This window comes from Ruegeria sp. AB6 (assembly GCF_056542685.1).
In genome coordinates, this window is record NZ_JBQGAD010000003.1 from 281212 (window position 1) to 335735 (window position 54524).

A 54524-nucleotide genomic window follows, 5' to 3' on the forward strand; every position below is an offset into this window, starting at 1 on the left:
GGGTTGATCGCTCGAACCTGGGGGATGCGATTGAAATTCAACACACGGTCGAGGACGTGGTCGCCGAAATGCAGGCCAGTCTGCCCGAAGGTGTCACGGTCGAGCTGATCCGAACCCGCGCGCAGGCCATCACCGACCGTCTGGATATTTTGATCGACAACGGACTGGTCGGGTTGGGACTGGTCGTGTGTCTTCTGTTTCTGTTCCTCAACGCGCGGATCGCCTTTTGGGTGGCGGCGGGGATTCCGGTGGCGATGTCTGCGGCCATTGCCTTTATGTATATCGGCGGGTTGTCGATCAACATGGTCTCGCTGTTTGGTCTGATCATCACGCTGGGCATAGTTGTGGATGACGCCATTGTGGTGGGCGAACACGCCGATTTCCGTGCCCGACGACTGGGCGAGCCGCCGATGGTCGCTGCCGAACGCGCCGCGCGGCGGATGGCCATGCCGGTCTTTGCCGCGACGCTGACGACGGTGATTGCCTTTTTCGGCCTGACCGCGATTGGGGGCCGGTTTGGCGAGTTGATCCGCGATATCCCCTTCACGGTGATTGCAGTGCTGATCGCCTCATTGATCGAATGCTTCTTGATCCTGCCGAACCACATGGCCCATGCGATTGCGCATTCGGCCAAGGAACACTGGTATGATCTGCCCAATCGCGTGGTCAATCGCGGCTTCCGCTGGGTGCGGGATCATGTCTTCCGCAAGGTGATCGCATGGGCCGTCGCCGGACGGTATGTGGTGGTGGCCGCCATGGTGATGGTGTTGGCCAGCCAGGTGGCTCTGTTCATCAAGGGCGACGTGAACTGGCGGTTCTTTAACGCGCCCGAACGTGGCTCGGTCACCGGTAATTTCATCATGGTCGAGGGTGCGACCCGCACGGACACGCTGGCGATGATGCGGCAGTTGCAGATCGCGGTCGAAGAGATGGGGCAGATCTACGAAGAGCGCCACGGCCGCAACCCCATCGAATACGTTTTGGCCGAGGTCGGCGGCACCGCCGGGTTCGGACTGGCTGCGGCGGACGGCAAGGATTCAGATCTGTTGGGCGGGATTTCGATCGAACTGATCGATGCCGACCTGCGCCCCTATTCCGGCTTTGAGTTCATCGGAGAACTTCAGGACTACGTCCCGCGCCATCCGAAGGTCGAATTGCTCAGCTTTAGGGGATGGCGGTCAGGACCGGGCGGCGATGCAATCGACGTGCAGTTTTCCGGAGCGGATGTGAACACGCTCAAGGCGGCGTCCGAGGACCTGCAACTTGAACTGTCGAAATACCCCGAAGTGTCCGCGCTGGAAGACAATCTGGCCTATGACAAGGAAGAATACATCCTCGATCTGACGGCACAGGGGCAGGCGTTGGGTTTCCGCATCGAAACACTGGGCCGTGTTCTGCGTGACCGGCTAAACGGGATCGAGGCCGCAACGTTCCCCGATGGCCCCCGCAGCGCTGAGATCAGGGTTGAACTGCCAGAGGGCGAGTTGACCGCAGATTTTCTTGAACGCACGCTGATGCGTACGCCGGATGGGGTTTACGTGCCGCTGGCCGATATCGTCTCGGTCCAGCGCAAGTCTGGCTTTTCCACCGTGCGGCGTGAGAATGGATTGCGGGTGATCTCGGTCAACGGAGATATATCGGAAGACGATCCGGCCCAAGCAGCCGAGATTGCGCGCGCCATGCAAGAAGAGATCCTGCCCAATATCGCCGCTGAACGGCAGGTGGAATGGACCATGGCTGGCCTCAGCGAACAAGAAGATGAATTCCTGACCGAGGCGCGCACCGGTCTGATCCTGTGCCTGACCGGTATCTATCTGGTTCTGGCCTGGGTCTTTGCCAGTTGGACGCGCCCACTGGTGGTCATGGCGATCATTCCGTTCGGTCTGGTTGGCACCATTTGGGGGCATTACATCTGGGATGTCCCGCTTAGCATGTTTACGGTTGTCGGTCTGTTGGGAATGACCGGGATCATCATCAACGACTCGATTGTTCTGGTTACGACCATTGATGCCTATCAGCAGGACAGGGGGCTTGTGCCCTCGATCATCGAAGGCACCGCCGACCGGTTGCGACCGGTCATGCTGACGACGCTGACCACGGTTCTGGGTTTGACACCCTTGCTGTATGAGGGCTCGCAACAGGCGCAGTTCCTGAAGCCGACTGTCATCACGCTGGTCTATGGGCTGGCTTTCGGGATGCTGTTGGTGCTGCTGTTGGTTCCGGCGCTGCTGGCGATTCTGAACGACCTCTCGCGCCCGATGACCGCTATGCGCCGCGCCCTGCGTGCCCCGGATCGGGTCGTACAGGCGATGCTGACGGCAACGGGGCTGGTGCTGCTGATCTGGTTCGGGTTGACCATGGTTTGGCCCTTGGCCACTGGGGCACCGATATCGATGTTGACTGGTCTTTACGGGGCCGAAGATGGAATCGCGGCGTTGAATATGGGGCTTGGGGCCTTTGTCGCAGGGGCTGCTATGATTTTGGTGATAAGTATCGCGCTGTCCGGCCTGCTCTATGCGCGGCTCAAGGGGCGCATGGCCTAGCCCCGGCGCAAGGCGGTTGTCAGAAGGTCGGGGACCCGGTCGCTCATCGGCAGGTCGCCGCGTTGGATTTGATCCAGCGGAAACCACCGTGCATCCCGTGCGTCATCACCTGCGGCAGGCTGACCCGAGATATATTCGCAGGCCACACCGACCAGCAGAAAATGGTTTAGAACCGCGCCTTGGGCATCCCGGCGCAGCACGTCCAGATTGTCCAGATAGTGCAACGGGCGCGCGTTGACCGAGGTTTCCTCCAGCAATTCCCGCCGGGCAGCTTCCAGAACGGTTTCGCCCCATTCGACATGACCTCCGGGAAACCCCCACAGCCCGGCATCAGGCTGTTTGCTACGCTGGACCAGCAAAACCTGCCCGACATGCACGACAACGGCCAGCGCACCGATTTTGGGGGTTTGGGTCATACGGGGTCAGCCTGCGCTGCACCCCTGAATGTCGACGGCATGGTTTTCGCCCAGAACGGTGATCCGAATTGCAGACCGGTTCAGAGCAAAAGCGGCCCCATAGGCGCTGACGATTTCAGAGGTCGCAACCAGCGTATCGCCCTGACGCGAAGTGTAGGGCTGCGAAGCCCAGAGCGTTGGGTCGCCGGGCTCGATAACCGCGATCTCCTGCCCTCCGGCCGAGGGCATGGTCACGCGTGCTTCTATCTTGATCCCGTCCGAGGTGGGTGTCAGGCTGCAATGCGCACCGGACACCCGTGCCTCTTTCGCCGAATAAGGGCGCTGAGCCAGCGCTGCGGCGATAGTGGGGTTGCGCCCGGCATCAGCGTTCAGCGTATGGTCAAAGCCCAGCCGTTCGGGAATGCAGACATCCTTGCATATGCCCAAGTCCATAGTGCCTTTCAGCTGCACGGGCTTTGCCGGATTTGCAGGCGTGATCTCGACAGGCAGGACAAGTTGGTCCTCGTAGCCGATAGATTGCAGGCCGTTCTGGTCAAAGATATCCGGTGCGGGCCACGTGATCGACACATCCCCGACGTTGTCTGAACTGGTCCAGTCGAACTGTGGCGGGATACCCGCATCACCTGGCGCGCGCCAATAGGTTTTCCATCCGTCCTGCAACGTCACCCGCACGGCGCCCAGATAGGTGCCCTTGGCGGTGCGTCCACCATCCAGAATGTCCAGTTCAGCCACAGGGCCATTGACCTCGGCCGTGGCCGCACTGGCCGCGCCGAGGATGAGGGTCAAAGCGACCGCTGAAAATGTCATATGCGCGTTCATAATATATAAATGCGCGGTTGCAGCGCAGATTCCAAGTCACGTTCCGGTCACCTGAATGAAATCTGCGGAAAACTGCTGTGATCCCTTGCCAATGCCCGTCCGCAGGGGCCATTGTTGAAGGTGACTCAGCAAGAGATGTCGTTTTATGGACCTAACCGGAAAACTGTTGATTGCGATGCCTGGCATGGGCGATCCGCGTTTCGATCATTCGGTGGTGTTTATGTGCAGCCATGGCGATGACGGGGCGATGGGCCTGATTATCAACAAACCGGCAGACCTGCGGATCAAGACCCTGCTGAGCCAGCTAAATATCCCCTGCCGTATTCCGATTGTCGGCGAACGTCTGGTGCATTTCGGGGGTCCGGTTGAGATGTCGCGTGGCTTTGTCTTGCACAGTGCGGATTATGACGCCAATCTGCATTCGATGAAGATCTCGGATGATTTCAGTATGACGGCGACGCTGGATGTGCTCGAAGATCTGGCCTCGGGGCGTGGGCCGCTGAATTCGACCCTGGCGTTGGGTTATTCCGGCTGGGGTCCGGGTCAGCTTGAGGATGAGATCGCTATGAATGGCTGGCTGACCACGGATGCGACCTCGAAACTGGTGTTCGACGTGCCCGATGATGACAAATGGGAGGCCGCGCTGGCGACTCTTGGTGTTGATCCGCTGACGCTGTCGGCCAGCGCCGGGCGCGCCTGATCAGCTATCTCGCGGCGCGGCGGCGCGGCGCAGGCGGTCATTGATGGCTACACCCAGCCCGACAGAGGGGATCGGCGACACCGCAATCGGGCGTCCGGTATCGTTCAGCTTGTGCAGGGCGGCAAACAGGTTGGCGGCGGCCTCGGTCAGATTGCTAGTGGGCGACAGATTCAGATCGCAATCCACCGCGCCGAAACCCAGCAAAACCTCATCCCCCTGCGCCTGATCAGCCTCAAGGCGAACCGGGGAATCCGGCGCGTAATGCGATTGCAGCTGACCCGGCGCCGTCAAGATGCCACCGGGTTGATGGTGGTGAAGCTCAGTGCCCAAGACATGTTCTATCTGGTCCAGGGCCACGCCGCCAGGGCGCAGCAGGGTTGGCTCACCTGCAAGCCCGACAATTGTGGACTCCAGGCCTACGCCACAGGGACCATCATTCAAAATGGCCGCGATGCGCCCGTCGAGACCGGCGCGTACGTGGTCGGCGGTGGTTGGGCTGATCTGGCCCGAAGGGTTGGCAGATGGGGCGGCCACGGGGCCGTCAAACACCGTCAAAATGGCGCGCGCTGTAGGATGGGCCGGAACCCGCACCGCCAACGTATCCAACCCGGCCGTGACCAGCGACGACACGCCATGATCTGCGCGCAGGGGCAGCACCAGCGTAAGCGGGCCGGGCCAGAAGGCATGCGCAAGTGCTTCGGCCTGATCCGACCACTGCACGAAGCGCTGTGCCGCCTCAACCGAGGCGACATGCGCGATCAGAGGATTGAAACTGGGCCGTCCCTTGGCCGCGTAGATGTTTGCGACCGCCTCACCGTTGCGAGCATCGCCACCCAACCCATAGACAGTCTCGGTCGGGAAGGCGACCAGCAGACCCTGCCGCAGCAGGTCCGCCGCCTGCGCAATTCCGGTCGGGTCGGCGGACAGTTCGAGGGTTCCGTTGGAGATCATGAGGGGTGACGCCGCGTTTCGATTGCTTGTATCATGGGGACAGGTACCTAATCGTCTAAATCCAGATGAATAACGGCGGGTGCCGGGTTTTCCAACCCTGCCGTTTGAGACCCATTGAAAGCCCCGAGGTGAAGCCATGCCCTATCGCGCTCCCGTTTCCGACTATGAGTTCCTGTTCCGCCACGGCGTCGCGTTCGATCAGATCGCGGCGACGGACCGGTTTTCGGAAGCCAGCGAAGATGTGGTGAGCGCAATTCTGACCGAAGCGGGCAAGATGTGCGAAGAGGTTATGGCCCCGCTACAACGCCCCGGCGATCTGGAGCCCGCGCGCCTGGAAAACGGCGTTCTGCGCACCTCGCCGGGCTATGTCGACGGTTGGAAAGCAATTGCCGAAGGCGGCTGGATCGGGATGAGCGCTGACCCGGAATATGGTGGTTTGGGCCTGCCGATGACCCTGACCACGGCTGTTAACGAGATGATGTCGGCCGCCTGTCTGTCGCTGCAACTTGCCCCTTTGATGACTCAGGGCCAAATCGAGGCGTTGGAACATCACGCCAGCGACAGCTTGAAAGAACTGTATCTGCCCAAGATGATCGCAGGTGAATGGTCGGGCACAATGAACCTGACCGAACCGCAGGCCGGTTCAGATGTGGGTGCTCTGACCTCCAAAGCCGAGCCCAACGGTGATGGCACCTATGCGGTTTCGGGCCAAAAGATTTATATCTCGTGGGGTGATAACGATTTTGCCGAAAACATTTGCCATCTGGTGCTGGCGCGTCTGCCCGACGGTGTGCCCGGAACCAAAGGGATTTCGCTGTTCTTGGTGCCCAAGTACCTGCCGGATGAGAATGGGAACCCCGGCGTGGCCAATGACCTGAAAGTGGTTTCTTTGGAGCATAAAATGGGTCTGCACGGCTCGCCGACCTGTGTAATGCAGTATGACGGGGCCACCGGTTGGCTGGTGGGCAAGGAACATGGCGGTATGGCCGCGATGTTCACCATGATGAACAACGCTCGTCTGGGTGTAGGTGGGCAGGGCGTGGGTGCGGCCGAAGGGGCCTATCAGCACGCACTGGCCTATGCGCAGGAACGTAAGCAGGGCAAGACCCCCTCGGGCACCATCATCGACCATGCGGATGTGCGCCGGATGCTGATGGGTATGCGTGCCGATGTTTTTGCGGCGCGTGCAATCATGCTGGCCAACGCTGCGGCCATCGACATGGCCACAGCCACCGGGGATGCTGATTGGGTGGCGCGCGCAGCGCTGCTGACGCCAATCAGCAAGGTCTTTGGCACTGAAACCGGAATGCGGGTTTCGGAAACAGGGGTTCAGGTGCATGGCGGCATGGGCTTTATCGAGGAAACCGGCGCAGCGCAGTTCTATCGCGATGTGCGCGTGACCGCGATTTACGAAGGCACGAACGGCATTCAAGCGATGGACCTTGTCGCGCGCAAGATGATGGATGGCGGCGAGGCGGCGGGTCGCCTGCTGGACGAGATCGAAGATCACGCCGAAAAGGCCCGCGCTACCATGCCCGAACTTGCGGGCCCGGTTTGGGAAGCGACCGAAAGCTTGCGTGAAACCACCGAATGGCTGGTTTCGCAGAGCGATATGAACACCCGTTTTGCCGGTGCGGTGCCCTATCTTCATGCGTTTGCGCGCGTGTTGGGCGGACATTTTCACCTCAAGGCGGCGCTGGCTGCGGCCGATGGACCTCGGTTCAAGCTGGCACGTTATTATATCAACGCGCTGCTGCCTGAATGTGCCGGTTTGTTGGCGCAGGCGCAGAATGGCGCTGACGACATCTACGCAATGGACGTAGATGAACTGGTGGCCTGATGGACGGAGATACCGCGCTGACGATCCGCTATCCTTGGCCCGAGCCTCCGGCACCAGGTGAAGCGATCGAGATTGCCGAAGGCGTCTTGTGGATGCGCCTGCCGCTGCCTATGGCGCTGGATCACGTCAATGTCTATGCGCTGGATGACGGCGATGGGTGGACGGTGATTGACACGGGGCTGTCCTCGAAGAAGACCCGGCGCATCTGGACCGACCTGATGGTCGGTCCGCTGGCTGGCAAACCCGTCAAACGGGTGGTTGTCACACATCACCATCCTGATCACGTGGGCAACGCCGGGTGGTTTCAGTCCGAACACGGGGCCGAACTGGTCACGACCCGCACCGCCTGGCTGTTTTCCCGAATGCTGCAACTGGACGTCCAGGAAACTTGGCCGAACGAGACGCTGGATTATTACCGCAGCGCCGGCATGGATTCGGATTTCCTGGCCAAACGAATGACCGAACGGCCCTTTAACTTCTGCGACACGGTCTATCCGATGCCACTGGGCTTTACCCGGATCAAGCAGGGCAGCGTGATCCGCATGGGTGGGCGCGACTGGGACGTGCATATCGGCAATGGCCACGCGCCCGAACATGCCACCTTCTGGAGCCGCGACGACAATCTGGTGATCACCGGCGATCAGATCCTCAGCTCGATTAGCCCCAATCTGGGGGTCTACGTCACCGAGCCGCTGGCCGACCCGGTGGCCGAATGGCTGGACGCGTGCGAGCGTTTGCAGGGCCTCGCGCAGCCCGATCATCTGGTGCTGGGCGGGCACAAACTGCCCTTTACCGGGCTGCCGCTGCGGATGAAGCAATTGATCAACAACCATCACAGCGCGCTGGAACGTCTGACCGATTTTCTGAACACGCCGAAAACCGCCGCCGAGTGCTTTCCGCCCCTGTTCAAACGAGAGATCGGCAACGGCGAATATGGGCTGGCGCTGGTCGAGTCAGTTGCACATCTGAACCATCTCTATCACATTGGAGCGGTGACCCGGACGCGGCGCGCAGACGGGGCGTGGGAGTTTCAGCGCAAAGGGTAAAACCATGGACAAGATCGATACCTCGGCCGAGGCGGCAGAATCCGCAGCCCTTCCCCGATGCTACGAGGTCCATGCCAATCCTGACGCTCAATCCGGGGCACAGGAGTTGCCCAACACGCTGCAGAAACCGGTCGGGACCAAAAGCCCCGCGCAATGGGCTTACGAGCGGTTGATCCTCTATATCCAGAATTTCGAAAAGACGCTGGATGCCGATCACGAAGTTGCCATGGGCTTTACCGGTGGCGACGCTGGCGTGATGCGGATCGAAGGGATGGGCTATTTCGATCCGGACATGATCACGTTCTATGGATCGGATGCGACGGGCGCGAGGACGCAACTGGTGCAACACGTCAGTCAGTTGAACGTGATGCTGCGCGCCCTACCCAAATCGGTCGAGGATAAACCGGCCAATCGGATCGGGTTCAGGCTGGCGGCTGATCTGGAAGATAGCTGATTACCTGACTTGCAATTCACGTTTGCGCAGCCTTGAATGAGTGCACCATTCAGGAGGGGCGCGGCATGACGACTTTCGTTGACGTTACAAATGCCTACAGGGGGGCATGGGCGCGATGGCACGTTTTTGTGCCGGTATACATCGCCGTACGGCTGCTGCTGGTGGCCCTGATTGCGCCCGGCGTGGCGATTGCGGTGAACTTGGCGGTCTCGCTGTCCGATCAGACCGCCCTGACCGATCAGGATATCGCGGCTTTCATCCTGTCTCCGGTCGGCTTCGTGGTCGCGATCGCGGTGCTCAGCATCTTTCTGCTGGCCGAAGTGTTGGTGTTTTCCGTCATGGCCGGATCGCTGCGGATGGGGGAAAGCGACGCGTGGCGGGCGGGCAGTTCCGCGATCCGTTTGATCCTGTCGCGCTTGCCTGCGCTCTTTAGTTTTGCCGCGCGGTTTATTTTGCGGGTTTTGCTGTTGATTCTGCCTTTCGCGGCCGTCTCGGCCCTGATCGCGTGGTGGACGCTGACGGAATATGACATCAACTACTACCTGACCTTTCAGCCTCCGTCCTTCTGGATTGCGGTAGGGCTGATCGGGGCGGTCATGTTGGCGATGGCATGGGTGTTGATCCGCCGGCTGTCGGCCTGGGCGCTGGGTCTGCATCTGGTCCTGTTCGAAGGGGTTGCTCCGGCTAGCGCCTTCAACATCAGCGCCAACCGGATGGAGGGTAAACGCGGGCGGTTGAAAATTGAGCTGGCGATCTGGCTTGTCCTGCGCCTTGTCATTGCCGGTTTGATCGCAACCGTTGCAGGGCTTCTGTTCGATCTGGTTCCGTTGCAAGGGGCGGCGCATCTGCGGCTGGCACTGATCTATAGCCTGATCGTTGCGGGTCTGTGGTCGCTGGCCGGGCTGATCCTGGCGGCAACTGCACTGGGCGCTCTGGCCGTGTTGCTGGATGGGTTTTTCGAGATCAAGACCTCGGAACCGCCGCACCCAGAGCCGGGCAACCTGCGTGTGCCGCTTTTGGGCGCCGTCGGTGCGGCCGCTGTAGCGGTGCTGATCGGGCTATGGCTGGGGCAAGGCCTGCTTGAGAACATTCAGGCCCCAGACCGGGCCGAGGTTATTGGACACCGGGGCGCGGCGGCGTTGCGGCCCGAAAACACCATGGCTGCTGTTGAAAAAGCGATCGAGGATGGCGCGGATTGGGTCGAGATCGACGTGCAAGAATCGGCGGATGGTGTTGTAATCGTGGCCCATGACAGTGATTTCATGAAACTGGCCGGTGTGCCCACCAAGGTTTGGGATGCCACGATGGAAGATGTGGCCGAGATCGACATCGGCAGTTGGTTCGATCCTGAATACGCCGATGAACGCACCCCGACCCTGCGACAGGTTCTGGAGGCAGCCAAAGGCAGATCCAAGGTTATTATTGAGTTGAAATATTACGGCCACGACGTTGATCTGGAAAACCGCGTCTCCGCGCTGGTGGAAGAGTTCGACATGCAGGACGACATCGCCACCATGTCGCTTAAATACCCCGCCGTGCAAAAGATGAAAAAGCTGCGCCCAGATTGGCGCGCTGGTGTTCTGGCGGCGACTGCCGTCGGCGATCTGTCCGGGTTGGAGGGTGAATTTGTCGCCGTTAACGCAGCGATGGCGACGCCGGGATTGGTTCGTAGCGTTCAGGCGGCAGGCAAGGATATCTATGTCTGGACTGTAAACGATCCACTGCAAATGTCTGCCATGGCCTCAATGGGTGTGGACGGGTTAATCACCGACCGCCCCGCCATGGCAAATGAGGTCCTGCGCGTTCGTGCCGAGATGGGTCCGGCTGAGCGCCTTTTGCTGTGGTTCGCCACCACCTTCGGAATGTCTGTTGATACTGAGACGATGCGCGATGAAAGCCCTTAAGTCAGCCATCCTTGTGATATTGATGGCGGGACCTGCGGCAGCACAGGACATCCTGCGCAATCTTGAAATGCCCGCCCACCGCGCGTTGATTGCAGCTGCGGCCGGTTCCCCTCTGACGCCATTTGAAACCGACGGCTGTTCTGGCGGTTTGTCATCAAGCTGGCGCTTCGTGGCCGAAACCTTTCCCAAGTTCCGCGCGCTTTATCAGACGCATCCGCCGTGGGAATATTGCTGCGTGACCCATGACCGCGCATATCACAATGCAGGAGCCGGGCTTTTTGCTGAGGACAGCTATACCGCGCGCCTGTCTGCCGATGACACGCTGCGCGCCTGCGTCAAGCAGCACGGCGCCGATCACGCCGAAGAATATGCTGTTCTCTACGATATGACACTCGACCAGATTCGCACCGCCCATTCGGTCACGGCCGAGGCGATGTATGCAGCGGTCCGGTTTGGGGGTGCGCCATGCTCGGGGCTGCCCTGGCGTTGGGGGTTTGGGTATCCGGGATGTTCGGTGTTTCCGTCTCTTGCACCTGCGCGCGAATGACGTGGTGACAGCCCTTGGATTTTCGATTATCCAACATTTCAAATACGCGAATTGGGAATCTTTCAGATGGCTGAACACAAGCACGGCGAAATGGACATCAAAGTTCAGGAAAAAACCTTTGACGGCTTTATCAAGGCCACCACCTGGTGCGTGGTTGCGATTGCCTTCCTGTGCCTCTTCTTGGCGGTTTTCGCCTCTTAAATTCAAGAATCGGGGTCGGTTGTGATCAGGATTTTATTGGCCTGCCTGCTGGCAGTGACAGTGGCCGGCTGCACCGGATCGCAACGCCCGCAAGCCGAGCAGGCCGAGATCGTGTCGCGATCTTATCGTGATCCCGGACCGTCGACCCTGACCCTTTATACGATGATCAGCACCCGGACGGGTTCGGGTGCCCACACGTCGCTGATGATCAGTGGCAGTGAAAGGGTGATCTTTGACCCTGCGGGATCATTCCGGGCGGATGTGGTGCCGATCAAGGACGACGTCCTGTACGGCATCACCCCCAACGTGGAACGCGCTTATCGCAGCAGCCATGCGCGCGAAACGCATTATGCGCGCATCCAAACCGTCGAAGTGACCCCTCAGCAGGCCGAGATTGCCCTGCAGCTTGCCAAGCAGTCAGGGCCGGTTGCAGGTGCGTTTTGCGCCAATTCGACGGCTCAGTTGCTGCGGCAGGTGCCGGGGTTCGAGCAGATCGAAACCACCTTTTATCCCGTCAAGCTGTCGGACCAATTTGCCCAGCTACCGGGTGTTCAAACCGCCGAGTACCGGGAAAACGACGACGCCGATCTGCAAACCGGTCTCGCCTTCAACAATGCGCGTTTGAACCAGTTGGAGGCTAGCTCAGCCCAATAGGTAGAGCAGTCCGTAAAGCGTTGCGGCCCCGCTGAAGATGGCTGCGATCACGTTCTTGGTGACAATCCCGACGGCCAGCGTGACCGCAGCGGCGGTCATTCTTGGGACATCTGGCTGCCCTTCGGTCGCGGTGGGCCAGACCACCAAGGGCGCGATCAGGGCCGGTACTATAGCCACCGCCGTGTAACGCAGGTGCCGCAGCAGCCATGCGGGCATTGGGCGGTCGCCAACGATGCCGATAAAAGTAAAGCGCAGGGCAAAGCTGCCCACGGCCAACCCGAGGATGATGATCCAGATGGTGGTCGTGTCGATGTGGGTCATGATTTCCTACGCTCCAGAAACAGCTCGGCCTGCGCACCTGCGATCATGCCCGCCGTGCCAGCAATCAACAGACCCAGATTAAAGGGCACAGCCACGGTCAACAGCGCGACCACGATGGCAACCAGAGCGGCGATTACATGCGCTAGCGTGCGCATCATCGGGCCGATCATGGCCAGAAAGGTGATCGGTAACGCAAAGTCCAGCGCCCAGCTTTCGGGAATTTGCGTGCCCAGAACTGCCCCCAGATAGGTCGCCAACAACCACAACGGGGTCAGCGGCGTTGCGGTGCCAAAGAAATAGACCATGCGTTGCGGGATGGTCATGTCTGGCTCTTTTTCGAACCGCATGATCGAGCAGGCATAGGTCTGGTCCACCGTCAGATAAGCCGCACAGGCCCGCTGCCACAGCGGTGCCGCCCCCAGATACGGCGTCAGCGAGGCGGAATACATCGCAACCCGCAAGTTCACCGCCAAAGCCGAGGCCAGCACGATCGCAGTGGGTGTATTGTCCTGCAAAAGCTGCAAGGCGGTGAACTGGGCGGCCCCGGCAAAGACGGTGGCGGAAAAAGCCAGCGTTTGTACGACGTTCAGCCCGGCTTCGGTCGAAAAGACGCCGAACAGGGTACCAAAGGGGATCGCAACAAAGATGAACGGCGTCCCGTCGCGAAAACCCTTCCAGAAGTATGACTTGGATGTGGTGTCTGCCATGGCTAAATCCTATGGTGTTATCCGCAGCAGTAGCGGTCTTGGGAAAGGGTTGCAATTGGCCACCGAACAGAACCTGTCAGACTATCTCATCGCCCCTGATCCAGGCGCCGCCCGCCTGACCCGCGCGGTCGAGGGCGTGGATCAGAATGGTGAGGTCAGCCACATCTCGGTGGTCGAGGAGCGCCCGCTGACCATTTTCCTCAACTCGCAGGAAATCGTGACGGCGATGACAATTGGTGATTATCCCGAATATCTGGCACTGGGCTTCCTGCGCAATCAGGGGATGCTGCTGGCCGATGATGACATCACCCGCGTTGACTATGACGACGATCTGGAAACCGTGGTCGTGCGGACCGCGCGTGAAACCTCGTATGAGGACAAGCTCAAGAAAAAGACCCGCACCAGTGGCTGCGCCGTAGGCACCGTCTTTGGCGACATGATGGAAGGGCTTGAGGACGTGCGCCTGCCGCAGGTTCAGGTGCGGACCTCGTGGCTGTATGATCTGGCCGCCAAGATCAACCGCACACCGTCGTTGTATCTTGAGGCCGGGGCGATCCACGGCACGGTGCTGTGCTGCGAAAATCGCCCTCTGGTCTATATGGAGGACGTCGGCCGCCACAACGCCGTCGACAAAATCGCGGGCTGGATGCTGTCCGAAGGCGCAGAGGCTGGGGACAAGATCCTCTATACCACCGGGCGCCTGACGTCCGAGATGGTGATTAAAACGGCGATGATGGGCATTCCGGTGCTGGCGTCCCGGTCCGGGTTTACGGCGTGGGGCGTCGAGATCGCACGCGAGGTCGGCCTGACCCTGATCGGTCGAATGCGCGGCCAGCGGTTCGTGTGCCTTTCCGGCGAGGACCGCCTGCTGCGCGACATCGACCCGGCCAGCGTGGCGGTTGAGGATAAGAAAAACAGGCGGAAGAGTGCGGAGTAGACATTGACTTACAAATATCACTTGTCAGAACAAATTGACGACAAGATCCTCGTTAGAGCCATGGGTAAGTACAGGCAAAGTAACACCGGAAAAGGCGCTTACTGGGGCTACGTGGCATTGGATTCAATAAGAGGAATTTTGGCTGTTGTTGGCGGAATTGTTGTCGCTTTCATAGCGTTTCGTGCGCTTGGCGCTCTCCCTCTGACACAAGGTCTTTTTGCACCTGTATCCGGAGGGATAATTGGAGCTGGCGTGCTTTTTTTTGCGGAACGTTTTTCCAGAAGGCTGAAAGTCAGGCAGATGATGGCATCGCCGATTTACAACGGCGGAACTGACTTTACATTCACACCAGACGGTTTGGATATGCGGTCGCCCTATGTAACTTGGAATGTTTCTTGGCGTGCTGTTGGGAAAGTTATCGAAGATAAGGCTGGGTTCTTCTTTTACGCTGGTGCTTTCGTCTATGTGCCGCCCAAGAAACTTCTGAGCACAGGGGACGCTCAGAACTTCCTTGAAACGGTTGAAAACTGGCGTTCTGCGGAGAGGGCAGCTTGACCCGCCCCCTCGGCATCATCCTCGCAGGCGGTCTGGCCACCCGGATGGGCGGCGGTGACAAGGGCCTGTTGCAAATCGGCGGACAAAGCCTGCTTGGTCATGTGATCGACCGCTTAGCCCCGCAGGTGGACAGTCTGGCGCTGAACGCCAATGGCGATCCCGCGCGGTTTTCCGACCTGAACCTGCCGGTGGTCGCGGACACGGTCGAAGGGTTCGCGGGCCCTCTGGCCGGTGTTCTGGCTGGGCTGGACTGGGCCGCCGAAGAAGGGGCCGATTGCATCGTCACCGCCGCTGCCGACACGCCATTTTTTCCGCGCGATCTGGTGGCCAGACTGGTAGACGCCGCCGAAGGGCAGTCCCATCCGCTTGTGCTGGCCACCACGCCGCGCACGGGGGATGAGGCGCTGAAATCCGGCGGTGGCAAACGTGTCAACCGGCACCCGACCTTTGGCCTCTGGCCCGTTGCGCTGCGCGATGATCTGCGGGCGGCGCTGCAGGACGGTTTGCGCAAGGTGGTGATCTGGACCGACCAGCACGACGGGCGCGAGGCGCTGTTCCCGGCTGAGCCGTTTGATCCGTTCTTTAACGTCAACACGCCCGACGATCTGGCGCGGGCCGAACAACTGCTGGAGCAGGCATGAGGGTCTACGGCGTCACCGGCTGGAAAAACGCGGGCAAAACCGGGCTGATGGAGCGTCTGGTGGCCGAGATCACCGGTCGGGGGTTCTCGGTGTCGACGCTCAAACACGCGCACCACAGCGTCGATGTGGATCAACCCGGCACCGACAGCTATCGCCACCGAACGGCGGGCGCGTCCGAGGTGCTGCTGGCCTCGGGTCAGCGTCTCGCGATCATGCAAGAACTGCGCGGTGCGCCCGAGCCTTCGATGGCGGATCTGCTGGCCCGGCTGTCTCCGGTCGATCTGGTGCTGATCGAAGGGTTCAAACGCGAGGACCACCCCAAGATTGAGGCCTTCCGGGCCGAGGCCGGGAACGCTCTGATGGCCCCTGGAAACCCGACGATCCGCGCCGTGGCCAGCGACACGCCGCTAAAGGTCGACCAACCGGTTTTTGACCTGAACGATACCGCCGCGATTGCCGATTTTATCCTGAACGAGGTGGGGCTATGACCAAACCCGACATCGCACCTCCGCCCTTGCGCAACGATTGTTTTGCTTTGCCCGCCGGGGTGAACTGGACCCCGGTCGAGGACGCGCTGTCCTTGCTGCGCGACCGGCTGACCGTGGTTGCGGGCGTGGAAACCGTGCCCTTGGCGCAGGCCACAGGGCGTATTCTCGCGCAGGAGGTTATCGCCCAACGTTCGAATCCGCCGCAGCCCAATACGGCGGTGGATGGCTATGGCTTTGCCGGGGCCGCGCCTGACGGGCCGCAAGTGATGCCGCTGCATCCGGGGCGCGCGGCGGCTGGGATACCGTTTGACGGCTTGGTGCCCGCAGGCCATGCGCTGCGTGTGCTGACCGGGGCAGCGCTGCCTGCGGGCGTTGATACCGTCATTTTGGAAGAGGACGTGACCGTTCAGGACGGGCACATTGCATTTCACGGACCCCTGAAACGCGGCGCAAATACCCGCAAGGCAGGCGAGGATGTGGCTGAGGGCGACGCGGTTCTGCCCGCCGGACGTCGCCTGACCCCGGCCGATCTGGCGCTGTTGTCGGCCACCGGTCTGGCCGAGGTTCCGGTGCGCAAAGTGCTGCGCGTGGCGGTTCTGTCCACGGGGGATGAACTGGTCGAACCCGGTGAATCCGCCGGTCCGGGCCAGATTTACGATGCCAACCGTCCGATGCTGTTGTCCTTGTTGGAACGCATGGGGTTTGAGGCGGTCGATATGGGCCGGGTGCCCGACGACCGCGAGGCGTTGCGGACTTGTCTGAACCAAGCCGCTGAACGAGCGGATGTGATCCTGACCAGTGGCGGCGCGTCTGCCGGGGATGAGGACCATGTCTCGGCCCTGTTGCGGCAGGCAGGGGCGATGCAGGAATGGCGGATTGCACTGAAACCGGGTCGGCCTCTGGCGCTTGGGATGTGGGACGGAACGCCTGTGTTCGGCCTGCCGGGAAACCCGGTGGCCGCGTTGGTTTGCACGTTGATCTTTGCACGTCCTGCCTTGGGTCTGTTGGCAGGCGAGGGTTGGCTGGAGCCGCAAGGATTCGACGTGCCCGCCGCCTTCGAGAAACGTAAGAAACCGGGCCGCCGCGAATACCTGCGCGCCCGTGTGCGCGATGGACGGGTCGAGGTCTTTGCATCCGAAGGATCAGGCCGGATCAGCGGGCTGAGTTGGGCAGAGGGTCTGGTCGAGATTGAAGATGGCGCGCGCCATATCCAACCGGGCGACCTCGTCCGGTTCATCCCGTATGGCAGTTTCGGTCTTTAATCGAAGGTCCCGGCAACTCGTCCCAACAGCATGAACGCCCGCGCGGTGCGTGTATCGCCCAAGGCGGTCAGATCAGCATCGCTGGCTTCGGGTTCAAACTCGATAATCATATGGTCGAACCGGCGCAGGAAATGGTGGGCTGCGTCCCGGAAAATCGGGTCTTGCTTCATCCGGGCCGAAGTCAGCGCCAGAGAGGAGCGGTCCCGGATGCCGCCCAAGGCCGCCACGGATCGGCCCCGCGCGCCTTGCGCAAATTGCCGCCAAATCTCGGGGCGCGCCATGTCGGGGCGCAGGTCATCCATGTAGATGCCTTCCTGGCTAAGCAAGGTCAGAACATCCTGAGACGCCTGTACCAGTTGCGCCGCCTTGCGATCCTTCAGCGCCAGTCGCAGGGCGTTGAACCCTTCGGTATCTTCCTGGGTTTCCGGGAAATTCAGTGCGCGAATAAACACATCATTGCTGAGCGGGGGCGCGATATCTTCGGCCTGCGTACCCAGTTCCAGCGTGGTCTGATCCCCGTTTGCGTTGGGCGATTTCCCTCGCACCGGCTCAGTACGTTGGGTCGAGAATGTGGCCAGCGCGGTTTCGGTCTTCTTCGCGGTCTCAGCGATCTGGTCCAGCTTTTGCGTGACCGCAGGCTCATACCCGCTGGAGCTGCGCTGTTGCTGGGCGATGAACGTATTGCGCAACGCATCGATCGAGGTTTGCAGCCGCGTGCTTTCCTCGCGCATGATACGGCTGGCCCGCATCGCAGTCGCTGCAACCCAGATCATCGCAACGGGCATGAACACCGCCAGCAATGTCACCACAAAGCCGCCACCTTCGACCTTGTCGGGCAGCACCAGAAACACGACCGAAACGATCAGCCAGATAACGCTGAGCGCGATGGCCGCGATCTCGATCTCGGTCAGGGCAGGCAAGGCGGGCTTGTCATAGATACCCAGCGAAGTTGGCTGCTCGGCTTCCTGTTCTGTCGTGGGGTCGGACATGCGTGCGCTCCGGGGTCAGGCGTATTCGATAGTCAAGATCTCATACGAGCGCACGCCGCCGGGGGTGCGCACTTCGACGCTGTCGCCTTCATCCTTGCCGATCAGCGCGCGGGCGATAGGGGATTTGATGTTCAGCAGACCCGCTTCGATATTGGCCTCATACTCGCCCACGATCTGCCAGGTCTTTTCTTCGTCGGTATCTTCATCAACCAACGTGACTTTGGCGCCGAATTTCACAGCACCGGACAGCTTTGCCGGGTCGATCACGTCGGCCAGCGACAGGATGCCTTCAAGCTCTTTGATCCGGCCTTCGATAAAGCCCTGTTTCTCGCGGGCCGAGTGGTATTCGGCGTTTTCTTTCAGATCGCCCAACTCTCGGGCCGAGGCGATGGCCTCGATGATCGCAGGGCGCTCGACGGATTTGAGGTTTTTGAGCTCGGCTGCGAGCGCGGCATTGCCCGCAGGCGTCATTGGAATTTTTTCCATATTCTTGTCGTCCACGCGTAAAGTGATTAGCCCCGCCGCACGAAATAGGCGCCGGGGCGAATGAATGGGTCGTCAATTACCTGACCCAAATGGCGTGGAAAATGCAAGGGGGCTAAATCGCCCCGATGCGGATTACAGCCTAGGCGTAGCTGATCACCTCGAATTCGATGCCATTGTCATCGTCGAAATAGAATCGTTTGCCCGGTTCGTAATCCGCGTGGGATTTTGGCGTGAATCCGGCCTTGACGACTTTGGCCTCGGTTTCGTCGATATCTTCGACCAGAACGCCCACATGGTTCAGCCCGCCCACGATGTCATAACTGCTTTCGGACGACGGTTTCGGATCGCTGGGCGCATAAAGCGCCAGATAGGTGTGCGCGCTGCCAACATGGACGGTGTATCCTCCGGCAATGGCCGGACCCTCCCACCGGGTTTTCCAGCCAAAGACGTCGTGCATCCACTTGGCCGAAGCCTGCGGGTCGCGGACGGTAAAGTTGGTGTGTTCAAGCGTTGCCATCATGGGATCTCCTTTGCGAATTGAGGCTTGTCCCGACTCACCGTAATTTCTAAACCTAACTTTAGGTCAAGAGATTTATAGAGGTTGAAATGGCGGTATCCGAAGGACTGGCAATTGGAGCTTTGGCCCGGCGCACAGGATTGGCGGTGTCGGCCATTCGCTACTATGAGGCGCAGGGGCTGATCACACCGTGGCGCAATGCGGGCGGGCAAAGGCGCTATCAGCGTGCCGATATCCGGCGGTTAAGTTTTGTTATGATCGCCCAGCAATTCGGACTGTCCCTGCCGGAAATTCGTCAGGTGCTGTCGGGCCTGCCCGGAAACCGCACTCCCACGCCGCAGGATTGGAAAGAGATCAGCGTCGGGCTGCGCGCGCACCTGGATCAGCGAATCGACACGTTGACCCGGCTGCGGGACAATCTGGATGGCTGCATCGGCTGTGGCTGTCTGAGCTTGCCCAAATGCGCGCTCTACAATCCCGATGACCGGGCAAAATCCAAAGGAAGCGGCCCCAGATACCTCATGGGGGACACTCCTGAGGGCTGAAGTGTCGAATAGCGGCATTGTTACGCCGTGTTTCGATTGACCTATGTCTTTCTCAGCATGTAATCAGCCGTGAAACAAAATTGCGCCAGCCAAGCTGAAACAGCGCCAATTCGGAAAGTTAGCTAAGGAGCCCACGATGGCCGATATTGAACGCGAAGCGATGGAATATGATGTGGTGATCGTGGGCGCAGGTCCTGCGGGCCTGTCGGCGGCCATCCGTTTGAAACAACTGGATGCCGATCTGAACGTCGTGGTGCTTGAGAAAGGCTCGGAAGTGGGCGCGCACATCCTGTCGGGCGCGGTGCTGGACCCGTGCGGCCTGGATGCCCTGATCCCGGACTGGAAAGAAAAGGGCGCGCCGCTGAACGTGCCGGTGCATGAAGACAATTTCTATATGCTGGGTGAAGCCGGTCAGATACGTATCCCAAACTTCCCCATGCCGCCGCTGATGAACAACCACGGCAACTACATCGTCTCGATGGGCAATGTCTGTCGCTGGATGGCCGAACAGGCCGAAGAGCTGGGCGTGGAAATCTTCCCCGGAATGGCGTGCTCGGAACTGGTCTATGGTGAGAATGGCGAAGTCAAAGGTGTGGTCGCCGGTGTCTTTGGTCTGGAAGCGGATGGGTCCTATGGCCCCAACACCGAACCGGGGATGGAACTGCACGGCAAATACGTCTTCCTGTCGGAAGGTGTCCGTGGCTCGCTGTCCAAGGAAGTGATCGCCAAATACGACCTGCAAGCTGGGAAAGAGCCGCAGAAATACGGCGTCGGCATGAAAGAGATCTGGGAGGTCGACCCGGCAAAGCACAAGGAAGGTACCGTCACTCACACGATGGGCTGGCCCTTGGGCAGCAATGCGGGTGGCGGATCGTTCATTTATCACCTGGAAAACAATCAGGTCTATGTCGGTTTCGTGGTGCACCTGAACTACAAAAACCCGCATCTGTATCCCTACATGGAGTTCCAGCGCTTCAAGCATCACCCGATGGTGGCCGAACTGCTGAAAGGCGGCAAGCGCGTGGCCTACGGTGCCCGTGCCATCACCGAGGGCGGCTATCAGTCGATGCCCAAGCTGGTCGCTCCGGGTGTGGCACTGCTGGGCTGTTCAGCGGGCATGGTCAACGTGCCGCGTATCAAGGGCAACCACAACGCGATGCTGTCGGGCAAAGCCGCAGCCGAGGCCGCCTTCGACGCGATTAAGGCCGACCGCTCGGGTGACGAACTGACCGCTTATGAGACTGACGTACGCGACGGCGCTATCGGTGCAGACCTGAAGAAGGTGCGCAACGTCAAACCGATCTGGTCGAAATGGGGCCTGACAGCATCGCTGATGCTGGGTGGTCTGGACATGTGGACCAACACGCTGGGCTTTTCGCTGTTCGGTACCGTGGGCCATGGCAAGAACGACGCCGAGGCGACTGAGGATGCCGGCAAACACAAGCCCATCGACTATCCCAAACCCGATGGTGTGCTGTCTTTCGACCGTCTGACTAACGTCTCATTCGCGGCCACCAACCACGAAGAAAGCCAACCCTGCCACCTGAAGCTGGCAGACCCGGCGATCCCAGTCAGCGTCAACCTGCCCAAGTTCGATGAACCGGCACAGCGCTACTGCCCGGCGGGTGTCTACGAAATGGTCGAAGATGAGAACGGCCCGCGATTCGTCATCAACTTCCAGAACTGTGTTCACTGCAAGACCTGCGATATCAAGGATCCCAGCCAGAACATCACCTGGACCACGCCGCAGGGCGGTGACGGGCCGAATTATCCCAACATGTAAGCAAAAAACAGGCAATGGCGGCGTCGTGAAGGCGTGGCCATTGCCTCTTTCCGGCCGAAGCCCTAGCTTGTGTGGCAGTCAACAATAGCAAGGCAGGATTTCGGTGGCATCCCGTTTACGTCGCGCAGCACTGGCTGTGCTGTTTACTTCTACCTTTGCCATTCCGTCACTCGCAGACACGGGGTCCGGGGCGTATCTTGCCGGGCGTCAGGCAATTTTCCAAAGCGATTACGCGGCGGCCGAGCAGTATTATTCCGAAGCGCTGCGGGCTGATCCCGAAAACAACCAACTGCTGGAAAGCGTTGTCGTGGCCCGTCTATCGCTGGGTGAGATCGAGCGTGCCCTGCCTGTCGCTGAGGCGATAGAGGAGCGTGGAATGCCTAGCCAGGCGGCGCGCATGGTGATCGCTGCTAATTTGGTCGCAGATGGCGCGTTGGACGAATTTCTGGAGCGCGATCCGGAAACGCAGGGCGTTGGGCCGCTGGTCGATGGCCTGATGATGGGTTGGGCCCATATGGGTCAGGGCGCGATGACCAAGGCGATGGAACAGTTCGACCAGGTTTCGACCCAGGAAGGCCTGCGCGAATTCGCGATGTACCACAAGGCACTGGCGCTGGCTTCAGTCGGGGATTTCGAAGGGGCCGAGGCGATCTTTTCGGCGGATAACGATGCGGTCGCGCGGTTCACCCGCCGTGCTGCGTTGGCCCGAACCGAAGTATTGTCGCAATTGGACCGCAACGAGGATGCGTTGCTTTTCCTCAGCACAGTGTTTGCCGCCGGAAGCGATCCGTCCATCGAAGGGTATGAGGCGCGATTGGCCGCGGGCGAGACCTTGCCATTTACCCATGTCCGTACCTCGCAGGATGGCATGGCCGAGGTGTTCTTTTCCGTCGGTGCCGCGCTTAGCAGCGAAGCCGCCCAAACCTATGTACTGCTATATGCGCAGGTCGCCGCGTTCCTGCGCACAGACCATGTCGACGCGATCTTGCTGACGGCTGAACTGCTGGATGCGTTGGAGCAATATGATCTGGCGGTTCAAGCTTATCGCCGGGTTCCCGCTGACAGCAGCGACTACCATGCCGCCGAACTGGGTCGGGCCGAGGTTCTAAGCCGCGCAGGCAAAACCGATGCCGCGGCCGAAGTATTGCAATCCCTCGCCGCGCAAAGCCCGGATTTGCCCAGCGTGCATGTGGCATTGGCTGATTTGCAGCGGCGGCAAGAGGATTACGCTGAGGCCGTTCAGACCTATGACAAGGCCATCGAACTGATCGAGGAAGGTGCGGGCAGCAATTGGTTCCTGCACTACGCCCGAGGCATCTCGCATGAGCGTCTCAAGCAATGGGATCAGGCCGAGGCCGACTTCCGCCGCGCGTTGGAACTGAACCCGGACCAGCCGCAGGTGCTGAACTATCTGGGCTATTCGCTGGTCGAGCGGCAGGAAAAGCTGGATGAGGCGCTGGACATGATCGAACGCGCCGTGGCAGCCCGCCCGGACAGTGGCTATATCGTCGACAGCCTGGGCTGGGTTCTGTTCCGTCTGGGCCGCTATGACGAGGCCGTGGGCCATATGGAACGCGCGGTTGAGCTGATGCCTGTTGATCCGGTGGTAAACGACCATCTGGGCGATGTTTACTGGGCTGTTGGCCGCGCGCGCGAGGCCGAGTTCCAGTGGAAACGCGCCTTGTCCTTCATCGATTCCGAAGACACCGATGGTGAGGCTGACCCGGACCGCATCCGCCGCAAGCTGGAAATTGGACTGGACGCGGTTCTTGTCGAAGAAGGGGCTGAGCCCCTGAAAGTGGCCAATGAAGGCTGAGGCGTTCGCCCCCGCCAAGATCAATCTGACCCTGCATGTGACTGGCCGCCGCGCGGATGGTTATCACCTGCTGGATTCTCTGGTGGTCTTTGCCGATGTGGGCGACAGGCTGCAGTTCACCCCCGGCGACGATCTGTCAATTTCTGTGACGGGTGAACACGCTGGAGGAGTGCCGACAGACAGCCGAAATCTGGTCTGGAAGGCCGCACAGGCAGCGGGCTGGACCGGGCATATCGACCTGAACAAGGTGCTGCCGCATGGCGGTGGGATCGGGGGCGGGTCCTCGGACGCGGCGGCGACGCTTCGGATGGCGGCAAAGCAGGGCAGGCCGGTCTCGACCGACATGGCCCTGTCGCTGGGGGCGGATATCCCGGTCTGCGTCACGGCTCAGGCCATGCGAATGCGGGGCATTGGGGACGATCTGACACCCGCTTCGCTGCCGTCTCTGCCAGCCCTGTTGGTCAACCCTGGCGTCGAAGTCCCCACCGGGCGCGTGTTCGCGGCATTGGAAAGCCGCGACAACCTGCCAATGCCCGCAGAGATCCCTGAATTTGAGACTGTCGAGACCTGCGCCGATTGGTTGCGGGATCAACGCAACGACCTTGAATCGCCAACAACGGGCTTGGCTCCCGAAGTCGCCCGCGTTTTGGATGAACTTGATAGCACCAAAGCGGCCCTTATGGCCCGCATGTCAGGGTCGGGTTCGACCTGTTTTGCGCTTTATCCCACGATGAAAGACGCGCATTTCGCCGCTTATGAGATTGGCGCAGCCCATCCCAATTGGTGGTGCCGCGCGACTCAGCTTAATTGAGGCGCGAAACCACGTAGTCGGCCAAATCACGCAACAGCGTGCGGATCTCGTGGTCGGGCAGGGCGTCCAGCGATGCTTTGGCCTTGTTCGCCCAGCCAAAGGCATCCGCTCGCGTCGCTTCAAGCGTACTGTACTTGGCCATTAGGCCAAGGGCATGGTCCAGATCGCCCTCTTCCTGACGACCGCGCCCAATGGTGCGCTCCCAGAAGGCGTGTTCGTCGGGCGTGGCCTGTGCCACAGCTTTGATCACTGGCAGGGTCAGCTTACGCTCGCGGAAATCATCGCCCACATTTTTACCTGTGGCTGCGCTGTCGCCTTGATAGTCCAGCAGATCATCCGCGATCTGGAACGCGATTCCCAGCGCGTCGCCATAGTCATAAAGCGCCTTGACCTGTTCCTCGGTTGCGCCGGAAATTACGCCACCCACCTCGGTCGCGGCCGAGAACAGCGCCGCCGTCTTGCCGCGCACAACCCGTAAGTAAATCGCCTCGGTCGTGCCCAGATCGGTCGCGGCAGTCATTTGCAGCACTTCGCCTTCGGCAATCGTGGCGGAGGCATTGGCCAGGATATCCAGGACCCGCAGCGATCCTGTCTCAACCATCAACTGAAAGCTGCGGGAGAACAGGTAATCACCGACCAGAACGCTGGATTTGTTGTCCCACAGAAGGTTCGCAGTAGGCCGCCCGCGCCGCTGGGCACTTTCGTCGACCACATCATCATGCAGCAGGGTTGCGGTGTGAATAAACTCGACCGTCGCGGCCAGACGAACGTGGTGATCTCCGGCATAACCAAACAGCCGCGCCGCCGCCAAGGTCAGCATCGGGCGCAGGCGTTTGCCGCCTGCTTCGACCAGATGCGCGGTGACTTCGGGAATGCGCGGCGCGTGTTCTGACGCCATGCGCGTGCGGATCAACTCGTTGACCGCGCCCATTTCGCCCGTCAGGATTTCCGCCAAACGCTCATGCGGTTTTGTGACCGTGTCGATATTCATCACACCCTTGATACAAGGCTCGACATCCCAGTCGGCTTGCCCTTACATCCATCCCCATGAAAGAACTTTTGCGCAGCACTGATCCGACGATTCTGGCCTTTGCATCCGCTCTTCTTGAGGGCGAGGATATAGACTGCTTTCAGATGGACGTAAATATGAGCATCCTCGAAGGTGGTATCGGAATCTTCCCTCGCCGCTTGATGGTGCGCGCGGATGACCTGACCCGCGCCGAACGTGTCATGCACGACAATGATATCCCTTTGGGTCGATGACACTGTTTGCTGACGCCGACCTGACCCGAAATGACTTTTTGGGAGGACGTGTGCGCCTGCGGCAACCCCGTAAGGGGTATCGCGCAGGCGTGGACCCTGTTTTATTGGCCGCATCTGTACCCTCAATGCCCGGCCAGACGGTTCTGGAATTGGGGTGTGGTGCTGGGGCCGCCGTTTTATGCCTGCTGGCGCGGGTGCCTGACCTGCAGGCTGTGGGGGTCGAATTGCAGCCCGCTTATGCTGATCTGGCGCGTCGGAATGCCGCTGACAACGGCACCGCGCTTGAGGTTTTTGAAGCTGATCTGACCGCTTTGCCGTCCGATCTCAAACAGCGCCAGTTCGATCACGTTATTGCGAACCCGCCCTATTATCGGGCCGGAGCGCACAGCCCTGCGGCGGATGAAGGCCGTAGCGCCGCATTGGGTGAAAACACGCCGTTGAACCTTTGGATCGAGACTGCGGCCAAACGCCTTGCCCCCCGGGGGTATCTGCACATGATTCAGAAAGCGGACCGTTTGCCAGATATGCTGGCCGCCTGTGAAGGGTGCTTGGGGTCTGTCGAAGTATTGCCGTTGTCTGCCCGTGTCGGTCGACGTGCTGAACTGGTTATTCTGAGGGCTAGAAAGGGCGGAAAAGCCGCGTTTCAACTGCATGCCCCGCTGGTTCTCCATTCAGGTGAGCGCCATGAGGTAGACGGTGACAGTTACACTCCGCCAGTTTCGGCCGTATTGCGCGAAGGGGCTGGCTTGCCCGGATTTTCCAGCTGACAGGCATTAACCAGCCGATTTTGTCGGATTTGTTATATTTTCTATGCACCCGCAGCGTGACAGGGTGGAAACGATGTGCTCAACTTCTTACGTGAAACTCAGACATCAACAGAGGAGTACCGCCATGAGCGTGAGCGCACACCTGACCGAACTGAAGAAAAAGCACGAAAACCTCGGTCTTGAAGTTGAACAAGCACAACGCTCGCCTGGTATCGACGATCTTCACATTGCTCAGCTCAAAAAACAGAAACTAAAGCTCAAGGAAGAGATTGAGCGATTGTCGAGTTAACGGCGCATACTGACCCGGGCGGCGATTAAAGCGCCGCCAGTGATTAATACGGCCGCGATCGCCAGACCCCAGCTTGGGGCGGCGATCCCGGCGACCACCAGAACAAGCGTAGACAGAAGCGGGGCCGCGTAAGATGACGTGCCCAGAATTTGAATGTCTCCCTGCTTGACCCCGATATCCCAGACATAAAACGCCAAGCCAACGGGCCCCAGCCCAAGAGCTATGACCGATCCCCAGCCCAGAATGGTTTCTGGCCAGACGGTCTCTTCAACAGCGATGTGCAAAAGGCCCGAGGCAACAGCCGTGGCCACACAGAACACAGCGACCGAACTGGTTGGCGTGTCGCCCAGACGACGCGACAGCACGGAATAGCCCGACCATGTCAGCGCGCACATCAAGGCCAAGCCATACCCCGGCAGGTGTTCGGCCTGAAAACCGCTGCTACCGCCACCCGCGATGATCACGGCGGCCCCGGCGAAACCCAGGCAGGCCCCGATCAGGTGGCCGATGCGCAATTGTTCTCCGGGCAATAGCCCCGAGAGCAGGACGATCAGCAGAGGCCACAGATAGGCGATAAGCCCGGCCTCTGCGGCAGGGGCCATTCGCAAAGCCGAGAAATACAGCGCATGATAGCCAAAAAGACCGATTGTACCGAACAGATAGGTCGTCCACGGGATTTCTCGAAGCTGACTCAACCCGCCTGTGGCCCATGTCCAACCCAATCCCAGCGCTCCACCGATGGAAAAGCACAACGCGTTCAGCAGCAAAGGCGGCGTGGGCGCGGACCCAACCGTAAAGAGGGCCAGCAGGGCCCAAAGCAGGACGGCGACAAAGCCGATTCCTGTTGCGCGCGTTCTTGTCACGGTGCGGGCACCTCTTCCACCGGAATGATTTCGAACTCATCCGACAAATGCGCAGTCTTTTCAATCTCGGACATGAACCAATCGCGGAACGCCGCAATCTGAGGTCTGTTTTCGGCCCCTTTCAGACACAGGAACCGGAAGCGGCCCATGGTCTCGATTGCGACCTTGAAGGGGGCTACCAAACGGCCTTCCGCCAGATCCTTGATAATCATAGCCCTTCGACCGAGCACGACGCCCACTCCGGCAACTGCTGCGTCAATCGCATGATCCGCGTTGGAAAAATGCGCGCCGTGCTGTGGGTTGAAGTCTACCCCGACGGCCCGAAACCAAGTGGGCCAGTCAGATGGGGGCCGCAGAAACGCAATCGAGTCGTCAAAGATCAAGGGGGCCTCCCGCAGGCTTTCAGGCGTTGGAAATTGTTCGGCCATATCCGGGGTCATCACCGGGGTCAGCCATTCCTTGCGAACGGGAACGGAATACAGCCCTTCGTCCCCGCCATAGCCAAAGCGGATCGCCACATCTACATCATCCCTCTCGAGGTCCATGTTACGTAGTGTGGCCGAGAACTTCAGGTCGATCTCTGGATGCGCGCGGGCAAAGTCATAGAGCCGCGGAGCCAACCACTTGGCCGTCAACGCCGGGCCCGCCGTAACGGTCAGGCTGGTGTCATTGCCCAGCCGCCGGGCCGCCTGCCACGCGGCTTGTAGCGTGGCGAATCCGTCTGCCGCACCGGGGGCCAAGGCGCGCCCGGCTTCCGTCAATTCCACCGCCCGGTTGAGGCGACGAAACAGGGGGCGTCCCAGATGCTCCTCCAGCGATTTGATCTGAAAGGACAGGGCTGCGGGCGTGACATGCAGTTCTTCTGCAGCCTTGGAAAAAGACATGTGGCGCGCGGCGGCATCAAAGGCCCGTAGGGCGGTAAGTGGCGGTAGGTAGTCGCTCATTGGATAAGAATATCTTAACTGAGATCAGAAGAAAGCTCGTTTGTCGGTCTTAAAAATAAGCCTCATATTGATCTCAAGTCAAACAACGCTGAACTGAAAGGAGATATTCCATGATCGAGGCAACCTCCAGTCCCTCTGTCGCCCGCGCCTTTCGGCGTGCCCATTTCGAACGGTCCCGCGCGATCGGTGACTTGGTGAAATGGCTATTCGGTTCCCGCTGAGCGCAGCGCGCGCGTTCTTACGGGATAAAAAAGGGCCGGTCTTAAAAGACCGGCCCGTTTTCGTTTTGCACAGGGATTAAACGAAGAACTGCGCACCGTTGGCCGAAATGGTCGATCCATTGATGAACTGCGAATCGTCCGATGCCAGGAAAGCCACGCAGCGTGCGATTTCCTCGGGTTCGCCCAAACGTCCTGCGGGGATTTGGCCGATGATCGACTCGCGTACTTTCTCAGGCACAGCCATGACCATCTCGGTCGCGATGTAGCCGGGGCAGATGGCGTTTGCGGTGATACCAGCCCGCGCGCCTTCCTGCGCGAGTGATTTCACGATGCCCAGATCACCGGCCTTGGTCGCCGCATAGTTCACCTGTGCGAACTGACCCTTCTGACCGTTAATCGAGCTGATGACGATGATGCGACCGAATTTGCGCTCGCGCATGCCGGGCCAGACGGGGTGAACGGTGTTGAACACGCCGGTCAGGTTGGTGTCGATCACCTGATGCCACTGTTCCGGGGTCATCTTGTGGAACGGAGCGTCGCGGGTGATGCCCGCGTTGGCGACCACGATGTCGATGGGGCCAACCTTGGCCTCAACCTTTTCGATACCCGCTTTGGATTCGTCATAATCAGCCACGTTCCACTTGTATGTGGCGATGCCGGTTTCCTCGGTGAATTTTGCGGCCGCTTCGTCGTTTCCGGCATAGGTGGCTGCAACATTGTACCCTTCGGCTTTCAGCGCCTTGGAAATTGCTGCGCCGATGCCGCGGGAACCGCCGGTGACGAGTGCTGTACGTGCCATTTAGGCTTCCTCCAATTTAAGTCGTCTTGGTAATGCTGTTACTTTGATAGGTGATCTTGCGCAATATTGTTTCGTCGAGAATCATCGAAACCCATAGGGCAATATCGTCGCATCTTTGGGTCAGCCCCAATGTAACAAAAAAGGGCGCCTGCGGGGCGCCCTTTCTATGTTCAGTGCTTAATAGCTTAGTCGCGCTCCACGCACAGGGCGACGCCCATGCCGCCGCCGATGCAAAGGGTCGCCAGACCCTTCTTCGCGTCGCGGCGTTTCATTTCGAACAGAAGCGTGTTCAGAACGCGGCAGCCCGAGGCGCCGATCGGGTGGCCGATGGCAATTGCGCCTCCGTTCACGTTTACGATCGACGGGTCCCAACCCATGTCCTTGTTCACGGCGCAAGCTTGCGCAGCGAAGGCTTCGTTGGCCTCAATCAAATCCAGGTCGTCGACTGACCAGCCCGCTTTTTCCAGCGCTTTGCGCGAGGCGTAGATCGGGCCAACGCCCATGATCGACGGGTCCAGGCCCGCCGTCGCATAGGAGGCGATCCGGGCCAGAGGTTCAATCCCACGCTTCTCGGCGTTTTCTGCCGACATCAACAGGGTCGCCGCTGCGCCATCATTCAGGCCGGATGCGTTGGCCGCCGTGACCGAGCCATCCTTGGTGAAAGCGGGGCGCAGCTTGGCCATCGCCTCCATCGTTGCGCCGTGCCGGATATATTCGTCGCTGTCCATCACGATGTCGCCCTTGCGGGTTTTGATGGTGAAGGGCGTGATCTCATCTGCGAACTTACCAGCTTTTTGTGCGGCTTCGGCCTTGTTTTGGCTGGCGACGGCAAATTCATCCTGCATATCGCGGCTGATCTGCCATTTCTCGGCTACGTTCTCGGCTGTCTGACCCATGTGGTAGCCGTTGAACGCATCCCACAAACCATCACGGATCATGGTGTCGATATACTTCATGTCACCCATCTTGTGACCGGCGCGCAGCGCGGCAGCGTGAGGAGACATGGTCATGTTTTCCTGACCACCAGCAGCGACGATTTCCGCATCGCCCAGTTGGATATGCTGCGCACCCAGTGCAACCGCGCGCAGGCCCGAACCGCAGACTTGGTTGATCCCCCAGGCCGCGCTTTCCTGTGGAAGACCCGCATTGATATGCGCCTGACGCGCTGGGTTCTGACCCTGTGCCGCAGTCAGAACCTGGCCCATGATGGTCTCGCTGACCTCACCCTTTTCGATCCCAGCGCGTTCGACGACGGCTTCGAGAACGGCGGTACCCAAATCATGCGCGGGTGTGTTTGCGAACGAGCCACCAAAACTGCCGACGCCTGTGCGTGCTGCGGATGCGATTACTACGTTGGTCATTAAGACAATCCTTTACCGTCAAGGTTCTGTGGGAAACGTGACGGCGCAGGCGATAGGGAAAGGCCCTTATCGGTTCAGAGCGCCTCATGATCCCCCGCTCCAACTGTCCATGGAATAGCGCAATGCTGCACATGCAGCAACGGTCAGCTTGTCTCAGGCCGAAGTTGGGTAGTGCCGCGCGGGTCAACCCGCTGATTGTTCAATGTTCTTTGCTGTCCATGGCGCCGATACGCTGGGTGCGCCGAACAAGAAACCCTGAAGGCAATCGACGCCATTTGCGACAAGAAACTCTGCGTCTTCTTTCCTTTCGACCGATTCGGCAGTGACAAGAATCTCAAACTCGCGGGCGACGGCGATCAGGGCGCGGACCAGGGCCTGATTGTCCCGGTTGGCGGCAATGCCGCGTACGAACTGGCCGTCGATCTTGGCGGCATCGAACAGAAACTCTCGGAAATGGCGGAAACTGAAATTGCTGGCACCGAAGTCGTCCAGCGCAAAGGCAATACCGCGCGGTTGCATCCGATCCATGAAATCCATCACCAGATCGGGCAGTGTCATCGCCGAGCTTTCCGAAATCTCAAGGATCAGGCGGTCGCCGATGCTGGTGTCTTTCTTCAAGAACCGCTCCAGCACGCGGGACCATCGCGCGAAGCCGATCGAGCGCGCGGACATGTTGATGGACAGGCGGATATCGGGGTGTCGGGCCAGTGTGCGCAACCCCATCTCCAAGGCAATACAGTCGAGTTCCCGACCGATAGGCGTGTTTTCCAACTGTGGCATGAAATCTCGCGCGGGAATTACCCGGCCGGTTTCGTCCAGTACCCGGATGAACCCTTCGTAGAAGGCGACGCCGTGCGGCGCGTTGGCCTGCATCACCGGCTGAAAGGCCAGCTTGCATTGTCTGTGCTTCACGGCGTCCGAGGCCATTTGAACCGTTGAGGCATCGCGCGATGTCACAGCCGCGTCCAAAGGGCTGTCCGACCCTTCGGGCAAATCTGCCAGGTGTTTGTCCGCCATGATTGCCTTGCCTTTTGTCGCTTTAGGTCAAGGTTGGATTTCAGACGAAACTTGTGAATTTGAGGTTAATGAGGGTGCGATTGCCGACTAACGGGCAACCTCCCAGGCACGACCGACCGTAATCGCCGCCCCGATGACTGCGCCTGCAAATCCCAGAGCCATCATAATGAAACCAAACGCGATAAGAGGCGCTGCACCGCCGCTGAGCGCGGACAACATGGCCACGATCAGACCCGCCAATCCCAGAAAGGTCGAAAGGGTCGTGATGCGGGTCATATCAGATCTCCGGGTTAAGCGGCTGCGTATCAATGTGATATGGACCGCTCGGATCGGTATTCAAGAAACGAAACCGTGTGGATCGGCGGATTTAAGCCTGTTCTGCCTGCGATTTGGGCAGGTCGGCCCGGAAATGCTCGAATCCGGGCGTTCCGCGATCTTCGGGGTGCAGGGCGATGTGCTTGGCTTTGATCTGTTGGGAATTGTCCCGGCTTCCATCGTGGCTATATCCCGGTGGGGCAAAGCAATAGGCCAGACGCTGGCGTAGGGTCAGGCCCGGTTGCGAGGCATCGCGCCAGATCCCGACCCATTCGTGAAACGCCACGCGCAACGGATTGAATGTGCCGATATTGTGGACCAGTCCGAAATCTACGCGGTCATCCTCCTGCTCGGGGACGAAGGTCCCGAACATCTTGTCCCAGATGATAAAGACACCGGCATAGTTGCAGTCTAAGTAGCGCGCATTGCGGCCATGATGGGCGCGGTGGTGGCTGGGGGTGTTCATCACCGCCTCGAACCAGCGGGGCATCTTGCCGATGGCTTCGGTGTGGATCCAGAACTGATAGATCAGGTTCAGACCGCCCACGAACAGAACCATGGCCGGGTGGAACCCCAACAATATCAAGGGTGCGCGCACGACCATCATGAAAGTGAAGGTATAGGTCCAGGTCTGTCGCAGCGCGGTCGTCAGGTTGTAATGCTGCGAGCTGTGGTGGTTCACATGGCTGGCCCAGACCCAGCGGATGCGATGGCCGAACCGATGCACCCAGTAATACCGCAGGTCATCCAACACAAAACACAGGACGATGACGGGGATCGAGGTGCCCAGATCCAACGGAGTGATCTGCCACAGCCACATGAAGAACGCATAGGCGATGAACCCCAGCAGCAGGCCCGAAGCGATATTCCCCGCGCCCATGATCAACGAGGTTACAGCATCGCGTGTCTCGTACCGGCCACCTTTGCCTTTGACGGCTATCCAAAGAAACTCGGCCAGAATCGCAGCGATGAAAAAGGGGACCGCCCACTGAACGGCATCCGGAAAGGTGACTTGGTCGGTCATGCGGGCTCCATCAGGTTGTGCCAGTGCTGGCGCTCGGTGTCATCGAGGTGGATCAGGACGCGGGGCGTGCCGAAGTCGTGAAAGCGGACCTCGAACCCTTTGGGGTGGTCCAGCCAATCGAAATCCTGAAGGTGTCGCGCGACCGTGTCGGCGCCGAAAGACCAAACAAGACCGTTGCCCGCAGGTGTGCGGATCAAAGCCGTATGGCCGTCATTGGTGATTGTTACATCAACAACCTCGTCGCCGGGTACATGTCGCAACCAAGCGGCTTTTGCGACGTCCGGGGTTAGCTGCGTGACACGAGACTTGCCCGCAAGATGCATCATCAAGGTGATCCCCGCGATCCCCCCGATCACCAGAACCAGCAATATTCCAAGCGGCATGACCATCCTCCCGCAGGACAGAGTGCAAGTCGGCTGCGGCAGTGTCAAAGGTGGCGTTGCGTAAGCCTTTCGCAGAAAACGACCGGCCCGCGAGGCACGGACCGGTTACTGCATTTTTAAAGTCGACTGCGATCAGCTTTCGCCGCCCACCAATGCGCCGACAATCGCCTTGGCACTGTCCGAGTTCCATTCGGCATCGCCGATCAGACGGGCAATCTCGTCTCCGTTGGGATCAAGGATCACAGTAATCGGCAGGGCAATCACGCCGAATTCCCGCGCCACAGCCGAACCGGGATCCTGATGGCGGGGCAAGTTGTCGATACCGGTTTCGTCGAAGAACTTCTTGATACCGGCAGGTGAGTTACGGCCAGTGGCAAGTGTCACAACCTCGAACTTGTCGCCGCCGAACTCTTCCTGAAGCTCAGCGATCTGGGGCATTTCCTTTCGGCAAGGCGCACACCACGTGGCCCAGAAGTTCACCAGAACATATTTGCCTTTGTAATCGGCCAGTGTCGCTGTACCGCCGTCATCTTCCAACTGAAACTCAACAGCGGCCTTGGGCTTGGGCTCTTTGTGCAGGATCAGCCGTTTCAACGTGCCTTCGCGCAATGGCTTAAGAGTTTCTATATCTGCGGCCAAAGCCGCATTTGCACCCAGCGCAAGGGCCATATAAAGGGGGATCAGACGAAATAGGCGCATATCAACTCCGGGTTTTCTTACATGACCGATCAATCCTCGAACCAGATGTGGGGCGGCCGCTTTGCCGCCGGTCCAGACGCGATCATGGAGGCAATCAATGCCTCGATCGGGTTCGATCAGCGGATGGCAGCCCAGGACATCGCAGGCTCGCGCGCCCATGCCGCCATGTTAGCGGCCACAGGCGTCATAAGTGATAGTGATGCGCAGGCTATTCGGGAAGGGCTGCTCACAGTCTTGTCAGAAATCCAGTCCGGTTCGTTTCAGTTTTCGACCGCGCTGGAAGATATTCACATGAATGTCGAGGCGCGCCTGAAAGAAGTCATCGGAGAACCTGCGGGGCGTCTGCACACCGGGCGCAGCCGCAACGACCAAGTCGCGACCGATTTCAAACTGTGGGTGCGTGATCAGTTCGATGCTGCGGAAACCGGCCTTCTGGCCCTGATCCGGGCGCTGTTGACACAGGCCGAGGCTGGGGCCGATTGGGTCATGCCCGGATTCACCCACTTACAAACGGCGCAGCCCGTCACATGGGGTCATCACATGATGGCCTATGTCGAGATGTTTGGCCGCGACCTTTCCCGTGTCCGTGACGCCCGCGCGCGGATGAACGAATCTCCCTTGGGCGCTGCTGCGCTTGCGGGCACGTCTTTCCCTATCGATCGGGACGTGACCGCCCAGGCGCTGGGCTTTGACCGTCCCGCCGCGAACTCTCTGGATGCGGTCAGTGACCGGGATTTCGCGCTGGAATTCCTGTCCACCGCTTCGATCTGCGCCGTGCACCTGTCGCGCTTTGCCGAAGAACTGGTGATCTGGTCCTCGGCCCAGTTCCGATTTGTCACGCTCTCGGATCGCTTCTCGACCGGTTCGTCGATCATGCCGCAAAAGAAAAACCCCGATGCGGCCGAGCTGATCCGCGCCAAAGTTGGCCGTATCTACGGCGCGAACACCGCGCTGATGATGGTGATGAAGGGCTTGCCGCTGGCCTATTCCAAGGACATGCAGGAAGACAAGGAACAAGTCTTTGACGCCGCCGACAACTGGATGCTGGCGCTGGCCGCGATGGAGGGCATGGTCAAGGACATGACCGCCAACCGCGACAGTTTGGCGGCTGCGGCAGGGTCAGGTTTCTCGACGGCGACCGATCTGGCTGACTGGCTGGTACGGGTGCTGGGCCTGCCGTTCCGCGATGCGCATCACGTCACCGGATCGCTTGTTGCCATGGCCGAAGCCAAGGGCTGCGACCTGCCTGATCTGACCCTTGAGGACATGCAATCGGTTCACGCTGATATCACCGATGATGTCTATTCTGTCCTTACGGTCGAAAATTCGGTAAACTCGCGTCAATCCTTTGGCGGCACGGCACCCGATCAGGTGCGTGCCCAGATCAAGCGGTGGAAGGCGCTGGTGTGATGCGGATTTTACGTTTGGTGCTTTTGGTCTCGGCTGGTGCGGTACTGGCCGGGTGCGGTGCGGACGGCGAGCCGATCCAACCCACCATGAGTGCCAATATCGGCGTCGGCAGCAGCGGCACCTATGGCGGCGTTGGTGTCGGGTTGCGTAAAGGCGGTCTGGGCGTGTTCCTGGGGCTGTAACTGATCGTCAATTCAAATTCTGAACTTTCGAACCTGACCCGATCTGAAGGACCGGATCGAAATACATGAGACAAATATGAAATTCATCGCACTGTTTCTGCCCGTTCTTTTCCTGGCCGCCTGTGATCCGTCCTACACACCGCGCCCCGAGCCTAAAGCGCAAACCAGCGGGTCTGGCATTTCGATTTCAGGCTATGGTCGGGTCGGGGTCGGCGTTCGCAAGTAACGGCCCGCGCCGCCGTGCACGGAATCCATTGATCCGCAGACCTCTTTTGGTCTAAGCGCGCTTGTATGGATCACTTTCTCTACCGCGACGGCGCGCTTTACGCCGAGGATGTCCCAATCTCCGAGATCGCAGCCGCGGTCGGAACCCCGTTCTATGTCTATTCGACGGCGACCTTGCTGCGGCATTTCAAGCTGTTCGATGACGCGCTGGACGGGATGGATCACCTTGTCTGCTACGCGATGAAGGCGGCCAGCAATCAGGCGATTCTGAAGACGTTGGCGCAGGCGGGCGCGGGGATGGACGTGGTTTCGGGCGGGGAATACCTGCGGGCAAAGGCCGCGGGCGTGCCTGGCGAAAAGATCGTATTCTCGGGCGTTGGCAAGACAGCGGATGAGATTCGCACCGCGCTGACCGGTGGCATCCGCCAGCTCAACGTGGAATCCGAGCCTGAGATGGAAGTGATCAACGCGGTCGCACTGGACTTGGGCGTGATTGCGCCGATCACCGTGCGGGTGAATCCGGATGTGGATGCCAAGACCCACGCCAAGATCGCCACCGGCAAGTCGGAAAACAAGTTCGGCATCCCCATCGCCCGCGCGTCCGAGGTGTATGCCCATGCCGCCACCCTGCCGGGGCTGGATGTGATTGGCATCGACGTCCATATCGGTTCGCAACTGACCGAGCTAGAGCCGTTCGAACTGGCCTATACCAAGGTCGCTGAGCTGACCGAGCAACTGCGCAGCGAAGGGCACAATATCCGCCGTCTTGATCTGGGAGGCGGGCTGGGCATCCCCTACACCCGCGCCAATGACGCGCCGCCGCTACCTGTGGAATATGGAGCTTTGATCCAGAAAACGCTGGGCCATCTGGGCTGCGAGATTGAAATCGAACCGGGCCGTCTGATCGCGGGCAATGCGGGTTTGATGGTCAGTAAGGTGATCTATGTGAAATCGGGCGAGGGACGCGATTTCCTGATCCTGGATGGGGCCATGAACGACCTGATCCGACCTGCGATGTATGAGGCGCATCACGACATCGTCGCCGTGACCGAGCCCGCGCCGGGCGTGGAACAACGTCCCTATGACATTGTGGGCCCCGTGTGCGAAACCGGCGACACCTTTGCCAAACAGCGCAACATGCCGCCGCTTGCAGCCGGTGATCTGGTCGCTTTCCGTAGCGCCGGGGCCTATGGTGCGGTGATGGCCAGTGAGTACAACACGCGCCCATTGATCCCCGAGGTTCTGGTGCGCGAAGATCAATTCGCCGTAATTCGTGAACGGCCGAGCTTTGACGAAATCATAAACCGCGATACCATACCTGAATGGCTCTGACGCGATAGGCGCGCGGGCCTGCTGACGGAGGCCCGCCTTTATGGCTAAACAGACCCTGCCGATCCCTAGACTGTCCCTCTGGCTGACCCATGCAGGGATGTTGGCCGAGCAGGTCTGGCGGGCTTTCTGGCCATTTTTCTCGATCCTGATGGCGATTCTGGCTGCTTTGATGCTGGGATTGCAGGATTTCGTGACGGTTGAAACCGTTTGGATCGTCGGCGCACTGGCTTTGCTGAGTCTGCTGGGCTCGCTGGTCATTGGCGCAAGGCGATTCCATATCCCCAGCCGCGCCGAGGCGCTGATGCGGTTGGATGAGACCCTGCCAGGGCGACCGATTCAGGCACTGATGGATGATCAGGCCATTGGTGCGATGGATGCCGATTCTGTGGCGTTGTGGCAGGCGCACCAATCCCGCATGGCCGCACGTGCCGCGCAGGCTGAGCCGGTGAAGCCCAACCTGCGGCTTGCGGATCGTGATCCCTATGCCCTGCGCTATTCGGCCCTGTTGGCGCTGGTGATCGCAACGCTCTTCGGGTCGTTTTGGCGTATTGGTACGGTGGCCGAGATGACCCCCGGCGCCGCCGTCGCAGGACAGGGGCCGAGTTGGGAAGGCTGGGTCGAGCCTCCGCGTTATACCGGTCTGCCGACATTGTATCTGGCCGATCAGTCCGACCCGACCTTGTCGATTCCTCAGGGAAGCCGAATTACTTTGCGGTTTTACGGAGAAGTCGGCGCGCATAGCCTGACTGAAACCACCACGCCTCTGGGCACCGAAGGCGCGACCGATCCGGAACAAGAAATCGTTGTCGATAAATCGGGTGTTCTGAAAATCGACGGCCCCTCGGGCCGGGATTGGGCGCTGGATATCATCGCAGACGCACCGCCCCATATCGCGGTGGCAGATATCGCCGAGTCCGAGGCGGGTGGGCGGATGAAATTGCCTTTCGCAGCGGGGGATGATTATGGCGTCGAATCCGGCTCGGCCCTGATTGAACTTGATCTGGCCTCGGTCGATCGCCGCTATGGCCTGACGCTTGAACCCGAACCGCGCGAGGCGATTGCGGTGGAGCTACCGATGCCGATCACCGGCGACCGGTCTGATTTCATCGAAGACCTGATCGAGGACTTCTCGGAGCACCCTTGGGCGCATCTGCCGGTCAAGATTACCCTGACCGCGCGCGATGCGGCTGATCAGGAAACGCAGTCTGAGCCCTACATGACCGCTTTGCCGGCGCGCAGGTTCTTTGACCCGCTGGCGGCGGCAATCATCGAACAACGTCGCGACCTGCTTTGGACACGGGACAACGCAACGCGAGTCTCCCAACTGTTGCGCGCGGTGTCGCACCTTCCCGAAGGCTTCTTCCGCTCGGATACCGCATACTTGCGGCTGCGCGTGACATTGCGGCGGCTTGAGACCTTCAATGAATACGGTCTGAAACCTCAGCAGCAGGCCGAGATTGCCCAGGCCCTGTGGGATCTGGCGGTGCAGATCGAAGATGGAACGCTGGCCGATGCGCTGGAACGGATGCGGCGCGCGCAAGAACGCCTGACCGAAGCGATGCAGAATGGTGCGACAGATGAGGAAATCGCCGAGTTGATGCAAGAGCTGCGCGAGGCCACGGACGAGTATATGCGTCAGCTTCAGCGCCTAGCGCAGGACGGGGACAGCGAAGAGCGTCAGTCCGGTCAGAATGGCGAAAGCATGCAAATGACGCAGGACGACCTGCAACGCATGATGGACCGCATTCAGGAGCTGATGGAACAGGGCCGGATGGCCGAAGCCCAACAGGCGCTGGAGGAATTCCAGCAGATGATGGAGAATATGCGCGTCACCCAGGGACAGGGTCAGGGCCAACAATCCGAAGGCCAACAGGCCATGGAAGGGCTGGCCGAGACGCTGCGCGAACAGCAGGGGCTGAGCGATCAGGCGTTCCGAGACTTGCAGGAACAGTTCAATCCGGGCGCGCAGGCTGGTGAAAACCAAGGCAATGAAGGCCGCAACGGTGGTCAGGGGCGCGGCGAAAGCCATGAAGGACAAGGCGGCCAGGGTCAGGGCTCGGATCAGGCGGGCGAGGGCCAGCAGGGTCAGGGATCGCTGGCGGACCGGCAACAGGCCCTGCGCGATGAATTGGGCCGCCAGCAGCAGAACCTGCCGGGTGGCGGAACGCCCGAAGGGGATGCCGCACGTGACGCATTGGACCGCGCGGGTCGTGCCATGGATGATGCAGAACAGGCCCTGCGCGGCGATGATCTGGCCGAGGCGATTGACCGTCAATCCGAGGCGATGGAGGCGCTGCGCGAAGGGATGCGCTCATTGGGCGAGGCATTGGCGCAAAACCAGCAGAACCAACCGGGTCAAGGCACGCAGGACGGTGATATGCAGGCCAATAACCGCGATCCGCTGGGGCGCAGTCCGGGGTCGTCTGGGTCAATCTCGACCGATGAAGGCATGCTTCAGGGCGAGGACGTCTATCGCCGCGCGCGCGAGCTTCTGGATGAAATCCGCCGCCGGACCGGTGAATCAGACCGCCCGCAGCTTGAGCTTGAATACCTCAAACGTCTGCTCGAACGGTTCTGATTTCTCAAGGTCTGATTTACTGCGCGCCTGAACTGGTCTGCGCTTGTAGCCACAGCCGCGCCTGATCAACTAACGAGACATAGCTGTCCAGCACCGGATCGGCTTGAGGGACAGCTTCGGAAATCTGTTGCGCGTTGCCGTAGATCAGAAACAGGATCACGCCAATGACGACCATCAGCAGGAATCCGCGGCGGAACCCGCCGCTGGGGGCCTTGCGGGGCAAAGGCTGAACCTGTTCTTTCTTCTTTTTCTTGGGCTTCTTTTTCGCAACAGGTTCGTCGCTGCGCAGACTTGAATTTATGGCCTCCACGTCCGGCAAATCTTCTTTTTTCGCAGGGTCTTTGGCGGCCTCGGTGGCGGTCAGTTCGCGGATCGCCTGCTCCGGATCGGGTTCAGGTTCAGGCTCCGGCGTAGGTTTGGGTTCTGGCGGGGTCAGTGCCAGATCGGTCTGCGTTTCAAGGCTTTCTGCCTCTTGCGCCCGCAGATCGGCCTCGCGCGCGGCCTCTTCCTTGAGGATGCTGGAGACCGATGGGTCGACATGGCTGCCTGTGGGGGTATCCGCAGGTTTGGGCGCCGCCTGAGGTGTGGGTTGGGGTTCCGGTTCCGGCTGAGGCGGCGGCGCGGGCTTTGGTTCTGGCTGTGGTGGCGCTGCCTCGGGCTCTGGCTGCGGCGCAGGTTGTTGTGCGGGCTGCGGCTCGGAGTCTGGCTGCGGTTCGGGTTCTGGCTGCGGCGCGGGTTGCGGAGCCGGTTGAGGCTCGGGCGCTGGTTCGCTTGCCTCTACCTCGGGTACAACCGGGTCAGGCTCGGGTGCGGTGGTCTTGGCCTGAAACCAGGTCTTTTCGCAGTTCGAACATTGCACATCGCGACCTTCTGCCGGGATCACCTCGTCCGGAACCTCATACTGGGCACTGCAATTCGGACATGTAAGACGCATACTGCCTCCTGGCCACAATATTGGCCCGATAATAGTTTTTTCAGGAATGATATTCCGTTAAGACCTGACCGCAAAGGGTGTTTTCGGTTTCACACGACAAGTGTCGCCAATTCGACCCGGTGCAGAGATTGAAACATAAACCGCGCTCGGGCAAGAAGGGCGGTGAACAACCTGGGGGCCCCTGTGATCGAGCTGGAAAATGTCAGCTATACCTATGGTGGTGACGCATTGCTGAGCGATGTGTCCCTGCATCTGCAACCGGGGTCCTTCCACTTTCTGACCGGCCCGTCTGGCGCGGGCAAAACCACGTTACTGAAGCTCTGCTATGGGGCATTGCTGCCAACTTCGGGACGGTTGACTGCCTGCGCTCAGAATGTTGCGGAATTGGATCGGGATCAGATGGCTCTGTTACGGAGGCGGATTGGGGTCGTCCACCAAGATTGCCGGTTTCTGGATCACCTGACATTGGCGGAAAACATTGCTCTGCCACTGATGGTGTCCGGCAAAGGTGAAAACGCGCAGAAAGAGGATATGGACGAGTTGCTGAACTGGGTTGGGCTGGGCGCACGGCAGGATGCTTTGCCCCCCGAGCTGTCCGGCGGCGAACGGCAACGCGCCGCTCTGGCACGGGCGGTTATCCTGTCGCCAGATGTGGTTCTGGCCGACGAACCCACCGGAAATGTCGATTGGGACATGTCGCAGCGCCTTTTGCGGCTGCTGGTCGAGTTGAACAAGATGGGCAAAACTGTGCTGATCGCGACCCATGATCTTAGCCTGATCCGGGCGGCCAAAAGCCAGGTGCAGGCACGGGTTCTGCGGATTTCGCAACGCAACGTGCAACTGGCGGGGGCTGATCTGTGACGCAAGACAGTCTTCGCAACATGCTGTTGCCCGATAGCAGGGCCGACCGGGTGGTGCCCCCCACCGGGTATACGGCGCATCTGACCCTGTTCGTGTCCGGCGCGATGGCCTTTCTGGCGGTGTTTGCACTGGCCCTGTCGTTTGCCTCCGGCCGCTTGGCCGAACGATGGGCCACGGAACTGGCTGGTGCGGCCACCCTGCGTATCAATGCCCCGGCTGATCAGATGGCGGCCCAGACTAAGGCCGCGTTGGATGTGTTGTCACAAACACCCGGTGTGGCTTCGGCGCGCGCGTTGACTGCCGAGGAACAGATCGCGTTGTTGTCCCCCTGGTTCGGGTCCGACCTGCCACTGTACACGCTGCCCGTACCGCAATTGATCGAGATTATCGAGGGCGAGCCCGGCATGGATGTGGCCGGTCTGCGCCTGCGTCTGGGGGCCGAGGCACCGGGCGCCGTTCTGGACGACCACACCCGCTGGCGCGCACCGCTGGTCGATGCGGCCATGTCACTGCGGCGTTTGGGTTGGATCTCGATCCTGCTGATCGGAGGGGCAACGGCGGCAATGATTACTCTGGCGGCTAATGCGTCGCTTGCGGCCAATGCCCAGATTATCGAGGTTCTGCGGCTTGTCGGTGCCCGCGACCGGTTCATCGCCCATGCTTTTGTGCGCCGTTTCACCTATCGCGCTTTCTTTGGGGCTGTGGTCGGTGTTCTGTTCGGTATGATCGGGGTGTTGCTATTGCCCGAAGCCTCGGATGAGGGAGGGTTTCTGACCGGTCTGGGATTTCGCGGTTTGGGCTGGTTGTTGCCGGCGCTGATCCCGATCCTCGGTGCAGCCGTGGCTTTTCTGGCGACCTGGACGGCGGCAACGCGCAAATTGAAGGAGCTTTCGTGATGGCGGCAGTTCAATGGGTTCGGTCACTGATCTTCATGATCGTGATCTATGTGTGGATGCTGATTCTTGGGATCGTGTTCGCCCCCTATGCAATCTTTGCCAAACAAGGTGCGCGACGGGCGTGCAAGACCTATGCGCGCAGCACCATGTGGCTGGCTAGCTGGATGGTCGGTATCCGCTGTGAAGTGCGTGGCACGCCACCGGTTGATGAAGTGGTTGTTGGGGCAAAACACCAGTCGTTTCTTGATATTATGATGATCTTCAATGCCATGCCGCAGGCCAAGTTCATCATGAAACGCGAGCTTATGTGGACACCGATCATTGGGATATATGCGCGTCGGCTGGGCTGTATCCCGGTGGATCGTGGCAAGCGTGGCGCGGCGGTGGCCAAGATGGTCAAGGATGTGGCCAAAGAGTTTTCCGAACCCGGCCAGTTGGTGATCTACCCGCAAGGAACGCGCGTCGCGCCCGGCGCGCGCAAACCCTATAAGGTTGGAACCGCCGTGCTGTATGAGGGGCTTAACTTTCCGTGCATTCCTGTGGCGACCAATGCGGGTGTTTTCTGGCCCCGCACGGGCATTTTGCGCAAGCCGGGCCTTGCGATCGTCGATTTCCTTGACCAGATCGAGCCCGGCGTTGACCGCGATCCGTTTCTGGCCCGCCTAGAAGAGGTGATCGAGACGCGCTCCAACGCGTTGATGCAGGAAGTGGGGTTTGACCTGGATGCAGTACATTGACGATATCGAAACGCTCGAGGCACTCTATGGCACGCCAGCGGCACCGTCTTTGTGCAAAGTTGCGCCTCGTCTGACTCCGCTTTACCGGCAATGGATCATGGCTTCGCGGCTGTGCATCCTCAGCACGGTTGGGCCGGAAGGTGTGGATGGCAGCCCGCGTGGCGACGATGGTCCGGTGGTTCTGGAGCTGGACGACAGGACACTTGCCCTGCCGGATTGGCGTGGAAACAACCGGTTGGACAGCCTGCGTAATATCGTCCGTGACCCGCGCGTGGCGCTGATGTTCATAGTGCCCGGTTCCAACAACGTGGTGCGCGTGAACGGAACGGCCCGCGTGACTGCGGATCCCTGCTTGACCGCCCGGTTTGACAAAAAGGGCAAACACCCCGCCACGGTGATCGTTATCGACATCGCTGAGGTCTACACCCAATGCGCCCGTGCGTTGATGCGGGCCCGTACTTGGCGCAGTGGTGACAAAAGCGCCACCCTTCCGACGATGGGGGAGATCCTGGCCGAAGCTTCGAACGGAGACGAAGGCGGCGCGCGCTATGACGCCGAATGGGGCGCGCGCGCCGAGAAAACGATGTGGTGATCAGCCCACAATATTTCACGGTATCGCCACACGGGTGGACAAATACGGACGCAAAAATAGGATGAGCGAAACCGGAGGCTTAGATGCAGCAGTTGCAAACATACTGGCAAGAGTTCCTAGTTCACGCAAAAAGCGTGTTGTTGTATCCGCTTAACCCAGATAACCGAGTTTATGTCCTGTATCTGGCAACTTCTTTCCTCATCGCGTTCTGGATCTATGCCCGGAAAAGGCGTGTGTCTTCAGAGGTTGACGGAGAAACGACGTTCTTCGGGTTTCTGTTTCCAAAGAAAGTCTGGCGACATCCGTCAGCGTGGCTGGACGTAAGATATTTCTTCTTCCACATGCTGATTGGGCATTTCCTGTTGCTAGGTCTTCTGGCCGGCTCTGCGGCGGTATCCTATTATTGGGCCAGTGGTGGGTTTGACCCTTCCACCGTTGAGGATGGCAAACACCTCACAGGTTGGGTGGGGGCCACTATCACCATAGTCTATATGTTTGTGCTCTTTCTGGTGTTGGATTTCATTGGCTTTTACTGCCACTATCTGCAGCACAAAATTCCACTGTTGTGGCAGTTTCATAAAGTTCATCACAGTGCTGAGGTCATGCATCCGATCTCGAACTTCCGCGAACATCCCGTTGACAACCTGTTCTATCACCTGGCGATTGGCCTAGGCAGCGGCGCGGTAACGGGTTTTACCTTTCGCATACTGGGATATCATCCAAATATTCCCGTTATTCTAGGTGTGCCGCTGTTGATGTTCTTGTTCAATGCCGTGGGCTACAATCTGCGGCATTCCCATATTTGGCTGCGTTGGCCTGGTGTTTGGTCCAAGGTCTTCCCATCTCCTGCTCATCATCATGTGCATCACAGTTGTCACCCGGATCATCTGGACAAGAACTTTGCCTTCATGTTTCCGGTCTGGGACGTGTTGTTCGGCACATATGTCATGCCGGACGACAATCGAGATGTGAAATTTGGTGTGACCGAGAAAGACAAAGGCCAGGAACTGAATACTTGTATGAGACTGTATTTCGTGCCCTTCAAGGACGCATGGACCCTTATGCGGCGCAAACTTCGGGCCAAACATAATGCGCAGCAACCTCACAGCAGTGAACCTGCCGAGTAATTCGCCAAGTTAAGGTGCGACGCGATGTACCCGGAGCATCGCGCCGCTTTTCCGTATCAGCTGTGGATTGGCCCGTCGCCGCAGGCCAGAGCCGCTTCGCGCACTGCTTCGGAATAGGTCGGGTGCGCGTGGCAGGTCAGGGCCAGATCTTCGGCCGAGGCGCCGAATTCCATTGCAACGCAGACCTCGTGGATCAGGTCACCAGCTGCTGGGCCGATGATGTGGGCGCCCAGAATGCGGTCAGTGTCCTTGTCGGCGAGGATTTTTACAAACCCGTCGGCGGCAAAGTTTGCCTTGGCGCGGCCATTGCCCATGAACATGAACTTGCCAACTTTGTAGGCGCGGCCTGCCTCTTTCAGCGTGGCTTCGGTTTCGCCTACATTCGCGACTTCGGGCCAAGTATAAATCACGCCCGGAATGACACCATAGTTCACATGGCCATGCTTGCCTGCGATCTGTTCGGCTGCGGCCATGCCTTCATCTTCGGCCTTATGGGCCAGCATCGGGCCTTCGGTCACGTCACCGATGGCGTAGATGCCGGGCACGTTGGTTTGCCAGTCACTGCCGACCTTGATCTGACCGCGCGGTGTCATCTCAACCCCCAACGCGTCCAGCCCCAGCCCGTCCGAGAAGGGTTTGCGCCCGGTGGCGACCAGCACGGTGTCGGCCTCGATCATATGCTCGCTGTCATCTTTCAACAGCTTATAGGTGACTTTGGCCTTGGTCTTGGTGGCTTCGGTCTTTTGAACCGCAGCCCCCATGACAAAATTCAGACCCTGTTTCTTGAGGATACGCTGGAAGGTTTTCTGAACCTCGGGGTCCATGCCCGGCGTGATCTCCTTGAGGAATTCGATCACTGTCACCTCGGCCCCTAAACGGCTGTAGACCGAGCCCAGTTCCAGCCCGATCACGCCCGCGCCGATTACAACCATCTTTTTTGGAATCTTGCCCAGCGACAGCGCGCCGGTCGATGTCACGACGACCTTTTCGTCCACCTCAACACCGGGCAGCGAGGACGGCTCGGATCCTGATGCGATGATGATGTTTTTGGCGGTGTGAACCTCGTCACCCACCTTCACCTGGCTGGCAGCTGGGATCGAGCCCCAGCCTTTCAGCCAGTCGATTTTGTTCTTCTTGAACAGGAACTCGATGCCCTTGGTGTTGCCGTCGATCACCTCGTCCTTGTAGGCCTGCATCTGTTTCCAGTCGACCGAGGGGCTTTTACCCTTGAGGCCCATCTTGGCAAAGTTATGTTCTGCCTCGTGCAGCTGATGGCTGGCATGCAGCAGCGCCTTGGACGGGATGCAGCCCACATTCAGGCAAGTGCCGCCCAGCGTTTCACGCCCTTCGACAACGGCGGTTTTCAGGCCCAGCTGGGCGCAACGGATGGCGCAGACATAGCCGCCGGGGCCAGCTCCGATTACGATGACGTCATAGTTTGCCATTCAAATGGTCCTTTGTTGTTCTCGGGGAGGGCATGCGCCCGGGTCCGTAGGCTTCTTATACCAGCGTGAGATGCAAGATTAAAACAGCGCCGCAAGCAGCATTGCGACAGTTGCGAAAAAGCTGACAAGCCAGACGATTGTACGCCATGGTGTCCAACCCAGCGCATAAGCGGGGACATAGATGACGCGTGCAATCAGAAAAATCCAGGCAGCAGCGGCGGTGAATGAGGTCGATTGTCCTGTCACGGTAATCACGAGGGCGGCGATGGCAAACAGGGTCAGCCCTTCGGTCAGGTTGCTGAGCGCACGATGCATCCGCCCCGAGGCTCCGGGCCGGTCAATTTCCGTGTCGCGGGGCCCGATCGCCTTGTTCACATCCATTTTGCCGTGGCTGACGGCCAGATAGGCAATGAACTGAACGGCCCAAAGCAAGGCGGCCAGGGTCAGAACTGTGATTTCGGGGGTCATTTGGGTATCCGATTTTAGCAGGGCCTGAGAGTGGCCGCGTCGTCAAAGCCGCGGCCTAAAACGCCTCAAAGCGCCTGGAGGTATAGATAGGCCGTTGCGAAAAACCCGGCCAGCCAGACGGTTGTGCGCAGGAACGGTACGGGAATGGCAAACGCGTAGATCGGAACAAAAACGATCCGCGCGATCAGGAATATCTGCGCGGCAAACAACGTACCGCCGGTAAAAGCGTCCTTGGCGGACAGGATCAGAATGGCAGGTGCAAACAGTGCCATAGCGACGACTGAATTGGCCAAAGCGCGCTCCACCCGACCTGCGACGCCGGTCAGCGGCGGCATGTCATCGCGTGCGCCGCCCAGCGTCATCAACCCGACCTGAGACATTGCAGTCAGGATATTCAGCAAAACCACAATAATGACCACTAGGCCATAGAGGGCAAGAATCGAAAGCTCGGAAGACATGATAGGTATCCTTTTGTCAATCTCAGTCCGGTCTTGCGACTACCATTCACCGGGCGCGAAGGCAGGCTGGGTTCACGGGTATTTGCGTGCCCGTGTGCGAGATGACCCCGCACACGGTTTGTTTCAGTTCAGACTGGATTCAGCAGTTTCACTTGAATATGGGCAACGCCGCCGCGTTCGTGGTGCATCGCCAGCTCCTGCGAATCCAGAAAAGCACGGGCCTTGTCCAGATCGCGCACCTCAAACATGGCGATGGCGTGATCGCGCTGATCGGGATCGCGCCAGACGTGCAGGTCGTGGATACCTGCCGCCTTGCGCATAGGCTGATCTTCGCGGAACACGGTCAGCCAGGCATCGAAATCGGCCACATCGGCCTGCCAGAGAACATGGGTTGCCATGATTACAGATCCATCAGCAGGCGGCGCGGATCTTCCAATGCCTCTTTGACGCGAACCAGGAAGGTCACCGCGCCTTTGCCGTCAACGATCCGGTGGTCATAGGACAGTGCCAGATACATCATCGGACGGATCACCACCTGACCATTGATCGCCATCGGGCGGTCCTGAATCTTGTGCATGCCCAGAATACCCGACTGCGGGGGGTTCAGGATCGGCGAGGACATCAGCGAGCCGTAAACACCACCGTTCGAGATGGTAAAGGTGCCGCCCTGCATCTCAGCCATGGACAGCTTGCCGTCACGGGCGCGCTTACCTTTTTCGGCAATGGCTTTCTCGATCGCAGCAAAAGACATGCTGTCAGCATCGCGGATGACCGGAACCACCAGACCGGTCGGCGTGCCGGCGGCCACGCCCATATGAACGAAGTTCTTGTAGACAATGTCGGTGCCGTCGATCTCGGCGTTCACCTCGGGCACTTCTTTCAGCGCGTGGCAGCAGGCCTTGGTGAAGAAGGACATAAAGCCCAGACGCACGCCGTGCTTCTTCTCGAACTGGTCCTTATACTGGCTGCGCAGTGCCATCACTTCAGTCATGTCCACCTCGTTATAGGTGGTCAGCATGGCGGCGGTGTTCTGGCTGTCTTTTAGACGCTTGGCGATGGTCTGGCGCAGGCGAGTCATCTTGACCCGTTCCTCGCGCGCGGCGTCATCGGCGGCCACAGGCGCGCGCGGCGCAGGGGCAGGTGCCGGAGAGGCAGCAGGCGCGGGTGCGGCAGCCGTTGCCACGGCGCGGGCCACGTCCTCTTTCATGATGCGACCGTCGCGGCCGGTGCCGGTGACCTGATCAGCCGACAGACCGGCTTGTGCCATCGCTTTCTCGGCCGAAGGTGCGTTGGACACGTCCTTGCCCGTGGCCGCAGCTGCAGGGGCCGCCGCTGCCGGAGCAGCCGCCGGAACTGCAACAGCACCTGCGCCCGAGATCACGGCCAGTTTCGCCGATGCGTCAACGGTCGTGCCCTCCGGCGCGGTGATTTCCGCAAGAACACCTGCGGCGGGGGCTGGAACTTCGACTGAAACCTTGTCGGTTTCCAGCTCACACAGCATTTCATCCTGCGTGACGGCGTCGCCGACCTGTTTGAACCATGTGGACACGGTCGCCTCGGTCACGGATTCACCCAGCGTGGGGACCATTACGTCAACGCTGCCACCCGATGCGGCCGGAGCCTCAGCCGCCGGGGCCGCCGCCGCCGGTGCCGGAGCAGCGGCTGCGCCCTCTCCTGCGGTGATAGTGGCCAACAAGGCATCAACGCCAACGGTTTCACCCTCGGCGGCGACGATCTCGCCCATCACGCCGGCTGCAGGGGCGGGCACTTCGACTGTAACTTTGTCAGTCTCCAACTCGCACAGCATTTCATCCACGGCCACTGCGTCACCCGGCTTCTTGAACCAGGTTGCAACTGTGGCCTCGGTGACCGACTCGCCCAGCGTGGGAACACGAACTTCAATGGACATCATTATTTTCCTTCAATGCTCAGCGCTTCGTTAACCAGCGCTTCTTGTTGGGCTTTGTGTTGGCTGGCCAGACCCGTCGCGGGCGAGGCCGAAGTAGCGCGGCCGACATAGCGGGGCCGTGTATGTTTTGCTTTAATCCGGGTCAGAACCCATTCGATGTTGGGTTCGATAAAGGACCAGGCACCCTGGTTCTTGGGCTCTTCCTGACACCAGACGATCTCGGCCCCTTTGAAGCGCTCAAGCTCATTGATCAGCGAATGCGCCGGGAACGGATAATATTGCTCGATCCGCATCAGGTAGACGTCGTCGATCCCGCGCGCGTCGCGTTCTTCGAGCAAGTCATAGTAGACCTTGCCTGAACACAGAACGACCCGCTTGACCTTGTCATCTGCGACCAGCTTGGTGTCCGAGTTGCCATGCTGCGCGTCATCCCACAGCACCCGGTGGAAGCTGGATCCGGTGGTGAATTGATCTGCGGTGCTGACGGCCAATTTGTGACGCAGCAGTGATTTTGGCGTCACCATGATCAGCGGTTTTCGGAAAGTCCGGTGCAGCTGACGGCGCAGGATGTGGAAATAGTTCGCCGGCGTCGTGCAGTTCGCCACGATCCAGTTGTCCTGCCCGCACATCTGCAGGAAGCGTTCCAGACGCGCGGACGAGTGTTCAGGCCCCTGACCTTCAAACCCGTGCGGCAACAGACAGACCAAACCGGACATACGCAGCCATTTGCTTTCACCCGAGCTGATGAACTGGTCAAACATGATCTGCGCGCCGTTGGCAAAGTCGCCGAACTGCGCCTCCCACAAGGTCAGGGCATTGGGTTCGGCCAGCGAATAGCCGTATTCAAAACCCAGCACCGCATATTCTGACAGCATCGAGTCGATCACTTCATAGTGCGACTGTCCGGCCCGGATGTTGTTGAGCGGATAGTATCGTGCCTCGGTCTCCTGATGCACAAAGCCCGAGTGGCGTTGGCTGAATGTCCCTCGCGTTGCATCCTGACCGGACAAGCGGACCGGATAGCCCTCGGTTAGAAGCGAGCCAAACGCCAGCGCTTCGCCGGTTGCCCAGTCGAACCCCTTGCCGCTTTCGAACATCTTTTTCTTGTGGTCCAAAAGTCGGCCGACGGTTTTGTGCAGCGCGATATCTTCGGGCACATGGGTCAGAGCGTTGCCGACCTCGGCCATGGTTTCCGGCGAGATCGCCGTGTCGCCCCGGACATACTCTTCCTTGTTTTTGTCCAGATGTGACCAGCGCCCGTCCAGCCAGTCGGCCTTGTTGGGTTTGTAATCTTTCCCCGCCTCGAACTCGTCATTCAGGTGGGCCTGGAAAGCGGCTTTCATATCCTCGATTTCGCCTTCGGGGATCAGGCCATCCTTGACCAAGCGTTCCGTATAGAGCGACAGCGTGGTCTTATGCGTCTTGATCTTTTTGTACATGATCGGGTTGGTGAACATGGGCTCATCGCCCTCGTTGTGACCAAACCGGCGATAGCAGAAGATGTCGATAACCACGTCCTTGTGGAACTTCTGGCGGAATTCGGTCGCCACTTTTGCGGCGTGAACCACCGCCTCGGGATCGTCACCGTTCACGTGGAAAATCGGCGCTTCAACCATCAGCGCGATATCGGTGGGATAGGGGCTGGAGCGGCTGAAATGAGGCGCCGTGGTGAAACCAATCTGGTTGTTCACCACGATATGCATGGTGCCACCGGTCTTATGCCCCCGCAGGCCGGACAGACCGAACCCTTCGGCCACAACGCCCTGACCTGCAAAGGCCGCGTCGCCGTGCAGCAGAATGCCCATCACCGCCGTACGCTCGTCATCCTTCAGCTGGTCCTGCTTGGCGCGGACCTTGCCCAGAACTACCGGGTTCACGGCCTCAAGGTGGCTGGGGTTGGCGGTCAGCGACAGGTGGACATTGTTGCCGTCAAATTCCCGGTCGCTGGACGCACCCAGGTGGTACTTCACGTCGCCCGAACCATCCACATCCTCGGGCTTGAAGCTGCCGCCCTGGAACTCGTTGAAGATCGCGCGATAGGGTTTGCGCATCACGTTGGCCAGGATGTTCAGACGGCCCCGGTGCGGCATTCCGATGACGATGTCCCGGACACCCAGCGCACCGCCGCGCTTGATGATCTGTTCCATCGCGGGGATCAGAGCCTCACCGCCGTCCAGACCGAACCGCTTGGTGCCCATGTATTTGACGTGCAGGAATTTCTCGAAACCCTCGGCTTCGACCATCTTGTTCAGGATCGCCTTGCGGCCTTCCTTGGTGAACGCGATTTCCTTGCCGTAGCCTTCGATCCGCTCCTTCAGCCATGCGGCTTGTTCGGGATCGGAAATATGCATGTATTGCAGCGCGAAGGTGCCGCAATAGGTCCGCTTCACGATATCGACGATCTGCCGCATCGAGGCCATCTGCAGGCCCAATACGTTGTCGATAAAGATCGGCCGGTCCATGTCGGCCTCGGTAAAGCCATAGGTCCTAGGGTCCAACTCGGGGTGGTTGGTTGCGGCACGCATGCCCAGCGGGTCCAGATTGGCGGCCAGATGGCCCCGGATACGATAGGCCCGGATCAGCATCAGTGCGCGCAGGCTGTCCAGAACCGCGCGCTTGATCTGATCTTCGCTAACCGCAACGCCCTTGTCCGCTGCCTTGTCCTTGATCTTCTTGCCGGCCGCCTTGGCGTCGATCTCGGCCCACTCACCGGTAAGCGCCCCCGTCAGGTCATCCGCAGGCATAGGTGGCCAGTCAGCGCGCGCCCAGGACGGGCCCTCGGCCTCGCGCTGCACATCCGGTGAGGCATCGCCCATGGCGCGAAAGAACTCGACCCAGGCCGCATCTACTGCATTCGGGTCCCGCGTGTATTGAGCGTATAGCTGTTCCAGATATTCGGCATTGTGCCCCTGCATGAAGCTTGAGGCATGAAAGGCGGAGTTGGGCGAGTGCTCGGTCATTGGGTTACCTCATATGGGTTGGGACCGTATTGGTTGGTGCCTGGCTGGCTGGGGCGGGTCAGCCACCACAGCACCAGAAGCGGCGAGATCATCAGGATTAGAAGGGTGGGTATAACAATCAGTAAAGTCGCGCGGGTGAACAGGATATCCAGATTGCCGCCATGCTGGAAGCTGGACGCCATTCCAATGCCAAACACTAGCACCGCAACGGCCCCGGCCATCAGGAGCAGCGGAAACAGAGCATAAAGCCCGCTGCGGCCGGTATCATGCATCCGCCGCCATGCGACCGCGAGGTGCGGGAAGAAGACGATTAGGCTGACAATGCTCTGCACCGGTTGACTCGATGTGGCAGCGACGGATCTCGTCGTTTCGGTCTCGGTCGTGGCGACTTGCGTGAAAAACTGAAGGTCAATGAAACCTGCGATAAGGCTCCAGATCACGATGAACAGGAAAAAGAACCAATACTCAGACCGCGAAGCACGACCCGAGAAGGTGAAGAACTTGGAGAAACAGGTGCGTACGGCGTCTGAGAAGGTCATTGGAGCGTCTCGACGTGCAGGTAAACATCATATTTGGGATCGTATTCGCTTCCTGTTGGGATCGCGTCCGGAATGATTCTGGTAACGTTCCCGCTAATCGGACCTGTAGGGTTTTGCAGCATCCCAAAAGGAGCGGATTGCAAAGGTAAATAGATCGCATACTCCAACAATCCGCTCATATCAAAGAACTCATCGCGAAGGCCCCGCTTGTGTTCGAAGGAGCGTAGCCAAATCTCCTCGACCGTAAAGGTTGAGGAAGTGAAGCATTCAACCATTCTGCTATCAGTTCTGTCGACCAATAACAAAGCAGGTGGTTTCAATTCTGAGCGCTGAAAAACTTTGACCATCTCAGCCGGTGCAAGCATGAGAATTCTGAGCGTCTCAATTTTCAAACGCAGGGACCAGTCAGCGTTTTTTACCGGACCCGGTCGACCTAAGGCACCCGCAAACGCTTGCTCAGCCAACCCTTCCAAAATCTGTTGGCTCAGTGCGTCATCAGCGATTTCTGACCAGCCCTGCGCAGTCAACATGTTGCTCAGGGCATCCATCTCAATTCTTGGATTGACGCACGCATTCGTCACCGATTCAAAAGGAGATTGAAATGTCTGCGCCGAAGTGTTGGACGCAAAACAGAACAGTGCGGCGGCGATCATTGATGCCGCTTTCGATACCCGAATGCCGCCGCACAAATTCATCTTACCCGATCGCTTCCAGCACAGCCTCACCCAGCGTCGCGGGGCTTTCCGCCACAACGATACCGGCCGAGCGCATGGCTTCGATCTTGTCCTCGGCGCCACCTTTGCCGCCGGCGACGATCGCGCCCGCGTGGCCCATGCGGCGGCCCGGAGGGGCTGTGCGGCCTGCGATGAAGCCTGCAACCGGCTTTTTGCGGCCCTTCTTGGCCTCATCGGCCAGGAATTGCGCGGCTTCTTCTTCGGCCGAGCCACCGATCTCACCGATCATGATGATCGAGTGAGTCTCGTCATCCGCCAGGAACCATTCCAGCACGTCGATATGCTCGGTCCCTTTGATCGGGTCGCCGCCGATGCCGACGCAGGTGGACTGGCCCAGACCCACATCGGTGGTCTGTTTGACAGCCTCATAGGTCAGGGTGCCCGAGCGGGACACAACGCCGACCGAGCCGCGCTTGTGGATGTGGCCGGGCATGATGCCGATTTTGCAGGCATCCGGCGTGATGACACCGGGGCAGTTCGGGCCGATCAGGCGCGATTTGGAGCCTTCCAGAGCGCGTTTCACCTTCATCATGTCCAGAACCGGGATGCCTTCGGTGATGCAGACGATCACTTCCATCTCGGCATCAATCGCCTCAAGGATCGAGTCGGCCGCGAAGGGCGGAGGCACATAGATCACCGAAGCATTGGCTTCGGTCACATGCTTGGCCTCGTGGACCGAGTTGAACACGGGCAGGTCAAGATGGGTCATCCCGCCTTTGCCGGGGGTCACGCCGCCGACCATTTTTGTGCCATAAGCAATGGCCTGTTCAGAGTGGAATGTGCCCTGCGAGCCGGTAAAGCCCTGACAGATCACTTTGGTATTTTCGTCGATGAGGACTGCCATTTTGGGGAGTCTCCTATTTCAGTTTCTCTGCGGCGACAGAAAAGAAGCCCGTCGCCTTATCGAATTCTTGAACGCGCCAACCATATTCAGCGCGTTGTTTCGGCAGCCAAGGGTCGGCGGCGCCATATCCTTGTCCAGGGGTGCCATTCACGACGACTACGTCGACCCAACCATCAAACTCCGACACAGCTCGCTCCAAGTGGGCGGTGCGTTTTTTGTGACCGGGTAGGAATTCCCAATCGGTCGTGCCAGGTGTTGCCCGCTTCCAAAGATCAAGGCGCGGAGGTGCAGGCGTCCATTGAACTTCGGATTTCCAGAGCGTGATGCAAATACCGTCATTTTTCTCGGCACTCCAATCTTGACGAGGATTGGGCACGTCGTAACCGAGGGAATTGAAGGCTTCTACATATTGCAT

At 59.6% G+C, this 54524-nt stretch carries 60 protein-coding genes (1 of these 60 running past the window's edge); 31 read left to right on the top strand and 29 right to left on the bottom strand.

The features are described 5' to 3' along the window. A protein-coding gene (locus ACR0DB_RS09380; protein ID WP_480550368.1) for an efflux RND transporter permease subunit crosses the window boundary here: on the top strand, positions 1-2543 show its 3' portion. 856 nt of this gene lie to the left of the window's left edge; the window shows 2543 of its 3399 coding nt (coding positions 857-3399); its start codon lies off the left edge, out of view; it ends in the stop codon at positions 2541-2543. Here ACR0DB_RS09380 and ACR0DB_RS09385 read toward each other — a convergent pair. Then, positions 2540-2959: an NUDIX hydrolase gene (locus tag ACR0DB_RS09385; RefSeq protein WP_480550370.1), complete on the bottom strand. Its 420-nt coding sequence runs from the start codon at positions 2957-2959 to the stop codon at positions 2540-2542. The genes ACR0DB_RS09380 and ACR0DB_RS09385 overlap by 4 nt on opposite strands. Before the next feature lie 6 nt (positions 2960-2965). Continuing rightward, complete coding sequence (locus tag ACR0DB_RS09390; RefSeq protein ID WP_480550372.1) at positions 2966-3766, bottom strand: protein-disulfide reductase DsbD domain-containing protein; 801 nt, start codon at positions 3764-3766, stop codon at positions 2966-2968. 157 nt (positions 3767-3923) lie between these two features. On the opposite strand from ACR0DB_RS09390, the gene ACR0DB_RS09395 reads away from it, so the two are divergent. After that, positions 3924-4478: a YqgE/AlgH family protein gene (locus tag ACR0DB_RS09395; RefSeq protein ID WP_170772643.1), complete on the top strand. Its 555-nt coding sequence runs from the start codon at positions 3924-3926 to the stop codon at positions 4476-4478. Here ACR0DB_RS09395 and ACR0DB_RS09400 read toward each other — a convergent pair whose 3' ends face one another. Continuing rightward, positions 4479-5429, bottom strand: a complete 951-nt coding sequence (locus tag ACR0DB_RS09400; RefSeq protein ID WP_480550374.1) for an L-threonylcarbamoyladenylate synthase — start codon at positions 5427-5429, stop codon at positions 4479-4481. Between the two features lie 136 nt (positions 5430-5565). Here ACR0DB_RS09400 and ACR0DB_RS09405 point away from each other — a divergent pair, with 136 nt between their 5' ends. The 7 genes from ACR0DB_RS09405 (at position 5566) to ACR0DB_RS09435 (ending at position 12075) form a co-directional block, all read left to right on the top strand. Then, positions 5566-7269 (top strand): acyl-CoA dehydrogenase family protein, encoded by a 1704-nt coding sequence (locus tag ACR0DB_RS09405; RefSeq protein WP_480550376.1) that lies wholly within the window; start codon positions 5566-5568, stop codon positions 7267-7269. Next, positions 7269-8315 carry an MBL fold metallo-hydrolase gene (locus tag ACR0DB_RS09410; RefSeq protein ID WP_480550378.1) on the top strand — a complete coding sequence of 349 codons (1047 nt, stop codon included), beginning with the start codon at positions 7269-7271 and terminating at the stop codon, positions 8313-8315. Before ACR0DB_RS09405 ends, ACR0DB_RS09410 begins: the two co-directional genes overlap by 1 nt. Positions 8316-8319: 4 nt before the next feature. Continuing rightward, positions 8320-8769 carry a DUF6173 family protein gene (locus ACR0DB_RS09415; RefSeq protein ID WP_480550380.1) on the top strand — a complete coding sequence of 150 codons (450 nt, stop codon included), beginning with the start codon at positions 8320-8322 and terminating at the stop codon, positions 8767-8769. A 65-nt stretch (positions 8770-8834) separates the two neighbouring features. After that, on the top strand, positions 8835-10673 hold the full coding sequence (locus ACR0DB_RS09420) for a glycerophosphodiester phosphodiesterase family protein (protein WP_480550382.1): 1839 nt from the start codon (positions 8835-8837) through the stop codon (positions 10671-10673). Then, entirely contained in the window at positions 10660-11220 is a 561-nt protein-coding gene (locus ACR0DB_RS09425; RefSeq protein WP_480550384.1) for a hypothetical protein, read from the top strand. Before ACR0DB_RS09420 ends, ACR0DB_RS09425 begins: the two co-directional genes overlap by 14 nt. 66 nt (positions 11221-11286) lie before the next feature. Beyond that, a complete protein-coding gene (locus ACR0DB_RS09430) occupies positions 11287-11421 on the top strand; it encodes an aa3-type cytochrome c oxidase subunit IV (protein WP_170772630.1) in 135 nt (44 codons plus the stop codon). 21 nt (positions 11422-11442) lie between these two features. Then, entirely contained in the window at positions 11443-12075 is a 633-nt protein-coding gene (locus ACR0DB_RS09435) for a hypothetical protein (RefSeq protein ID WP_480550386.1), read from the top strand. On the opposite strand, the gene ACR0DB_RS09440 is transcribed toward ACR0DB_RS09435, so the two are convergent. Both ACR0DB_RS09440 and ACR0DB_RS09445 read right to left on the bottom strand, forming a co-directional pair. Further along, a complete protein-coding gene (locus ACR0DB_RS09440; RefSeq protein WP_170772626.1) occupies positions 12064-12396 on the bottom strand; it encodes an AzlD domain-containing protein in 333 nt (110 codons plus the stop codon). The genes ACR0DB_RS09435 and ACR0DB_RS09440 overlap by 12 nt on opposite strands. Continuing rightward, on the bottom strand, positions 12393-13103 hold the full coding sequence (locus tag ACR0DB_RS09445; protein WP_170772624.1) for an AzlC family ABC transporter permease: 711 nt from the start codon (positions 13101-13103) through the stop codon (positions 12393-12395). The genes ACR0DB_RS09440 and ACR0DB_RS09445 overlap by 4 nt, the downstream gene beginning before the upstream one ends. Between ACR0DB_RS09445 and ACR0DB_RS09450 the strand changes: the two genes are divergently transcribed. The 5 genes from ACR0DB_RS09450 to ACR0DB_RS09470 are packed head-to-tail and all read left to right on the top strand — an operon-like array spanning position 13102 to position 16986. Next, a complete protein-coding gene (locus ACR0DB_RS09450; protein WP_237215809.1) occupies positions 13102-14040 on the top strand; it encodes a formate dehydrogenase accessory sulfurtransferase FdhD in 939 nt (312 codons plus the stop codon). The genes ACR0DB_RS09445 and ACR0DB_RS09450 overlap by 2 nt on opposite strands. A gap of 3 nt (positions 14041-14043) precedes the next feature. Then, on the top strand, positions 14044-14595 hold the full coding sequence (locus ACR0DB_RS09455) for a YcxB family protein (RefSeq protein ID WP_480550389.1): 552 nt from the start codon (positions 14044-14046) through the stop codon (positions 14593-14595). Then, entirely contained in the window at positions 14592-15236 is a 645-nt protein-coding gene (gene mobA / locus ACR0DB_RS09460; RefSeq protein ID WP_170784965.1) for a molybdenum cofactor guanylyltransferase MobA, read from the top strand. Before ACR0DB_RS09455 ends, mobA begins: the two co-directional genes overlap by 4 nt. Then, on the top strand, positions 15233-15724 hold the full coding sequence (mobB, locus tag ACR0DB_RS09465; RefSeq protein ID WP_480550391.1) for a molybdopterin-guanine dinucleotide biosynthesis protein B: 492 nt from the start codon (positions 15233-15235) through the stop codon (positions 15722-15724). The genes mobA and mobB overlap by 4 nt, the downstream gene beginning before the upstream one ends. Then, positions 15721-16986 (top strand): molybdopterin-binding protein, encoded by a 1266-nt coding sequence (locus ACR0DB_RS09470; protein WP_480550393.1) that lies wholly within the window; start codon positions 15721-15723, stop codon positions 16984-16986. Before mobB ends, ACR0DB_RS09470 begins: the two co-directional genes overlap by 4 nt. On the opposite strand, the gene ACR0DB_RS09475 is transcribed toward ACR0DB_RS09470, so the two are convergent. The 3 genes from ACR0DB_RS09475 to ACR0DB_RS09485 form a co-directional block, all read right to left on the bottom strand. Next, positions 16983-17975 carry a hypothetical protein gene (locus ACR0DB_RS09475; RefSeq protein ID WP_170772613.1) on the bottom strand — a complete coding sequence of 331 codons (993 nt, stop codon included), beginning with the start codon at positions 17973-17975 and terminating at the stop codon, positions 16983-16985. The two genes, ACR0DB_RS09470 and ACR0DB_RS09475, sit on opposite strands and share 4 nt — an antisense overlap. A 15-nt stretch (positions 17976-17990) precedes the next feature. Next, positions 17991-18461: a transcription elongation factor GreA gene (greA, locus tag ACR0DB_RS09480; protein ID WP_170772611.1), complete on the bottom strand. Its 471-nt coding sequence runs from the start codon at positions 18459-18461 to the stop codon at positions 17991-17993. Positions 18462-18600: 139 nt separating this feature from the next. After that, a complete protein-coding gene (locus tag ACR0DB_RS09485; RefSeq protein ID WP_170772609.1) occupies positions 18601-18981 on the bottom strand; it encodes a VOC family protein in 381 nt (126 codons plus the stop codon). An 86-nt stretch (positions 18982-19067) separates the two neighbouring features. Here ACR0DB_RS09485 and soxR point away from each other — a divergent pair, with 86 nt between their 5' ends. From soxR to ACR0DB_RS09505, 4 genes are all read left to right on the top strand, one after another. Beyond that, positions 19068-19523, top strand: a complete 456-nt coding sequence (soxR, locus tag ACR0DB_RS09490; RefSeq protein ID WP_170772607.1) for a redox-sensitive transcriptional activator SoxR — start codon at positions 19068-19070, stop codon at positions 19521-19523. A gap of 136 nt (positions 19524-19659) precedes the next feature. Beyond that, entirely contained in the window at positions 19660-21306 is a 1647-nt protein-coding gene (locus ACR0DB_RS09495) for an electron transfer flavoprotein-ubiquinone oxidoreductase (RefSeq protein WP_480550395.1), read from the top strand. Between the two features lie 103 nt (positions 21307-21409). Beyond that, positions 21410-23122 carry a tetratricopeptide repeat protein gene (locus ACR0DB_RS09500; RefSeq protein ID WP_480550397.1) on the top strand — a complete coding sequence of 571 codons (1713 nt, stop codon included), beginning with the start codon at positions 21410-21412 and terminating at the stop codon, positions 23120-23122. Beyond that, entirely contained in the window at positions 23112-23933 is an 822-nt protein-coding gene (locus ACR0DB_RS09505) for a 4-(cytidine 5'-diphospho)-2-C-methyl-D-erythritol kinase (protein ID WP_480550399.1), read from the top strand. Before ACR0DB_RS09500 ends, ACR0DB_RS09505 begins: the two co-directional genes overlap by 11 nt. On the opposite strand, the gene ACR0DB_RS09510 is transcribed toward ACR0DB_RS09505, so the two are convergent. Beyond that, on the bottom strand, positions 23926-24924 hold the full coding sequence (locus ACR0DB_RS09510) for a polyprenyl synthetase family protein (RefSeq protein ID WP_480550401.1): 999 nt from the start codon (positions 24922-24924) through the stop codon (positions 23926-23928). The two genes, ACR0DB_RS09505 and ACR0DB_RS09510, sit on opposite strands and share 8 nt — an antisense overlap. A 56-nt stretch (positions 24925-24980) precedes the next feature. Here ACR0DB_RS09510 and ACR0DB_RS09515 point away from each other — a divergent pair, with 56 nt between their 5' ends. The 3 genes from ACR0DB_RS09515 to ACR0DB_RS09525 all read left to right on the top strand — a co-directional run bounded on the left by ACR0DB_RS09515 (position 24981) and on the right by ACR0DB_RS09525 (position 26252). Beyond that, on the top strand, positions 24981-25196 hold the full coding sequence (locus ACR0DB_RS09515; protein WP_170353555.1) for a putative signal transducing protein: 216 nt from the start codon (positions 24981-24983) through the stop codon (positions 25194-25196). Further along, positions 25193-25963, top strand: a complete 771-nt coding sequence (locus ACR0DB_RS09520; RefSeq protein WP_480550403.1) for a tRNA1(Val) (adenine(37)-N6)-methyltransferase — start codon at positions 25193-25195, stop codon at positions 25961-25963. Before ACR0DB_RS09515 ends, ACR0DB_RS09520 begins: the two co-directional genes overlap by 4 nt. 124 nt (positions 25964-26087) lie before the next feature. Further along, the gene (locus ACR0DB_RS09525; RefSeq protein ID WP_170772595.1) at positions 26088-26252 is read left to right on the top strand and encodes a YdcH family protein; all 165 of its coding nucleotides are present in this window, start codon (positions 26088-26090) and stop codon (positions 26250-26252) included. Here ACR0DB_RS09525 and yddG read toward each other — a convergent pair. The 9 genes from yddG to ACR0DB_RS09570 form a co-directional block, all read right to left on the bottom strand. Next, complete coding sequence (gene yddG / locus ACR0DB_RS09530; RefSeq protein ID WP_480550405.1) at positions 26249-27115, bottom strand: aromatic amino acid exporter YddG; 867 nt, start codon at positions 27113-27115, stop codon at positions 26249-26251. The two genes, ACR0DB_RS09525 and yddG, sit on opposite strands and share 4 nt — an antisense overlap. Next, a complete protein-coding gene (locus ACR0DB_RS09535; RefSeq protein WP_170751846.1) occupies positions 27112-28059 on the bottom strand; it encodes a transcriptional regulator GcvA in 948 nt (315 codons plus the stop codon). The genes yddG and ACR0DB_RS09535 overlap by 4 nt, the downstream gene beginning before the upstream one ends. A gap of 297 nt (positions 28060-28356) precedes the next feature. Then, the gene (phbB, locus tag ACR0DB_RS09540; protein ID WP_480550407.1) at positions 28357-29079 is read right to left on the bottom strand and encodes an acetoacetyl-CoA reductase; all 723 of its coding nucleotides are present in this window, start codon (positions 29077-29079) and stop codon (positions 28357-28359) included. A gap of 185 nt (positions 29080-29264) precedes the next feature. Beyond that, a complete protein-coding gene (locus ACR0DB_RS09545; protein WP_170772589.1) occupies positions 29265-30440 on the bottom strand; it encodes an acetyl-CoA C-acetyltransferase in 1176 nt (391 codons plus the stop codon). A gap of 183 nt (positions 30441-30623) precedes the next feature. Continuing rightward, positions 30624-31457, bottom strand: coding sequence for an EAL domain-containing protein (locus ACR0DB_RS09550; RefSeq protein ID WP_170772587.1), 834 nt, complete (start codon positions 31455-31457; stop codon positions 30624-30626). A gap of 87 nt (positions 31458-31544) precedes the next feature. Next, positions 31545-31733: a hypothetical protein gene (locus tag ACR0DB_RS09555; RefSeq protein WP_480550410.1), complete on the bottom strand. Its 189-nt coding sequence runs from the start codon at positions 31731-31733 to the stop codon at positions 31545-31547. A 91-nt stretch (positions 31734-31824) separates the two neighbouring features. Continuing rightward, positions 31825-32796, bottom strand: coding sequence for a sterol desaturase family protein (locus ACR0DB_RS09560; protein WP_480504477.1), 972 nt, complete (start codon positions 32794-32796; stop codon positions 31825-31827). Continuing rightward, the gene (locus ACR0DB_RS09565; RefSeq protein WP_480550412.1) at positions 32793-33179 is read right to left on the bottom strand and encodes a hypothetical protein; all 387 of its coding nucleotides are present in this window, start codon (positions 33177-33179) and stop codon (positions 32793-32795) included. The genes ACR0DB_RS09560 and ACR0DB_RS09565 overlap by 4 nt, the downstream gene beginning before the upstream one ends. Before the next feature lie 132 nt (positions 33180-33311). Continuing rightward, positions 33312-33878 (bottom strand): TlpA disulfide reductase family protein, encoded by a 567-nt coding sequence (locus tag ACR0DB_RS09570; RefSeq protein WP_170784938.1) that lies wholly within the window; start codon positions 33876-33878, stop codon positions 33312-33314. Between the two features lie 21 nt (positions 33879-33899). Between ACR0DB_RS09570 and argH the strand changes: the two genes are divergently transcribed. From argH to ACR0DB_RS09595, 5 genes are all read left to right on the top strand, one after another. Further along, positions 33900-35288 carry an argininosuccinate lyase gene (gene argH / locus ACR0DB_RS09575; RefSeq protein WP_480550414.1) on the top strand — a complete coding sequence of 463 codons (1389 nt, stop codon included), beginning with the start codon at positions 33900-33902 and terminating at the stop codon, positions 35286-35288. Continuing rightward, positions 35288-35470: an argininosuccinate lyase gene (locus ACR0DB_RS09580; RefSeq protein ID WP_480550416.1), complete on the top strand. Its 183-nt coding sequence runs from the start codon at positions 35288-35290 to the stop codon at positions 35468-35470. Before argH ends, ACR0DB_RS09580 begins: the two co-directional genes overlap by 1 nt. Before the next feature lie 76 nt (positions 35471-35546). Further along, entirely contained in the window at positions 35547-35696 is a 150-nt protein-coding gene (locus ACR0DB_RS09585; protein WP_480550418.1) for a hypothetical protein, read from the top strand. 65 nt (positions 35697-35761) lie between these two features. Continuing rightward, positions 35762-37027: a diaminopimelate decarboxylase gene (lysA, locus tag ACR0DB_RS09590; protein WP_480550420.1), complete on the top strand. Its 1266-nt coding sequence runs from the start codon at positions 35762-35764 to the stop codon at positions 37025-37027. A 40-nt stretch (positions 37028-37067) separates the two neighbouring features. Then, positions 37068-39605, top strand: a complete 2538-nt coding sequence (locus ACR0DB_RS09595) for a TIGR02302 family protein (RefSeq protein WP_480550422.1) — start codon at positions 37068-37070, stop codon at positions 39603-39605. Positions 39606-39621: 16 nt separating this feature from the next. On the opposite strand, the gene ACR0DB_RS09600 is transcribed toward ACR0DB_RS09595, so the two are convergent. After that, a complete protein-coding gene (locus ACR0DB_RS09600; RefSeq protein ID WP_480550424.1) occupies positions 39622-40539 on the bottom strand; it encodes a zinc-ribbon domain-containing protein in 918 nt (305 codons plus the stop codon). 183 nt (positions 40540-40722) lie between these two features. On the opposite strand from ACR0DB_RS09600, the gene ACR0DB_RS09605 reads away from it, so the two are divergent. The 5 genes from ACR0DB_RS09605 (at position 40723) to ACR0DB_RS09625 (ending at position 44752) form a co-directional block, all read left to right on the top strand. Further along, positions 40723-41400, top strand: coding sequence for a cell division ATP-binding protein FtsE (locus ACR0DB_RS09605; protein ID WP_480550426.1), 678 nt, complete (start codon positions 40723-40725; stop codon positions 41398-41400). Between the two features lie 20 nt (positions 41401-41420). Then, entirely contained in the window at positions 41421-42296 is an 876-nt protein-coding gene (locus ACR0DB_RS09610) for a cell division protein FtsX (protein ID WP_480550526.1), read from the top strand. Then, positions 42293-43033, top strand: a complete 741-nt coding sequence (locus ACR0DB_RS09615; protein WP_480550428.1) for a lysophospholipid acyltransferase family protein — start codon at positions 42293-42295, stop codon at positions 43031-43033. Before ACR0DB_RS09610 ends, ACR0DB_RS09615 begins: the two co-directional genes overlap by 4 nt. Next, positions 43020-43625, top strand: coding sequence for a pyridoxamine 5'-phosphate oxidase family protein (locus tag ACR0DB_RS09620; protein WP_480550430.1), 606 nt, complete (start codon positions 43020-43022; stop codon positions 43623-43625). Before ACR0DB_RS09615 ends, ACR0DB_RS09620 begins: the two co-directional genes overlap by 14 nt. 83 nt (positions 43626-43708) lie before the next feature. Next, positions 43709-44752 (top strand): sterol desaturase family protein, encoded by a 1044-nt coding sequence (locus ACR0DB_RS09625; protein WP_480550432.1) that lies wholly within the window; start codon positions 43709-43711, stop codon positions 44750-44752. 56 nt (positions 44753-44808) lie between these two features. Here ACR0DB_RS09625 and lpdA read toward each other — a convergent pair whose 3' ends face one another. The 10 genes from lpdA to ACR0DB_RS09675 all read right to left on the bottom strand — a co-directional run bounded on the left by lpdA (position 44809) and on the right by ACR0DB_RS09675 (position 54524). Then, a complete protein-coding gene (gene lpdA / locus ACR0DB_RS09630) occupies positions 44809-46197 on the bottom strand; it encodes a dihydrolipoyl dehydrogenase (protein WP_480550434.1) in 1389 nt (462 codons plus the stop codon). A gap of 78 nt (positions 46198-46275) precedes the next feature. Continuing rightward, the gene (locus tag ACR0DB_RS09635; protein WP_170772561.1) at positions 46276-46665 is read right to left on the bottom strand and encodes an MAPEG family protein; all 390 of its coding nucleotides are present in this window, start codon (positions 46663-46665) and stop codon (positions 46276-46278) included. Positions 46666-46730: 65 nt separating this feature from the next. After that, complete coding sequence (locus tag ACR0DB_RS09640; RefSeq protein ID WP_170772559.1) at positions 46731-47123, bottom strand: MAPEG family protein; 393 nt, start codon at positions 47121-47123, stop codon at positions 46731-46733. Between the two features lie 128 nt (positions 47124-47251). Then, the gene (locus ACR0DB_RS09645; protein WP_480550436.1) at positions 47252-47521 is read right to left on the bottom strand and encodes a hypothetical protein; all 270 of its coding nucleotides are present in this window, start codon (positions 47519-47521) and stop codon (positions 47252-47254) included. A gap of 2 nt (positions 47522-47523) precedes the next feature. Further along, entirely contained in the window at positions 47524-49032 is a 1509-nt protein-coding gene (gene odhB / locus ACR0DB_RS09650; RefSeq protein ID WP_480550438.1) for a 2-oxoglutarate dehydrogenase complex dihydrolipoyllysine-residue succinyltransferase, read from the bottom strand. Positions 49033-49034: 2 nt separating this feature from the next. Beyond that, a complete protein-coding gene (locus ACR0DB_RS09655) occupies positions 49035-51992 on the bottom strand; it encodes a 2-oxoglutarate dehydrogenase E1 component (protein ID WP_480550440.1) in 2958 nt (985 codons plus the stop codon). After that, positions 51989-52531 (bottom strand): DUF805 domain-containing protein, encoded by a 543-nt coding sequence (locus tag ACR0DB_RS09660; RefSeq protein ID WP_480550442.1) that lies wholly within the window; start codon positions 52529-52531, stop codon positions 51989-51991. Before ACR0DB_RS09660 ends, ACR0DB_RS09655 begins: the two co-directional genes overlap by 4 nt. Further along, positions 52528-53184 carry a hypothetical protein gene (locus ACR0DB_RS09665; protein WP_480550444.1) on the bottom strand — a complete coding sequence of 219 codons (657 nt, stop codon included), beginning with the start codon at positions 53182-53184 and terminating at the stop codon, positions 52528-52530. The genes ACR0DB_RS09660 and ACR0DB_RS09665 overlap by 4 nt, the downstream gene beginning before the upstream one ends. A 43-nt stretch (positions 53185-53227) precedes the next feature. Further along, a complete protein-coding gene (gene sucD / locus ACR0DB_RS09670; RefSeq protein ID WP_170353524.1) occupies positions 53228-54109 on the bottom strand; it encodes a succinate--CoA ligase subunit alpha in 882 nt (293 codons plus the stop codon). A 13-nt stretch (positions 54110-54122) separates the two neighbouring features. Beyond that, a complete protein-coding gene (locus ACR0DB_RS09675; protein ID WP_480550446.1) occupies positions 54123-54524 on the bottom strand; it encodes a hypothetical protein in 402 nt (133 codons plus the stop codon).

What these genes read in the sequence shown, in the direction of transcription:
- ACR0DB_RS09385 (WP_480550370.1), bottom strand. Translation starts at nt 2,959, where the DNA reads ATGACCCAAACCCCCAAAATCGGTGCGCTGGCCGTTGTCGTGCATGTC.
- ACR0DB_RS09390 (WP_480550372.1), bottom strand. Translation starts at nt 3,766, where the DNA reads ATGACATTTTCAGCGGTCGCTTTGACCCTCATCCTCGGCGCGGCCAGT.
- ACR0DB_RS09395 (WP_170772643.1), top strand. Translation starts at nt 3,924, where the DNA reads ATGGACCTAACCGGAAAACTGTTGATTGCGATGCCTGGCATGGGCGAT.
- ACR0DB_RS09400 (WP_480550374.1), bottom strand. Translation starts at nt 5,429, where the DNA reads ATGATCTCCAACGGAACCCTCGAACTGTCCGCCGACCCGACCGGAATT.
- ACR0DB_RS09405 (WP_480550376.1), top strand. Translation starts at nt 5,566, where the DNA reads ATGCCCTATCGCGCTCCCGTTTCCGACTATGAGTTCCTGTTCCGCCAC.
- ACR0DB_RS09410 (WP_480550378.1), top strand. Translation starts at nt 7,269, where the DNA reads ATGGACGGAGATACCGCGCTGACGATCCGCTATCCTTGGCCCGAGCCT.
- ACR0DB_RS09415 (WP_480550380.1), top strand. Translation starts at nt 8,320, where the DNA reads ATGGACAAGATCGATACCTCGGCCGAGGCGGCAGAATCCGCAGCCCTT.
- ACR0DB_RS09420 (WP_480550382.1), top strand. Translation starts at nt 8,835, where the DNA reads ATGACGACTTTCGTTGACGTTACAAATGCCTACAGGGGGGCATGGGCG.
- ACR0DB_RS09425 (WP_480550384.1), top strand. Translation starts at nt 10,660, where the DNA reads ATGAAAGCCCTTAAGTCAGCCATCCTTGTGATATTGATGGCGGGACCT.
- ACR0DB_RS09430 (WP_170772630.1), top strand. Translation starts at nt 11,287, where the DNA reads ATGGCTGAACACAAGCACGGCGAAATGGACATCAAAGTTCAGGAAAAA.
- ACR0DB_RS09440 (WP_170772626.1), bottom strand. Translation starts at nt 12,396, where the DNA reads ATGACCCACATCGACACGACCACCATCTGGATCATCATCCTCGGGTTG.
- ACR0DB_RS09450 (WP_237215809.1), top strand. Translation starts at nt 13,102, where the DNA reads ATGGCTAAATCCTATGGTGTTATCCGCAGCAGTAGCGGTCTTGGGAAA.
- ACR0DB_RS09445 (WP_170772624.1), bottom strand. Translation starts at nt 13,103, where the DNA reads ATGGCAGACACCACATCCAAGTCATACTTCTGGAAGGGTTTTCGCGAC.
- mobB (WP_480550391.1), top strand. Translation starts at nt 15,233, where the DNA reads ATGAGGGTCTACGGCGTCACCGGCTGGAAAAACGCGGGCAAAACCGGG.
- ACR0DB_RS09470 (WP_480550393.1), top strand. Translation starts at nt 15,721, where the DNA reads ATGACCAAACCCGACATCGCACCTCCGCCCTTGCGCAACGATTGTTTT.
- ACR0DB_RS09475 (WP_170772613.1), bottom strand. Translation starts at nt 17,975, where the DNA reads ATGTCCGACCCCACGACAGAACAGGAAGCCGAGCAGCCAACTTCGCTG.
- greA (WP_170772611.1), bottom strand. Translation starts at nt 18,461, where the DNA reads ATGGAAAAAATTCCAATGACGCCTGCGGGCAATGCCGCGCTCGCAGCC.
- ACR0DB_RS09485 (WP_170772609.1), bottom strand. Translation starts at nt 18,981, where the DNA reads ATGATGGCAACGCTTGAACACACCAACTTTACCGTCCGCGACCCGCAG.
- soxR (WP_170772607.1), top strand. Translation starts at nt 19,068, where the DNA reads ATGGCGGTATCCGAAGGACTGGCAATTGGAGCTTTGGCCCGGCGCACA.
- ACR0DB_RS09495 (WP_480550395.1), top strand. Translation starts at nt 19,660, where the DNA reads ATGGCCGATATTGAACGCGAAGCGATGGAATATGATGTGGTGATCGTG.
- ACR0DB_RS09505 (WP_480550399.1), top strand. Translation starts at nt 23,112, where the DNA reads ATGAAGGCTGAGGCGTTCGCCCCCGCCAAGATCAATCTGACCCTGCAT.
- ACR0DB_RS09510 (WP_480550401.1), bottom strand. Translation starts at nt 24,924, where the DNA reads ATGAATATCGACACGGTCACAAAACCGCATGAGCGTTTGGCGGAAATC.
- ACR0DB_RS09515 (WP_170353555.1), top strand. Translation starts at nt 24,981, where the DNA reads ATGAAAGAACTTTTGCGCAGCACTGATCCGACGATTCTGGCCTTTGCA.
- ACR0DB_RS09520 (WP_480550403.1), top strand. Translation starts at nt 25,193, where the DNA reads ATGACACTGTTTGCTGACGCCGACCTGACCCGAAATGACTTTTTGGGA.
- ACR0DB_RS09525 (WP_170772595.1), top strand. Translation starts at nt 26,088, where the DNA reads ATGAGCGTGAGCGCACACCTGACCGAACTGAAGAAAAAGCACGAAAAC.
- ACR0DB_RS09535 (WP_170751846.1), bottom strand. Translation starts at nt 28,059, where the DNA reads ATGAGCGACTACCTACCGCCACTTACCGCCCTACGGGCCTTTGATGCC.
- phbB (WP_480550407.1), bottom strand. Translation starts at nt 29,079, where the DNA reads ATGGCACGTACAGCACTCGTCACCGGCGGTTCCCGCGGCATCGGCGCA.
- ACR0DB_RS09545 (WP_170772589.1), bottom strand. Translation starts at nt 30,440, where the DNA reads ATGACCAACGTAGTAATCGCATCCGCAGCACGCACAGGCGTCGGCAGT.
- ACR0DB_RS09550 (WP_170772587.1), bottom strand. Translation starts at nt 31,457, where the DNA reads ATGGCGGACAAACACCTGGCAGATTTGCCCGAAGGGTCGGACAGCCCT.
- ACR0DB_RS09555 (WP_480550410.1), bottom strand. Translation starts at nt 31,733, where the DNA reads ATGACCCGCATCACGACCCTTTCGACCTTTCTGGGATTGGCGGGTCTG.
- ACR0DB_RS09560 (WP_480504477.1), bottom strand. Translation starts at nt 32,796, where the DNA reads ATGACCGACCAAGTCACCTTTCCGGATGCCGTTCAGTGGGCGGTCCCC.
- ACR0DB_RS09565 (WP_480550412.1), bottom strand. Translation starts at nt 33,179, where the DNA reads ATGCCGCTTGGAATATTGCTGGTTCTGGTGATCGGGGGGATCGCGGGG.
- ACR0DB_RS09570 (WP_170784938.1), bottom strand. Translation starts at nt 33,878, where the DNA reads ATGCGCCTATTTCGTCTGATCCCCCTTTATATGGCCCTTGCGCTGGGT.
- argH (WP_480550414.1), top strand. Translation starts at nt 33,900, where the DNA reads ATGACCGATCAATCCTCGAACCAGATGTGGGGCGGCCGCTTTGCCGCC.
- ACR0DB_RS09580 (WP_480550416.1), top strand. Translation starts at nt 35,288, where the DNA reads ATGCGGATTTTACGTTTGGTGCTTTTGGTCTCGGCTGGTGCGGTACTG.
- ACR0DB_RS09585 (WP_480550418.1), top strand. Translation starts at nt 35,547, where the DNA reads ATGAAATTCATCGCACTGTTTCTGCCCGTTCTTTTCCTGGCCGCCTGT.
- lysA (WP_480550420.1), top strand. Translation starts at nt 35,762, where the DNA reads ATGGATCACTTTCTCTACCGCGACGGCGCGCTTTACGCCGAGGATGTC.
- ACR0DB_RS09595 (WP_480550422.1), top strand. Translation starts at nt 37,068, where the DNA reads ATGGCTAAACAGACCCTGCCGATCCCTAGACTGTCCCTCTGGCTGACC.
- ACR0DB_RS09600 (WP_480550424.1), bottom strand. Translation starts at nt 40,539, where the DNA reads ATGCGTCTTACATGTCCGAATTGCAGTGCCCAGTATGAGGTTCCGGAC.
- ACR0DB_RS09610 (WP_480550526.1), top strand. Translation starts at nt 41,421, where the DNA reads ATGCTGTTGCCCGATAGCAGGGCCGACCGGGTGGTGCCCCCCACCGGG.
- ACR0DB_RS09620 (WP_480550430.1), top strand. Translation starts at nt 43,020, where the DNA reads ATGCAGTACATTGACGATATCGAAACGCTCGAGGCACTCTATGGCACG.
- ACR0DB_RS09625 (WP_480550432.1), top strand. Translation starts at nt 43,709, where the DNA reads ATGCAGCAGTTGCAAACATACTGGCAAGAGTTCCTAGTTCACGCAAAA.
- lpdA (WP_480550434.1), bottom strand. Translation starts at nt 46,197, where the DNA reads ATGGCAAACTATGACGTCATCGTAATCGGAGCTGGCCCCGGCGGCTAT.
- ACR0DB_RS09635 (WP_170772561.1), bottom strand. Translation starts at nt 46,665, where the DNA reads ATGACCCCCGAAATCACAGTTCTGACCCTGGCCGCCTTGCTTTGGGCC.
- ACR0DB_RS09640 (WP_170772559.1), bottom strand. Translation starts at nt 47,123, where the DNA reads ATGTCTTCCGAGCTTTCGATTCTTGCCCTCTATGGCCTAGTGGTCATT.
- ACR0DB_RS09645 (WP_480550436.1), bottom strand. Translation starts at nt 47,521, where the DNA reads ATGGCAACCCATGTTCTCTGGCAGGCCGATGTGGCCGATTTCGATGCC.
- odhB (WP_480550438.1), bottom strand. Translation starts at nt 49,032, where the DNA reads ATGTCCATTGAAGTTCGTGTTCCCACGCTGGGCGAGTCGGTCACCGAG.
- ACR0DB_RS09655 (WP_480550440.1), bottom strand. Translation starts at nt 51,992, where the DNA reads ATGACCGAGCACTCGCCCAACTCCGCCTTTCATGCCTCAAGCTTCATG.
- ACR0DB_RS09660 (WP_480550442.1), bottom strand. Translation starts at nt 52,531, where the DNA reads ATGACCTTCTCAGACGCCGTACGCACCTGTTTCTCCAAGTTCTTCACC.
- ACR0DB_RS09665 (WP_480550444.1), bottom strand. Translation starts at nt 53,184, where the DNA reads ATGATCGCCGCCGCACTGTTCTGTTTTGCGTCCAACACTTCGGCGCAG.
- sucD (WP_170353524.1), bottom strand. Translation starts at nt 54,109, where the DNA reads ATGGCAGTCCTCATCGACGAAAATACCAAAGTGATCTGTCAGGGCTTT.
- ACR0DB_RS09675 (WP_480550446.1), bottom strand. Translation starts at nt 54,524, where the DNA reads ATGCAATATGTAGAAGCCTTCAATTCCCTCGGTTACGACGTGCCCAAT.